This is a genomic window from Salinivibrio sp. ML198 (assembly GCF_001996015.1).
GTDB lineage: Bacteria > Pseudomonadota > Gammaproteobacteria > Enterobacterales > Vibrionaceae > Salinivibrio > Salinivibrio siamensis.
On sequence record NZ_MUEZ01000021.1, the window covers coordinates 1 to 57,671 of the forward strand.

General features: G+C 52.1%; 51 protein-coding genes (1 of these 51 running past the window's edge). 30 read left to right on the forward strand and 21 right to left on the reverse strand.

Translation table 11 applies throughout. From position 1 onward, the window contains the following. Positions 1–389 precede the first annotated feature (389 nt). Positions 390–722: an SMR family transporter gene (locus BZG25_RS13665; protein ID WP_077639277.1), complete on the forward strand. Its 333-nt coding sequence runs from the start codon at positions 390–392 to the stop codon at positions 720–722. 79 nt (positions 723–801) lie between these two features. Here the strand turns inward: BZG25_RS13665 and groL are convergent, their stop codons facing one another. Further along, positions 802–2,451 (reverse strand): chaperonin GroEL, encoded by a 1,650-nt coding sequence (groL, locus tag BZG25_RS13670; RefSeq protein ID WP_077639278.1) that lies wholly within the window; start codon positions 2,449–2,451, stop codon positions 802–804. 43 nt (positions 2,452–2,494) lie between these two features. Continuing rightward, complete coding sequence (locus tag BZG25_RS13675) at positions 2,495–2,785, reverse strand: co-chaperone GroES (protein WP_046074554.1); 291 nt, start codon at positions 2,783–2,785, stop codon at positions 2,495–2,497. A 218-nt stretch (positions 2,786–3,003) separates the two neighbouring features. On the opposite strand from BZG25_RS13675, the gene BZG25_RS13680 reads away from it, so the two are divergent. Then, the gene (locus BZG25_RS13680; RefSeq protein WP_077639279.1) at positions 3,004–4,353 is read left to right on the forward strand and encodes an MATE family efflux transporter; all 1,350 of its coding nucleotides are present in this window, start codon (positions 3,004–3,006) and stop codon (positions 4,351–4,353) included. Here BZG25_RS13680 and BZG25_RS13685 read toward each other — a convergent pair. Then, positions 4,323–4,811 (reverse strand): MarR family transcriptional regulator, encoded by a 489-nt coding sequence (locus tag BZG25_RS13685; RefSeq protein WP_338013103.1) that lies wholly within the window; start codon positions 4,809–4,811, stop codon positions 4,323–4,325. The genes BZG25_RS13680 and BZG25_RS13685 overlap by 31 nt on opposite strands. A 232-nt stretch (positions 4,812–5,043) precedes the next feature. Here BZG25_RS13685 and BZG25_RS13690 point away from each other — a divergent pair, with 232 nt between their 5' ends. From BZG25_RS13690 to BZG25_RS13705, 4 genes are read left to right on the forward strand one after another with little or no spacing between them, the layout of a single operon-like run. Continuing rightward, positions 5,044–6,183: a homogentisate 1,2-dioxygenase gene (locus BZG25_RS13690; protein WP_077639281.1), complete on the forward strand. Its 1,140-nt coding sequence runs from the start codon at positions 5,044–5,046 to the stop codon at positions 6,181–6,183. A 14-nt stretch (positions 6,184–6,197) separates the two neighbouring features. Continuing rightward, positions 6,198–7,184, forward strand: a complete 987-nt coding sequence (locus BZG25_RS13695; protein WP_077639282.1) for a fumarylacetoacetate hydrolase family protein — start codon at positions 6,198–6,200, stop codon at positions 7,182–7,184. 60 nt (positions 7,185–7,244) lie between these two features. Further along, a complete protein-coding gene (gene maiA / locus BZG25_RS13700) occupies positions 7,245–7,865 on the forward strand; it encodes a maleylacetoacetate isomerase (RefSeq protein ID WP_077639283.1) in 621 nt (206 codons plus the stop codon). Between the two features lie 9 nt (positions 7,866–7,874). Continuing rightward, positions 7,875–9,833: an acetoacetate--CoA ligase gene (locus BZG25_RS13705; RefSeq protein ID WP_077639284.1), complete on the forward strand. Its 1,959-nt coding sequence runs from the start codon at positions 7,875–7,877 to the stop codon at positions 9,831–9,833. A 69-nt stretch (positions 9,834–9,902) separates the two neighbouring features. On the opposite strand, the gene BZG25_RS13710 is transcribed toward BZG25_RS13705, so the two are convergent. Next, positions 9,903–10,421, reverse strand: a complete 519-nt coding sequence (locus BZG25_RS13710) for an FxsA family protein (RefSeq protein WP_046074547.1) — start codon at positions 10,419–10,421, stop codon at positions 9,903–9,905. Between the two features lie 294 nt (positions 10,422–10,715). On the opposite strand from BZG25_RS13710, the gene aspA reads away from it, so the two are divergent. Continuing rightward, complete coding sequence (gene aspA / locus BZG25_RS13715) at positions 10,716–12,179, forward strand: aspartate ammonia-lyase (RefSeq protein WP_046074546.1); 1,464 nt, start codon at positions 10,716–10,718, stop codon at positions 12,177–12,179. A gap of 101 nt (positions 12,180–12,280) precedes the next feature. Here aspA and BZG25_RS13720 read toward each other — a convergent pair whose 3' ends face one another. Then, a complete protein-coding gene (locus BZG25_RS13720) occupies positions 12,281–13,591 on the reverse strand; it encodes an anaerobic C4-dicarboxylate transporter family protein (protein WP_046074545.1) in 1,311 nt (436 codons plus the stop codon). A gap of 357 nt (positions 13,592–13,948) precedes the next feature. Here BZG25_RS13720 and BZG25_RS13725 point away from each other — a divergent pair, with 357 nt between their 5' ends. From BZG25_RS13725 to BZG25_RS13760, 8 genes are all read left to right on the forward strand, one after another. Further along, complete coding sequence (locus BZG25_RS13725) at positions 13,949–14,218, forward strand: type B 50S ribosomal protein L31 (RefSeq protein WP_046074544.1); 270 nt, start codon at positions 13,949–13,951, stop codon at positions 14,216–14,218. Further along, positions 14,215–14,358, forward strand: coding sequence for a type B 50S ribosomal protein L36 (ykgO, locus tag BZG25_RS13730; protein ID WP_077639285.1), 144 nt, complete (start codon positions 14,215–14,217; stop codon positions 14,356–14,358). The genes BZG25_RS13725 and ykgO overlap by 4 nt, the downstream gene beginning before the upstream one ends. A 133-nt stretch (positions 14,359–14,491) precedes the next feature. Then, positions 14,492–15,001: a thioredoxin fold domain-containing protein gene (locus tag BZG25_RS13735; RefSeq protein ID WP_077639286.1), complete on the forward strand. Its 510-nt coding sequence runs from the start codon at positions 14,492–14,494 to the stop codon at positions 14,999–15,001. A gap of 87 nt (positions 15,002–15,088) precedes the next feature. Continuing rightward, on the forward strand, positions 15,089–15,721 hold the full coding sequence (locus tag BZG25_RS13740; protein WP_046074542.1) for a response regulator transcription factor: 633 nt from the start codon (positions 15,089–15,091) through the stop codon (positions 15,719–15,721). Positions 15,722–15,757: 36 nt separating this feature from the next. Further along, on the forward strand, positions 15,758–16,390 hold the full coding sequence (locus tag BZG25_RS13745; RefSeq protein ID WP_077639287.1) for a MarC family protein: 633 nt from the start codon (positions 15,758–15,760) through the stop codon (positions 16,388–16,390). A 179-nt stretch (positions 16,391–16,569) separates the two neighbouring features. Beyond that, complete coding sequence (locus BZG25_RS13750; protein ID WP_077639288.1) at positions 16,570–16,836, forward strand: DUF4212 domain-containing protein; 267 nt, start codon at positions 16,570–16,572, stop codon at positions 16,834–16,836. Positions 16,837–16,848: 12 nt separating this feature from the next. Beyond that, positions 16,849–18,576 carry a sodium:solute symporter family protein gene (locus tag BZG25_RS13755; protein WP_077639289.1) on the forward strand — a complete coding sequence of 576 codons (1,728 nt, stop codon included), beginning with the start codon at positions 16,849–16,851 and terminating at the stop codon, positions 18,574–18,576. A 69-nt stretch (positions 18,577–18,645) separates the two neighbouring features. Continuing rightward, positions 18,646–19,158, forward strand: a complete 513-nt coding sequence (locus tag BZG25_RS13760; protein ID WP_046074538.1) for a hypothetical protein — start codon at positions 18,646–18,648, stop codon at positions 19,156–19,158. Between the two features lie 17 nt (positions 19,159–19,175). On the opposite strand, the gene BZG25_RS13765 is transcribed toward BZG25_RS13760, so the two are convergent. The 3 genes from BZG25_RS13765 to BZG25_RS13775 form a co-directional block, all read right to left on the reverse strand. Continuing rightward, positions 19,176–19,400, reverse strand: coding sequence for a hypothetical protein (locus BZG25_RS13765; protein ID WP_077639290.1), 225 nt, complete (start codon positions 19,398–19,400; stop codon positions 19,176–19,178). After that, complete coding sequence (locus tag BZG25_RS13770; protein ID WP_077639291.1) at positions 19,397–22,843, reverse strand: hybrid sensor histidine kinase/response regulator; 3,447 nt, start codon at positions 22,841–22,843, stop codon at positions 19,397–19,399. Before BZG25_RS13770 ends, BZG25_RS13765 begins: the two co-directional genes overlap by 4 nt. A 150-nt stretch (positions 22,844–22,993) precedes the next feature. Then, complete coding sequence (locus tag BZG25_RS13775) at positions 22,994–24,169, reverse strand: 3-phenylpropionate MFS transporter (protein ID WP_046074535.1); 1,176 nt, start codon at positions 24,167–24,169, stop codon at positions 22,994–22,996. 195 nt (positions 24,170–24,364) lie between these two features. Here BZG25_RS13775 and BZG25_RS13780 point away from each other — a divergent pair, with 195 nt between their 5' ends. The 6 genes from BZG25_RS13780 to accC all read left to right on the forward strand — a co-directional run bounded on the left by BZG25_RS13780 (position 24,365) and on the right by accC (position 31,614). Next, positions 24,365–26,161, forward strand: a complete 1,797-nt coding sequence (locus BZG25_RS13780) for a DUF294 nucleotidyltransferase-like domain-containing protein (protein WP_077639292.1) — start codon at positions 24,365–24,367, stop codon at positions 26,159–26,161. Position 26,162: 1 nt separating this feature from the next. Next, positions 26,163–26,786 (forward strand): 3'-5' exonuclease, encoded by a 624-nt coding sequence (locus BZG25_RS13785; protein ID WP_046074533.1) that lies wholly within the window; start codon positions 26,163–26,165, stop codon positions 26,784–26,786. 243 nt (positions 26,787–27,029) lie between these two features. After that, positions 27,030–28,979: an acetate--CoA ligase gene (gene acs / locus BZG25_RS13790; RefSeq protein ID WP_077607351.1), complete on the forward strand. Its 1,950-nt coding sequence runs from the start codon at positions 27,030–27,032 to the stop codon at positions 28,977–28,979. 340 nt (positions 28,980–29,319) lie between these two features. After that, positions 29,320–29,775 carry a type II 3-dehydroquinate dehydratase gene (gene aroQ, locus BZG25_RS13795; protein ID WP_046074531.1) on the forward strand — a complete coding sequence of 152 codons (456 nt, stop codon included), beginning with the start codon at positions 29,320–29,322 and terminating at the stop codon, positions 29,773–29,775. A gap of 26 nt (positions 29,776–29,801) precedes the next feature. Beyond that, a complete protein-coding gene (accB, locus tag BZG25_RS13800) occupies positions 29,802–30,260 on the forward strand; it encodes an acetyl-CoA carboxylase biotin carboxyl carrier protein (protein WP_046074530.1) in 459 nt (152 codons plus the stop codon). A 10-nt stretch (positions 30,261–30,270) separates the two neighbouring features. Continuing rightward, positions 30,271–31,614: an acetyl-CoA carboxylase biotin carboxylase subunit gene (gene accC, locus BZG25_RS13805; RefSeq protein ID WP_046074529.1), complete on the forward strand. Its 1,344-nt coding sequence runs from the start codon at positions 30,271–30,273 to the stop codon at positions 31,612–31,614. A 108-nt stretch (positions 31,615–31,722) separates the two neighbouring features. On the opposite strand, the gene BZG25_RS13810 is transcribed toward accC, so the two are convergent. Continuing rightward, complete coding sequence (locus tag BZG25_RS13810; protein WP_077639293.1) at positions 31,723–33,357, reverse strand: PAS domain-containing methyl-accepting chemotaxis protein; 1,635 nt, start codon at positions 33,355–33,357, stop codon at positions 31,723–31,725. Between the two features lie 241 nt (positions 33,358–33,598). On the opposite strand from BZG25_RS13810, the gene prmA reads away from it, so the two are divergent. From prmA to fis, 3 genes are all read left to right on the forward strand, one after another. After that, the gene (prmA, locus tag BZG25_RS13815) at positions 33,599–34,486 is read left to right on the forward strand and encodes a 50S ribosomal protein L11 methyltransferase (RefSeq protein ID WP_077639294.1); all 888 of its coding nucleotides are present in this window, start codon (positions 33,599–33,601) and stop codon (positions 34,484–34,486) included. Positions 34,487–34,716: 230 nt separating this feature from the next. After that, positions 34,717–35,682 (forward strand): tRNA dihydrouridine synthase DusB, encoded by a 966-nt coding sequence (gene dusB / locus BZG25_RS13820; protein ID WP_046074526.1) that lies wholly within the window; start codon positions 34,717–34,719, stop codon positions 35,680–35,682. Positions 35,683–35,704: 22 nt separating this feature from the next. Then, on the forward strand, positions 35,705–36,001 hold the full coding sequence (gene fis, locus BZG25_RS13825) for a DNA-binding transcriptional regulator Fis (protein ID WP_021024113.1): 297 nt from the start codon (positions 35,705–35,707) through the stop codon (positions 35,999–36,001). Positions 36,002–36,092: 91 nt separating this feature from the next. Here fis and zntR read toward each other — a convergent pair whose 3' ends face one another. After that, positions 36,093–36,518, reverse strand: a complete 426-nt coding sequence (zntR, locus tag BZG25_RS13830; protein ID WP_369795702.1) for a Zn(2+)-responsive transcriptional regulator — start codon at positions 36,516–36,518, stop codon at positions 36,093–36,095. A 273-nt stretch (positions 36,519–36,791) separates the two neighbouring features. Here zntR and purH point away from each other — a divergent pair, with 273 nt between their 5' ends. Beyond that, on the forward strand, positions 36,792–38,381 hold the full coding sequence (purH, locus tag BZG25_RS13835; protein WP_077639295.1) for a bifunctional phosphoribosylaminoimidazolecarboxamide formyltransferase/IMP cyclohydrolase: 1,590 nt from the start codon (positions 36,792–36,794) through the stop codon (positions 38,379–38,381). A 20-nt stretch (positions 38,382–38,401) separates the two neighbouring features. Then, complete coding sequence (purD, locus tag BZG25_RS13840; RefSeq protein WP_077579416.1) at positions 38,402–39,688, forward strand: phosphoribosylamine--glycine ligase; 1,287 nt, start codon at positions 38,402–38,404, stop codon at positions 39,686–39,688. Between the two features lie 62 nt (positions 39,689–39,750). Here the strand turns inward: purD and BZG25_RS13845 are convergent, their stop codons facing one another. Together BZG25_RS13845 and hupA are read right to left on the reverse strand one after the other, a co-directional pair. After that, entirely contained in the window at positions 39,751–40,425 is a 675-nt protein-coding gene (locus BZG25_RS13845; RefSeq protein ID WP_077639296.1) for a DUF1481 domain-containing protein, read from the reverse strand. 59 nt (positions 40,426–40,484) lie between these two features. Then, positions 40,485–40,757, reverse strand: coding sequence for a nucleoid-associated protein HU-alpha (gene hupA / locus BZG25_RS13850; RefSeq protein WP_046074522.1), 273 nt, complete (start codon positions 40,755–40,757; stop codon positions 40,485–40,487). Between the two features lie 223 nt (positions 40,758–40,980). Between hupA and BZG25_RS13855 the strand changes: the two genes are divergently transcribed. Next, positions 40,981–42,069, forward strand: coding sequence for a CNNM domain-containing protein (locus BZG25_RS13855; RefSeq protein WP_046074521.1), 1,089 nt, complete (start codon positions 40,981–40,983; stop codon positions 42,067–42,069). A 44-nt stretch (positions 42,070–42,113) separates the two neighbouring features. Here the strand turns inward: BZG25_RS13855 and BZG25_RS13860 are convergent, their stop codons facing one another. Continuing rightward, the gene (locus tag BZG25_RS13860) at positions 42,114–42,704 is read right to left on the reverse strand and encodes a YjaG family protein (protein ID WP_046074520.1); all 591 of its coding nucleotides are present in this window, start codon (positions 42,702–42,704) and stop codon (positions 42,114–42,116) included. A 91-nt stretch (positions 42,705–42,795) separates the two neighbouring features. Between BZG25_RS13860 and BZG25_RS13865 the strand changes: the two genes are divergently transcribed. After that, a complete protein-coding gene (locus BZG25_RS13865; RefSeq protein WP_077639297.1) occupies positions 42,796–43,701 on the forward strand; it encodes a D-2-hydroxyacid dehydrogenase in 906 nt (301 codons plus the stop codon). Next, positions 43,701–44,288, forward strand: a complete 588-nt coding sequence (locus BZG25_RS13870; protein ID WP_077639298.1) for a uracil-DNA glycosylase family protein — start codon at positions 43,701–43,703, stop codon at positions 44,286–44,288. Before BZG25_RS13865 ends, BZG25_RS13870 begins: the two co-directional genes overlap by 1 nt. Positions 44,289–44,330: 42 nt before the next feature. Here BZG25_RS13870 and hemE read toward each other — a convergent pair whose 3' ends face one another. Together hemE and nudC are read right to left on the reverse strand one after the other, a co-directional pair. After that, positions 44,331–45,395: a uroporphyrinogen decarboxylase gene (hemE, locus tag BZG25_RS13875; RefSeq protein WP_046074517.1), complete on the reverse strand. Its 1,065-nt coding sequence runs from the start codon at positions 45,393–45,395 to the stop codon at positions 44,331–44,333. Positions 45,396–45,612: 217 nt separating this feature from the next. Further along, a complete protein-coding gene (nudC, locus tag BZG25_RS13880; protein WP_046074516.1) occupies positions 45,613–46,383 on the reverse strand; it encodes an NAD(+) diphosphatase in 771 nt (256 codons plus the stop codon). Positions 46,384–46,527: 144 nt separating this feature from the next. Between nudC and BZG25_RS13885 the strand changes: the two genes are divergently transcribed. Continuing rightward, a complete protein-coding gene (locus BZG25_RS13885) occupies positions 46,528–47,013 on the forward strand; it encodes an Rsd/AlgQ family anti-sigma factor (RefSeq protein WP_046074515.1) in 486 nt (161 codons plus the stop codon). 157 nt (positions 47,014–47,170) lie between these two features. Here BZG25_RS13885 and rpoC read toward each other — a convergent pair whose 3' ends face one another. From rpoC to rplK, 6 genes are all read right to left on the reverse strand, one after another. Then, a complete protein-coding gene (gene rpoC / locus BZG25_RS13890; protein ID WP_046074514.1) occupies positions 47,171–51,385 on the reverse strand; it encodes a DNA-directed RNA polymerase subunit beta' in 4,215 nt (1,404 codons plus the stop codon). 83 nt (positions 51,386–51,468) lie between these two features. Then, complete coding sequence (rpoB, locus tag BZG25_RS13895) at positions 51,469–55,494, reverse strand: DNA-directed RNA polymerase subunit beta (protein WP_046074513.1); 4,026 nt, start codon at positions 55,492–55,494, stop codon at positions 51,469–51,471. Between the two features lie 229 nt (positions 55,495–55,723). Further along, positions 55,724–56,092: a 50S ribosomal protein L7/L12 gene (gene rplL / locus BZG25_RS13900; protein WP_046074512.1), complete on the reverse strand. Its 369-nt coding sequence runs from the start codon at positions 56,090–56,092 to the stop codon at positions 55,724–55,726. A gap of 57 nt (positions 56,093–56,149) precedes the next feature. Then, a complete protein-coding gene (rplJ, locus tag BZG25_RS13905; protein ID WP_046074511.1) occupies positions 56,150–56,638 on the reverse strand; it encodes a 50S ribosomal protein L10 in 489 nt (162 codons plus the stop codon). Between the two features lie 229 nt (positions 56,639–56,867). Then, the gene (rplA, locus tag BZG25_RS13910) at positions 56,868–57,572 is read right to left on the reverse strand and encodes a 50S ribosomal protein L1 (protein WP_046074510.1); all 705 of its coding nucleotides are present in this window, start codon (positions 57,570–57,572) and stop codon (positions 56,868–56,870) included. A 4-nt stretch (positions 57,573–57,576) separates the two neighbouring features. Further along, on the reverse strand, positions 57,577–57,671 hold the 3' portion of the coding sequence (gene rplK / locus BZG25_RS13915; RefSeq protein WP_046074509.1) for a 50S ribosomal protein L11. It continues 334 nt past the right edge of the window; 95 of the gene's 429 nt are visible here — the last part of the coding sequence; the start codon falls outside the window, past its right edge — the gene reads right to left on this strand; it ends in the stop codon at positions 57,577–57,579.

Here is a 57,671-nt window from a genome sequence, read left to right on the forward strand (position 1 = left end):
TCGTTTGGTCACTCAGTTCATCGAATAAATCTTTTTGTCTATTCTCAACGAGTGCCCACACAGATTGCATAGGTCAAATTGTTAAAGAGCGTGTTGACTTTGTGGTCGGCATTTCGTGACTTGCGTCTCGTTGCCCCGTCAACAGGAAGCGCAGTATAGAGATCTCAGTTTTTACCGCAACCCCTTTTTTTAAAAAAAATCTCACCTGAACGAAATTCGTACAAAACACGTTTTTTTGTCTATTTTACCCCCTATATTTTGCCGCCAGTGTTCACCTTGGCTTACATGCCCGATCGTATCTTTCACTCCTCTCTACTCAAAATGAGGCATACATCATAAAAATTGGCTGGTAGCATGGCTCACCTGTTTCTCACTTGGGAGTCATCGATATGAAGCATTGGCTTTTTCTAGGGTTTGCTATTGTGGCAGAGGTGATTGCAACCGCATCACTCAAAAACAGTGACGGCTTTTCTAAGCTCGTTCCTTCGATATTAGTGGTGGTGGGATACAGTTTCTCTTTTTATCTACTCGCCCTCACTTTGCGCGCAATTCCCGTAGGCATCGCCTATGCCATATGGGCCGGCGCGGGCGTGACATTGATTGCTTTGATTGGCTGGCTGGTCTTTGGCCAAAAGCTGGATACGCCGGCGGTGATCGGAATGGCATTGATTGTCTCTGGTGTGGCCGTGATGAACATATTCTCATCCATCTCAGCACACTGACGATTAAAAATAGATTCAGACAGCACACAACGAAAAAACCCAGCCGAAGCTGGGTTTTTCATTTCTGAGGGAAAGGCGATTACATCATGCCGCCCATTCCGCCCATGCCACCCATACCAGCAGCCGCGCCCATATCAGCACCGCCGTCTTTTTGTGGCAGATCGGTAACCATGGCTTCAGTCGTGATCATCAGACCCGCAACAGAGGCAGCGAACTGTAGCGCACTACGTGTCACCTTGGTTGGGTCAAGGATGCCCATCTCAATCATGTCACCGTATTCGCCGGTTGATGCATTGTAGCCAAAGTGGTTGTCGCCAGATTTCACTTTGTTAGCAACCACTGAGTCTTCATCACCCGCGTTAGTCGCGATTTGACGAAGTGGTGATTCCATGGCGCGCAGCGCAACACGGATACCGACGTTTTGCTCTTCGTTGTCACCTTTCAGATCACCGACTTTGCTTGCAGCACGGATAAGCGCAACGCCACCACCGGCAACCACGCCTTCTTCAACCGCCGCACGTGTTGCGTGCAGAGCATCTTCAACACGGTCTTTCTTCTCTTTCATTTCGACTTCAGTCGCTGCACCGACTTTGATCACCGCAACACCGCCAGCCAGTTTGGCGACGCGCTCTTGCAGTTTCTCTTTGTCGTAATCAGACGTCGCTTCTTCGATTTGCTGACGAATCTGCGCAACACGCCCTTCAATCGCAGCTTCCTCACCAACACCGTCAACGATGGTGGTGTTGTCTTTAGTAACAGTGACACGTTTGGCTTGACCCAAATCTTCCAGCGTCACTTTCTCTAGGTCCATGCCGATTTCTTCAGAAACCACAGTACCTGCTGTCAAGGTTGCGATATCTTGTAGCATCGCTTTACGACGGTCACCGAACCCAGGTGCTTTTACAGCCGCAACTTTAACGATGCCACGCATGTTGTTGACCACCAAGGTTGCCAGAGCTTCACCTTCAAGGTCTTCTGCAATGATAAGCAGTGGACGAGACGCTTTAGAAACCGCTTCAAGGGTTGGTAGCAGCTCGCGGATGTTCGAGACTTTTTTGTCGATCAGCAGGATAAATGGGTTATCCAGCTCAACGTTACCGGCTTCTTGGTTATTGATGAAGTAAGGAGACAGGTAACCACGGTCGAACTGCATGCCTTCTACGACGCTCAGTTCGTCTTGCAGTGATTGGCCTTCTTCAACGGTAATCACGCCATCACGACCTACTTTTTCCATCGCTTGAGCGATGATCTTACCAACGGTGTGGTCAGAGTTGGCAGAAATCGTGCCCACTTGCTCGATGGCATTGTTGCTGGTGCAAGGCGCTGATAGGTTTTTCAGCTCTTCAACCGCCGCAACAACTGCTTTGTCGATACCACGCTTAAGATCCATTGGGTTCATGCCCGCTGCAACCGCTTTCAAGCCTTCATTGACGATAGATTGCGCCAATACAGTTGCAGTTGTCGTACCGTCACCCGCCGCATCGTTTGACTGCGACGCCACCTCTTTCACCATTTGTGCGCCCATGTTCTGGAACTTGTCTTCCAGTTCAATTTCACGGGCAACAGAGACACCATCTTTGGTGATGGTTGGGGCACCGAATGATTTGTCTAGTACTACGTTACGGCCTTTAGGGCCCAGTGTGACTTTTACGGCATCAGCCAGAACATTCACACCTTCGAGCATTTTCGCACGCGCGTCGTCACTAAATTTAACGTCTTTAGCAGCCATGATTCTATTCCTTTCTTAATTTATTGATTGGAGGTGAAATGAATTATTCAACGATTGCCATGATGTCGCTTTCAGACAAGATCAGAACTTCTTGACCCTCGATTTTTTCCGTCTTGGTGCCAAAGCCTTCAGAGAAGATAACAGTGTCACCCACTTGAACGTCCAATGGCTGCACGTTGCCGTTTTCAAGAATACGGCCTTTACCTACCGCCAGCACTTTGCCGCGGGTAGACTTTTCTGCAGCAGAACCAGTTAACACGATGCCGCCTGCTGATTTAGACTCAGCTTCTTGGCGCTCAACGATAACGCGATCATGTAGTGGACGAATGTTCATCGGTCGTCTCCTGAATTAGTAATGATGTTCCGTTTGATGAAGTAAGTATGCACACAGGCCGTACATGCGTCCGGTTCCTGATGTAATTCCCTATGTGGGGACGCCCTTTTTCTTTCCCAAGGGTTTTACAGCAATTTTTTTGTTTTTTTAGACTGGCAACTTTCTCCAATTGTGAGGATCCGCTAGGGTAAGCCGTCCCAACCCAGTGATAAGCGATTATGAACGACAAACACGGGCTGCTATCCGCCCCGATCAACCTCACATTGCGTAAGATGACCGTACCCATGGTATTTGGGCTGTTCGCGATCATCATGTTCAATGTGGTGGATACCTTCTTTATTTCACTGCTTGGCACGGAAGCACTCGCTGCGGTGAGCTTCACCTTTCCCATCACCTTTGCGGTCAACTCCATCACGCTCGGATTAGGCGTGGGTATTGCTGCCTTGGTCGCGCGATTACTCGGCCAGGGCGATCATCAAGATGCCGCGCGGGTGTCGAGTCACGGTTTGATCTTGGCGGTATTCATGGTAATGGCCGTCGGCTGGTTAGGGGCCGCTACCATCAATCCGGTGTTCTCCGCACTCGGGGCAAGCGACAACTTATTGCCGTTAATCCACGATTACATGCAGGTCTGGTATCTCACTATTCCATTGCTCGTGGTACCCATGGCAGGAAACGCCGCCATCCGCGCCACGGGCGATACCAAAACCCCAGCAAAAATCATGATGGTCTCCGGCCTGATTAATGGAGCGCTCGACCCCTTACTGATATTTGGCTTGGGACCGTTTCCCGAACTGGGTGTTCAAGGGGCGGCCATCGCCAGCGCCGTCAGTTGGGCCGGTGCATTGATAGCCGCACTGAGTATACTTATCCGCCGTGAGCGACTGCTGATGGCGCCGCAATGGAACAAGCTAGCGACTGACGTGCGTCAGATCCTCAAAATTGGCATGCCAGCTGGAATGACCAATGCCTTAAACCCAGCCGCAGGCGCCATTTTAATGATGATGCTCGCCTCACAGGGAACAGAAAGCGTTGCCGCCTATGGCGCCGCTCAACGCATTGAAGCCATTTTATTAATTGTGATGATGGCGATGACGTCATCGCTCACGCCCTTAATGTCGCAAAACTTTGGTGCGCAATACCATCAACGGGCCTTTCAGGCGCTGTTTAGCGCGATGCGCTTTGCCATCTTGTTCCAGTTTGCCTTGTACTTGTCGCTGTGGCCTTTTATCGATCTGATTGCGAATTTGTTCAGTGACGATGTGCGGGTGCAACAAGAAATTGCCCACTATTTGATGGTGGTTCCGGCCAGTTACGGCTTACAAGGCACCTTGATGTTATTGGTCGGCGGCCTGAATGCGATGAAGCGTTCGCTGCATTCGTTCGCCTGCAACCTCGTCCGTTTGTTTGTCTTCTTAGTACCTTGTGCGTGGCTGGGCGGCATGGTCAACGGCACCCATGGCTTGTTTGCGGGCATCGCGATTGCCAACCTGCTGGCGGGTATTATGGCGTACCTCTATGCTGTGGTGTTGCGCCGTCAAACACTCGCGGCGTCATTGCCCGTCTGAGCCAACTCATGAACGCGGTGCTGCAGAGCGTCTAACGCCTGATAAAGCGCTTGATACTGCGCGGCACTGAGTCCCTCGAGCATGGCTTTTTCCCACTCCAGTACTTTGGGAACAATGGTCTGATAATGGGTGCGTCCTTTGTCGGTCAAATGGACTAACGCGGCGCGCTGATCACCTTGGCACGCGCGTCGCTCTACCAGCTGGTGCTGCTCTAAACGGGTAAGCAAGCGCGACACTTTTACTTTATCCAGCCGCGTTTCTGCGGCTAAATCTTTCGCCATCACGCCATCCCGTGCCCCCAAAGAGGCCAGCACGCGCCATTCTGGACGCGATAATCCAAACTCTGCTTCATAACGTGCCGCAAGACTATCTGCCACCAACTCCGCCGTGTGAACCAGCTTATAAGGCAAAAAGCTATCGAGCGTTAAATGAGGAAGGGTCATATCAATTAGTTTCAAGTGAAAACATATAACCTACTTTACGAGAGGCTTCGATAAGATGCAAAGGTAGTGCTTTGTTTACACTTAAGGTTTTTAAGCGGCAAAAATACTGAACACACAAGGTAAAATATTTGTTAACAGTGCGTTGCTTTTTCTCGTCTCTGATCGCTAGTATAAACGGATAGATTGTTTCTTTTGAAACTATTTGGCGGTCCCAGTGAGCTCGGCCGCCCAGCACAAGGAGCGAGTTATGCGAAAGTGGTTTTCATTCCCCATTCGTGAAGGAGATGCCTCTCGTCAAGCCCACTGCGACTTTCCCGAGGGAACCTACGAGCGCGAGTGTGGCAAAGAAGGCTTTTTTGGCCCGGCCAGTCATATGTATCACCGCCACCCCCCGACGGGCTGGAGCGAGTGGGAAGGGCCATTGCGACCGCATGCTTTTGACACCAACCGAGTTGAAACCCAAGGCACGTCGCCAATGGATGCACCGGTGCTGTTATCCAATGCCAACGTTCAGGTTCGCTTATGGCGCACCGATACCGCCATGTCTTATCTAGTGCGCAACAGCGATGGTGACGATTGCTTGTTTGTCCATCAGGGTGAAGGCTCGCTGTATTGCGATTATGGCCACTTGCGCTACACCAAAGGCGATTATTTGATCATTCCTCGCGCCACCAGCTGGCGGCTGGTGCCGGATGACGCCACCACTTTGCTGATGATTGAAGCGACTCATGGCTCCTACATGAGCGCCGAACGAGGCATTGTCGGCGAACATGCGGTGTTTGACCCCGCGGTGTTAGAACATGCGCGCATTGACGATAGCTTTAAAGCCCAGCAATCCGACAGCGAAAGCTGGCAGGTGATGATCAAATCGCGCCAGCAGCTTAACCGTGTCACTTATCCTTATAACCCACTCGATGCGGTGGGCTGGAAGGGCAACCTCACCGTATTCCGACTCAACTGGCGAGATATCCGCCCGTTGATGAGCCATCGTTATCACTTACCGCCATCCGCGCACACCACCTTTGTCGCGCAAGGTTTTGTGATTTGCACCTTTGTCCCCCGCCCAATCGAGTCGGATCCTGGCGCACTGAAGGTGCCTTTCTACCACAATAACGATGACTATGATGAAGTGCTTTTCTATCACCAAGGTGACTTTTTCAGCCGCGATAACATTGATGCCGGCATGGTGACCCTACACCCTTGTGGCTTCCCACATGGCCCTCACCCAAAAGCGTTCGCCGCGGGCAAAAAACATCAGAAAAAAGAGACCGATGAAGTGGCGGTGATGATCGATACCCGCATGCCTCTTGATATGGGCGACGCGGCGAAAGCCACCGAACTGACCGATTATGTTTACTCTTGGCGCACGCCAAGTGACGCAGAATAGCGAAGGAGAAAGCAATGAAACTGGCTTCACTCAAACACGGACGTGATGGCAAATTGATTTTGGTCTCTCGTGACCTTACTCGCGCCGTCTACGCCGACGATATTGCACCCACACTACAAGCGGCACTCGATCATTGGGCGACACTGGCGCCCAAACTGACTCAGCGCTACGACGCGCTCAATGACAACCAAGTCAGTGAGTCCTTTGCCTTTGACCCCAGCGTCTGCGACTCACCACTGCCCCGCGCCTATCAGTGGGCGGATGGTAGCGCCTACGTTAACCACGTTGAACTGGTGCGCAAAGCACGCGGCGCACAAATGCCTGAGAGTTTTTGGACCGATCCACTGATGTATCAAGGCATGTCTGATGGCTTTCTCGGCCCACGTGAGGAGATTGAATTGGTCGATGATGCGTGGGGCTGTGACTTTGAAGCCGAGCTTGCCGTCGTCACCGATGATGTGCCCATGCACCTTAGTGCTGACAAAGCGGGCCAACACATTAAACTGCTGATGCTGGTCAACGACGTTTCACTGCGCAACCTGATCCCCGGCGAGCTTGCCAAAGGGTTCGGCTTTTTCCAATCTAAGCCGGCTTCTGCATTTTCACCAGTGGCGGTTACCCCAGATGAGCTGGGCGATCACTGGCGCGATCATAAAGTCCACCTACCGATGCATGTCACCCTCAACGGCGAATGGTTCGGTTCGCCCGACGCGGGTGTGGATATGACCTTTGATTTTGCCGAGCTGGTCGCGCATGTGGCGAAAAGCCGCCATGTCAGTGCTGGGACCATTATTGGCTCCGGCACCGTGTCCAACACCGATCGCAGTAAAGGCTCTTGCTGCTTAGCCGAAAAGCGCATGCTGGAAATTATCGACCAAGGCGAGGCCAAAACCCCGTTTATGACCTTTGGCGATAGCGTCACCATCGATATGCGCGACAGCCAAGATGCGTCTATTTTCGGTGCCATTGAGCAAACCGTAACCCGTTACATCGCCGAGTAACTTTGATGCGCGCCTAGAGTCTCTGGGCGCGCTTGACGTTGACGCCGTCTAGGAGCTTGTATGCTGCTTTATGATTACAGTAAGTCGACCGCGGCCTACCGCGTCCGCATCGCCCTTGGCCTTAAAGGCCTCGCCTACCAACGAGAAACCGTGTCTTTGCTGGATAAACACCAGCAAAGCGACGCCTATCGTTCGCTCAACCCCGCCGGTTTAGTGCCTACCTTGGTCGATGGCGATGTCACCTTGAGCCAATCACTGGCTATTATCGAATACCTCGATGAGCGCTATCCGCAGGTCAAACTGCTCCCCAGTGATCCAGTGCAAAAAGCCCAGTGCCGCTCACTGGCGCTCGACATTGCCTGTGATGTGCATCCACTCAATAACTTGCGGGTTCTGCAATACTTAACCGGCCCCTTTGGCCACAGTGATGACGACAAAATCACTTGGTATCACCATTGGCTAAAACAAGGGTTCGATGGTTTGGAAGCCAAATTACAAGGATTAGACAGCTCCTTTATTGGCGGCGAAGCGCCCAATTTGGCCGATATTTGTTTGGTCGCGCAGCTGTTTAATGCACGCCGATTTGCGTTTGATTTAACGGCCTACCCAACCCTGACGCGCATTGAATCACAATGCCAAGCGCTGGATGCATTTATACAGGCACACCCTGATAAGAGCTAAGGAGAGGACATGAAAGACGGATTGTTGTGGGCGCCGGATAAGGAACGTCAAACCCACACCTTACTCGCCGCGTTTATCCGTGCCGTGAATCAAGATCACGACACCCAGCTGAGTGGCTATGACGATCTTTATGCATGGTCAGTACGCCAAAGCGGCGATTTTTGGCAACAGTTATGGCAATTTGCTGGCGTGATCGGCGATCCGGGCGAGAGAGTGTGCGATATCGACCCCGAGCACCCTAATCGGGATAGCCAGTGGTTTCCCACCGCACGTCTGAACTATGCCGAAAACCTGCTCAAGCACGCAGAGCAATATGCCGACCAACCGGCGATGATTTTTAGCGGTGAGCATGAGGTAGCACGCACCCTCACTTGGCGTGAGCTCGTCGATCAGGTGGCGGCCATCCGTCACTACCTAGATACGCAAGGCGTTCAACCAGGCGATGTGGTTGCCGGCTATTTACCCAACCTACCGGAAACCGTGATTGCGATGCTTGCCACCGCGGCACTAGGCGCGATTTGGACCTTAACTTCACCGGACTTTGGCGTCGACAGTGTGTTAGACCGTTTTGGCCAAACCGAGCCCAAAGTGCTGTTTACCACCGATCACTACCACTACAACGGCAAAACTTATGACTGCCTGAATAAAGCGCAGCAGGTGGTGGGTAACGTACCGGCCATTGAGCGCCTAGTGGTGATCCCTTTTGATGGTGATCGACCTTCTTTACCTGCTGGCGTGGATAACTGGCAAGACTTATTAGCCAAGGACGCGCCGCCGCTTCGCTTTACCCGCGTGGCGTTCAATGCCCCACTCTTTGTGCTGTACTCTTCCGGCACCACGGGTAAGCCCAAGTGCATTATTCATTCGGTGGGGGGGATATTGCTCAATCATTTGAAAGAGCATCAGCTCCATTCGGATGTGCGCCCCGGCGATCGCTTTTTCTATTTCACCACCTGCGGCTGGATGATGTGGAATTGGCAAGTCAGCGCTTTAGCAAGTGGCGCGACCTTGGTGCTTTATGATGGCTCGCCGTTTTATCCGGATGCGGGAGTACTTTGGCGACTGGCCGAGCGGCACCAGCTCACCCTTTTTGGCACGGCGGCGAAATACTTAGAGGCATTGGAAAAACAAGGGGTGGCGCCAAAAGATGATTACTCGCTGGCGTCGTTACGTGTCCTGTGTTCGACCGGCTCGGTACTTGCGCCCGAGCAGTTTGATTATGTCTATCAAAAGATAAAGTCCGATCTGCAGTTAAGCTCGATTGCGGGCGGCACCGACATTTGTGGCTGTTTTGTTCTTGGCAGCCCACTGTCACCGGTTTATCGCGGCGAAAGCCAAAAGCGAGGCTTGGCGCTCGATGTACAAGTGTTTAACGCCCAAGGGCAAGCGGTTGAAGAGCAGAAAGGGGAGCTGGTGTGTTGTAATAGCTTCCCCAACCAGCCGGTTGGCTTTTGGCACGATACCGATGGTAGTCGCTATCACAACGCCTATTGGAACAAGATTGATGATATCTGGTTTCATGGTGACTATGTGCGCCTGACCGCACAAGGTGGCATGGTGTTTTATGGTCGGTCTGATGCGGTATTAAACCCAGGCGGGGTGCGAATTGGTACGGCGGAAATCTATCGCCATGTGAATCAGCTTAGCGAGATCATGGATTCGGTAGTCATTGGTCAGCAATGGCAAAATGATGTCCGCGTGGTGCTATTCGTCAAACTCGCCGCCGGCGTGACATTGGATGAGTCGCTCAAGCAAGCCATCAAAAAAACCATCCGCACCCAGTGCACACCGCGTCACGTTCCCGCCGTGATTGCCGAGGTGAGCGATATTCCACGCACCAAGTCAGGGAAACTGGCCGAGTTGGCGGTGCGCGATGTGGTCCATGGCCAAGACGTGGCGCAGTTAAGTGCGCTGGATAACCCAGCATCACTCGACCAATACCGTCAGCGCCCCGAGCTCACCGAGTAAGCGGACGCCATGATCGAAAAAGGCCGCATCCTCATGCGGCCTTTCGACTGGGTTTAACCCCAACATGACTTAGCGTAGGCGATGGTCATCATCGTCGCCATCTTTGCGCTCATATTCCCCTTCAAAGGTATTGCCATCCTCGCCACGGCCTCCGCGACGGAACGGGTCCTCCCCAAAAGGACCTTGCGTATTGCCCCCTTGATGAAAGTTACCTTGGCTAAAGCTCGCTTGAGACACAGTGACGCGCTTCATCACTTGTTTGGCGAGCGCGGCTCGCGGCCCAGGCAAAAGCACCAACATCCCCATCGCATCGGTCATGAAACCTGGCGTTAACAGCAGCACACCGGCGACGGCCAGCATCACGCCTTCAAGGATTTGCTGGGCGGGTAACTCACCGCGGTTGAGCCTATCTTGCACCGAAGCCAGAGTCATCAGTCCTTGACTCCGTACCAAAGAGGCGCCGACGAATGCGGTGATCAAAACCAGCGCCAGTGTTGGCCACAATCCCAACCAACCACCAACCTGAATGAACAGGCCGATTTCAATCACTGGGACCAGAATAAATAGCAGCAATAAGATTGGAAACACGATTCACCTCGCGCTGGAAATGGACTGTTCATCCTAACATCAAAATCCGCCAAAAGCCGAACAACGAAACCGAATTTAGCCCTTGAATCAAAGTGCAAGAAAGCGCATTTTGTCTGTGCGCCATGCTACAGCTGTGACCGGGGTCAGCCCTTTTCACCGCATTATATGCTGTAATGGCGGCTGAAAGGATGTAACAGATAATACATCCAGCCAAAATCTCTGAGGAATGGATTCTACAGCAAAATTTGTGGCGACGTTTTAATCATTATAATAACTTGATGTTAAGGCCAACGCATGTCTCAGACGATTATAACACCCAATGAAACCTCAACCCTAACCACAGCAACCCGTTTAGAAGAAGATTTACTCGGCCAACGCGCAGTACCTGCCGATGCCTACTACGGCATCCATACGCTGCGGGCGATCGAAAACTTTACTATTTCCGGCACCCGGATTTCTGATATCCCCGATTTCGTACGCGGCATGGTTTACACCAAAAAAGCCGCCGCGATGGCAAACCAAGAGCTCGGCGTGATCCCCGCAGATGTCGGCGATTACATCATCAAAGCCTGCGACCAAATCCTACAAACAGGCAAATGCATGGATCAATTCCCCTCGGACGTCTTTCAAGGCGGCGCAGGGACGTCAGTCAACATGAATGCCAATGAGGTGATTGCCAACCTTGCGCTTGAGCTGATGGGGCACGAAAAAGGTGACTATGATGTGATTAATCCCAACGATCACGTCAATAAGAGCCAATCGACCAATTGTGCCTACCCCACCGGTTTTCGTATTGCCGTTTACAACAGCATTCTAAAATTAATGGATGCGATTGATTATCTGCAAAAAGAATTCGACGCCAAGGCCGAAGCCTATGCACACGTGATCAAAATGGGCCGCACCCAGCTGCAGGATGCGGTGCCGATGACGGTCGGGCAAGAGTTCAAAGCCTTCTCAGTGCTACTGCGCGAGGAGATTAAAAACATCAAATACACCGCAGCGTTACTGTTAGAGGTAAACCTCGGCGCGACCGCGATTGGTACTAAGTTGAATGCCGCCGAAGGCTATCAACAACTGGCGGTAAAACGCCTGGCTGAAATCACGGGCTTACCCTGTATCCCGGCCGAAGATTTGATTGAAGCCACGTCAGACTGTGGGTCCTATGTGATGGTGCATGGTGCGCTAAAACGCCTGGCAGTGAAACTATCGAAGATTTGTAACGACCTCCGTCTACTTTCCTCGGGCCCACGTGCGGGGCTCAATGAAATTAACCTACCCGAAATGCAGGCCGGTTCATCCATCATGCCCGCTAAGGTTAACCCGGTGATCCCAGAAGTGGTTAACCAGGTTTGCTACCGGGTAATGGGGAATGACACCACCATCACCTTTGCCGCCGAAGCCGGTCAGCTCCAGCTTAACGTGATGGAGCCCGTCATTGGGCAGGCGCTGTTTGAGTCTATCTCGATTTTAGCCAATGGTTGCCGCAATCTCGGTGAAAAATGTGTGAGCGGGATTACCGTTAACCAAGCGGTGTGCGAGCACTATGTGCATAACTCGATTGGCATCATCACTTATCTTAACCCCTTTATCGGCCACCACGAGGGCGATATTGTCGGTAAGATTTGTGCTGAAACAGGTAAGAGCGTTAAAGAAGTGGTGCTCGAACGCGGTTTAATGACCGAGGGGGAGCTGGACGAGATCTTCTCGGTTGAAAACCTGATGCATCCTAAGTATCGCGGTAAACGTTTTAACGCGTAGTGGGTCAGTCATCGTAGTGGGTCACTCACAACAGACACCGACGACCGATAGAGACAACAAAGGGCGCTGAAAGCGCCCTTCTTTTATACCGTAAACCGCCGTTACAGCACCTGCGTAATCAGCAAACCACAAGCGATACTGAACACCATACTCAGCAAGCCTGGTGCCATAAAGCTGTGATTAAAAATGTACTTACCTATCCGCGTGGTGCCGGTTCGGTCAAAGTCGATGGATGCAATGATAGGCCCGTAGTTAGGAATAAAGAAGTAGCCATTCACCGCTACAAAGGTCGCAATAATCATCGAAGGCGGCAGCCCCAAGGTAATCGCCACCGGCACCAATACCGCTGTCGTCGCACCTTGACTGTTCACCATCACTGACAAGGCGAACAGCGCAAACGCAAATGTCCATGGCGCCATTTCTACCAAGCCAGACACCGCCTCTTTCACCATCTCACCATGGCCACCAATCAAGGTATCACCTAGCCACGCAATACCAAAGATAGCGACAATGGCACGCATCCCCGCATGGAATACCGAACCTTGGCTAATCGCATTGCCATCTGGCTTACAGGTCAAAATGATCAGTGCACCGACTGACAACATCACGATTTCAATGGTATGCGCCATTCCCATTGGCTCGCCATCAAAGGCCGGTCGCAGGGTTGGGAATGCCCCCATGACGACGACCGCTAAAGCACCAAATAAGAACAAGCCAACCGATTTCTTCGCTGCTGGCGTGACTTCGATATCTTCCACCGCCAAATCCGCTTCCATTTCTCGACGAAAGTCGGGATCTTGTAAACGGCGTTGATATTCAGGATCGTCTTTAAGCTCTTTACCCAGCTTATTAACAATCACACACGCCAAAGCAAGACCAATAAAGGTGCTAGGAATGGTGACCGACAGCACATCGGTAAGGGTAATGCCTTGCGGCTCTAAAAAGGCCACACAGGCAACCACCGCTGCCGCGATGGGGCTGGCTACAATCGCAAATTGCGAGGCAATGACCGCCATACCCAAAGGGCGAGCCGGACGAATGCCGCTTTTACGACTGACTTCAGCGATAACAGGTAAGACCGAATAGGCAACGTGTCCGGTTCCCGCCATCATGGTGAAGACATAAGTCACTAAAGGGGCAACAAAGGTAATGTGACGTGGGTTTTTACGTAATATATTGGTGGCAATTTTAATTAAAAAATCCAAGCCACCTGCAGCTTGCATGGTTGCTGCAGCGGCGACCACCGCCATGATCATCAGCAACACGTCGATAGGTGGATGCGTGGGTTGCAAACCGAAACCAAAACTGAGTACCGCGAGCCCGACCCCGCCCATCACACCTAAACCAATGCCGCCGATACGGGCACCGATTAAGATGCAGCTGAGTACCACTAATAACTCAACCAAGAACATAACTTTCTCCTACTTTGGATAGACGTCCCCACACGCCCGTTCACATGCATTCATTGTCTTATGGCACGCACATGGCGTATTGGGGCGTAGATACGATATGACGATTCCTCCGTCTGCTTACCACCACCGATAAGCACCATCCTTGGTGGGAGATGTGAGCAACCGCGCTCAGCACCATGGCCAAATCCTAACCAGGTACAGTCACGCGCATGTTGATTCAGGTAAGAAAAAGTAACACTTTTCGCGAACTGACAACAAAAAGTTCAGAAATTGAGATCTTTCACCTAGACACTGATGGACTTTTCATCCTCCTTAGTAAGTGTTATGTTATATCATAACAAACAATAGGGAGTCGTTATGAAAGCCAATATCCACCCCGAATATCGTTCTGTCGTTTTTCATGACACCAGCGTTGACGCCTATTTTATTGTCGGCTCAACCTTGCAAACATCACGTACCATCGAGTGGCAAGATGGCAAAACCTATCCTTACTACCCGCTAGATATCTCAAGCGCATCACACCCGGTGTATACCGGAAAGCAACGAGCGACGAACAAAGAAGGCCGTGTTGCCCACTTTGCGCGTAAGTTTGGCCAAGTCGGTCGCCGCAAAAAGGAACAGGCATGAAAGTCGTCAATTCACTAAAAAGTGCCCGTCAACGCCATCCTGACTGTCAAGTCGTTCGGCGTCGCGGGCGCATGTTCGTCATTTGCAAAACCAATCCACGTTTTAAGGCGGTGCAAGGCCGCGCAAAAAAACGCGTCTAAGCGTCGGCGACGCACTGCCACTGATGTGGCAGTGCCTCACGATGTGAGCACATCTTGAGGTCATCATTTCCTTTTTCGAGGCGAGTCATGGTATGTGTGTATACTCATCCTATCTGCCGCAAAAGGAAAAAGTATGAAACCGGGTCGTCGCTTCACGCTGGCTGCTGGATTATTGATTGCTGCACTGGGTGCCAGTGCGCTGTATATTGCGCTAACCCACCAAGAGACAGTGCCACCGACACCCTCTGCTACCGCACCGCCATTTATCACCGTCAACTCGCAAGAAGCACTTGATGCAGAGCTCGCCAGCGCCGCGGCTAATCAACAAGTCGCCTTGGTTGATTACTACGCCGATTGGTGCATTCCGTGTAAACAATTCGCCCAAAAAACCTTCACGGATCCGGCTGTGGCTCAGCAGCTCAACCGTATGCACCGCATTAAAGTGGATCTGAGTGAAAATCGTCCTGATGATTTTGCGTTAATGCGCACCCAAGACGTGGCCGGGCTACCCACACTCGACTTTTGGTTACCCAATGGAGAGCGTCATGCGACAGCTCGCATTACCGGCTTTTTAACACCTCAAGCTTTCATGACTCACCTACGCCAGCATGGATTGAAACATGAAGTAAAAAGCGAGCAATGATCAATCTCTTAGTTCTCTTGTTACAAAATTGATAAACCCCATATCTGGTGGTAGCTTTATTGAAAACAAAGGGAAGATAGCCGCATTATGGAAGCGCAACACACCATCGTTATCGCTGATGATCATCCACTGTTTCGGAACGCCCTCTTTCAATCCGTGCATATGGCGATAAGCGGAGCCAACCTGCTAGAGGCAGACAGCTTAGACAGTTTAAATCAGATCTTAGCGCGAGATGCTGAGGTCGACTTGGTGCTGCTCGACCTAAAAATGCCTGGCGCGAATGGCATGTCAGGGCTGATTGCGCTGCGTCACCAATATCCCACCCTACCGATTGTGGTGATCTCTGCCAGTGAAGAGCCGAGTGTGATCCGTCAGGTACGCGCTCATGGTGCCTTTGGCTTTATTCCCAAATCCAGCGATATGCGTGCGTTGGTACAGTCGTTAACCCAAGTGCTCGACGGCACGCCTTGCTTTCCGGATAATCTCGGCGAAGACGATGAGAGCGAAAGCTTATCTGACAAACTCGCCACACTGACCCCACAGCAGTACAAAGTATTGCGAATGCTTTGCGATGGCTTGCTGAATAAGCAGATCGCTTATGACTTAGCGGTATCCGAAGCGACCATTAAAGCCCACATGACGGCTATATTTCGCAAATTGGGCGTGAAAAACCGCACTCAGGCGGTGATTTTATTGCAGCAATCTAATATCGAACTTTGATACGCTAGCGCTCTAGACACCGACTTTGGAGCGCCTATGTTAAGTATTCTTGCTACGCAATTCGTGATTTTATGGGCCGTGATCGACCCTGTCGGTAGCGTGCCCATCTATCTGTCGCAAACCAGCCACATGTCCGCCAAACAAAAGCGCCGCGTCGCGGTGAAAGCCGTGGCAATTGCCTTTGCCATTTTGCTGTTCTTTTTAATTGTCGGTCAGATTTTGCTTGAAGCCATGCAAATCCCGTTACCCGCATTCCAAGCGGCCGGTGGCTTGGTGTTGCTATTGTTTTCCCTCACCATGATTTTCGGTGAAGGAAAACCCGGCCAAGAAGCTAAAATGCTGAGTGAAGACGTTGATAAAGCAGAAATTGCCGCCACCGCGGTTTATCCACTCGCCGTCCCTTCCATTGCCTCCCCCGGTGCCATGATGGCGGTAGTCATGCTCACAGATAACAATCGGTATGCCATTGCGGAACAAACGGTGACCGCTGGGGTGATGTTTGTTGTTTTGGTCGCGACCTTGGTCTTACTCCTCGGCGCCAATGTGATTCACAAAGTGATTGGGAATGTGGGGGCGTCGATTATCAGCCGCGTCATGGGGCTGATCCTTGCCTCGGTCGCCGTTGCGAATTTACTCGAAGGCATCCAAAAGTTTTATCACCTCAGTTAGACCTTTGGCGAAAGACTTGGCTGGCTCAACCCGAGTCAGCCGTACCTAGCTCACAAAACCCTGCTTTTTCCGCTCATTATCGCTGACTGCGCTCGACTAAAGTTGCAATGTCGCTTCGTCCATCCCCTGCTATCGTCTTCAAGTAACATTCCATTAACGTGCTAAACAAGGAGAAGGCGATGGCGTTTCAAAGCAAGGAACACGCGAAAGCCTACTGGGAAAGAAACGTCAAACTGATGATCAGTCTGCTGATTGTCTGGTTTGTTGTCTCATTCGGCTGTGGGATCTTATTCGTGGATGCCCTCAATACTATTCAAATTGGTGGCTACAAACTTGGGTTCTGGTTTGCTCAGCAGGGATCGATTTATACCTTCCTCGGCATCATATTTGTGTATGCCAAACAAATGCGCAAACTCGATCGCGAGTTCGGCGTGGACGACGAGTAAGAGGACTAACACATGGATTTAAGAACCATTACTTATATTGTTGTCGGGTTCACGTTCGCCCTCTATATTGGGATTGCGATCTGGGCACGCGCAGGCTCCACCAAAGAGTTCTATGTCGCCGGTGGCGGGGTGAACCCAGTGGCGAACGGGATGGCGACCGCTGCCGACTGGATGTCAGCTGCCTCGTTCATTTCCATGGCCGGCTTAATCGCGTTTATGGGCTATGGGGGCTCGGTCTTTTTGATGGGCTGGACGGGCGGCTTCGTCCTCCTCGCACTGTTGCTCGCCCCTTACCTACGTAAGTTTGGCAAGTTTACCGTGCCAGAGTTTGTCGGTGAGCGCTTCTATTCAAAAACCGCGCGCATTGTTGCCGTCGTTTGTTTGATCATCGCCTCCGTCACCTATGTTATCGGCCAGATGAAAGGGGTGGGCGTCGCCTTTGGCCGCTTCTTAGAAGTCGACTATTCCACCGGGCTATTAATCGGTATGGTCATTGTCTTTATGTATTCCGTGATGGGCGGGATGAAAGGCATTACCTACACCCAAATTGCTCAGTATTGCGTGCTCATTTTAGCTTACACTATTCCCGCAATCTTCATCTCCCTCAAACTGACGGGTAACCCATTCCCACAGCTTGGTTTAGGTAGCACTATGGCGGGGACGGATCAGTACTTGCTCGACCGACTCGATCAGGTGGTGACCGAACTCGGCTTTGTCGAATACACCACCGCCGTGCGGGGTAGTACTCTCAACATGTTTGCCTACACCATGTCACTGATGATAGGTACGGCCGGTTTACCCCACGTTATTATTCGCTTTTTCACCGTCCCTAAGGTGCGTGATGCACGGACATCTGCCGGTTGGGCACTGTTCTTTATCGCGATTTTGTATACCTCAGCACCGGCGGTTGCGGCAATGGCGCGCTTGAACTTAATGGACACGGTGAATCTACCGAACGGTGACAACCTCGCCTATGACCAGCGTCCAGACTGGTTTAAGAACTGGGAAACCACCGGGCTGCTAGGCTTTGAAGACAAAAACGGTGATCAGAAAATTCAATACACCTCGAATTCAGAAACCAATGAGCTACGTGTTGACCGCGACATCATGGTGCTGGCCAACCCAGAGATTGCCAAGCTACCTAACTGGGTGATTGCCCTGGTCGCCGCCGGTGGCTTAGCCGCGGCACTGTCGACTGCCGCCGGGTTGTTGCTTGCGATATCGTCAGCCATATCCCACGACTTAATTAAAGGGGTCGTCAATCCGAATATCAGCGAAAAAGGCGAGCTGCTGGCAAGCCGGATATCTATGGCATTAGCCATCGCTGGGGCCGGCTACTTAGGGCTCAACCCACCAGGCTTTGCGGCCGGGACGGTGGCACTGGCGTTCGGCTTAGCCGCGTCATCGATTTTCCCGGTACTCATGATGGGGATCTTTACCAAGACCATTAACAAAGAAGGGGCGGTTGCCGGTATGGTCGCGGGGATCAGCGTCACCCTGTTCTACGTATTCCAACACAAGGGGATTTTGTTTATCTCTGACTGGACATACTTAGAAAGCCTCGGTAGCAACTGGATACTGGGTATCGAGCCAAATGCCTTTGGCGCAGTAGGGGCCGTGTGCAACTTTGCCGTGGCGATCATTGTCTCGCGCATGACGAAAGAAACACCGCAAGAGGTGCAAGATTTGGTCGAGCATGTTCGTATGCCGTCTGGAGCCGGTGATGCGCAATCACACTAATCCCGTGTTAACCTATCAAGCCCCTGCGGGGGCTTTTATACTGTTGGTTACGACCAGCCAAGGAGAGGCATGATGTCAACGGTCACGCGTTTACTCACCAATAAACATGTGGTTATTGCGATGCTGGTTGCGCCAGTGTTAGCGGTGATCGCCTATTTTGCCGTCGATGCCAGTGTGTCTGAGACGCCCAAAGCCGCTCAGCCAGGGCAAAGCTATCCGCTGGCGGTCCGTTCTAATTGCCGTTATACCAGCGGGTTTTGTCAGCTCGAAAATGGCGATATGAAACTCAAACTGGAATCGCAAGGCGTCGAAAACAACCGGCTAACGCTGCGGTTGGTCAGCGAGCTGCCCCTGGAAGGCGCACAAATCGGCCTGACAAACATCGCACCGCAAACCATGCAAATCCGCGATGAACAAGGCATGACCTGGACGGTCTCTCTGCCAGCACCACGCAGCGAAGAGACGCAAATCCGCCTGGCCGTGAGTATGAAAGGGAGCCACTATTATGCCGAAACGCCAGTGACCTTTATCGAACATAAAACGTTTTATACCGAGCACCAACAGGCGCAGGATGCGTCATAATGTGAGACGGTTGCCATTCACGCGTCAATTGACATCAACGATGTTCGGATCGCCGCTAAGATGGTGGCGATTTTGTTTTCATACGCTTGCTCTGTCAGCCAATGACTCACATCCGCCCACCCATCACCGTCTAGGTGTGCCAATTCATCAACCTCGATATGCCCATCAACAGGGTTAAAGTGCCCTGCCACCTTAACAATACCCACATCTGTCTCTAGGCGCGGTAGGGTAAAAGGGGTCATCGTTTTCCTCGCTGTTGTAATAATGCACGCAACTTAAACGGCTTTACCGGTTTAGAGAGATACATAAAGCCTAGTCCAGTCACGGTCTGTTGTGTCTCGGCGCTGCGGTCAGCACTGATGATCACCCCTTGAAAGCAGCACCCTACTTTTAGTTGGCATTGTTGTAGCACTTGCAACCCCGTTTGCTGGTTCGTTAAGTGATAGTCACTCAGGACAAACTCAGGCTGCCATTGCTCGCCGATCGTCTTGATCGCACCACTCACGTCAGGGGCGCAGCGAACGTCGCATCCCCACCGTGATAAAAGCTGCGCCATCCCATCCAAGATGTCTTGCTCATTGTCCACACATAAGACACGGCAACCTTCGAGCTCTCGCACCGATGAAGTGGCAGGCGCCACAGGACTTGGCTCGACCTTTTCCGCTTGACTCGCATTCACTGTCATCGAGAACACCGTGCCTCGACCCGGCCAGGATTTCAACGCCAGAGGCTGAGAGAGGATTTGGCTAATGCCCTTCGCGATCGCCAACCCTAAGCCCAGCCCTTGCTCGGCCCCTTCGCGGTCAATGCGGGTGAACTCTTGAAAGATATCTTGCTGACGATCGACAGGGATCCCGTCGCCATCGTCCCACACCTCAATGCGGTAGTCGCGCCCTGCCCGTCGCACACCTAACAACACTCGGCCCTCAGGGTTGTAGCGAAAGGCATTGGTCAAAAAGTTTTGCAGCACCCGGCGCAGCAAGTTCTTATCAGACTGAACAAACACCTGGCTGGTCACAACGCGAAAGTCCAACCCCTGGCGGCGAGCCAGTACGCCAAACTCCGCCTCTAGCGCATGAAACACCTCGCTTAATGCAAAGGTCTCGATACGTGCTTTCATTTTGCCCGACTCCAGGCGTGAGATATCGAGCAAATCACCAATCAACACTTCCGCACTTTCTAGTGCGCTTTCTATGTGCTGAGCAACGGCTTCAGTATCTCGGTTTGCCGCCATCTCACTGAGTGACGAAGCAAACAAACGTGCAGCATTAAGTGGCTGCATCAAATCGTGACTGACCGCGGCCAAAAAGCGACTCTTCGACTGTGAGGCGGATTCAGCCTTGCGGGTCGCATCAATCAATCGGCTATTTAGCCGCTCTAACTCACGCGTTCGCTCAGTCACCCGCGCTTCAAGGGTTTCATTAGACTGCTTGAGCGCCGCTTCCGCATCCCGAAACGCGGTGATATCGGTAAATGTCATGACAAAACCACCGCCCGGCATCGGGTTGCCCTGCAGCTCAATCACTCGTCCGTCTGGATGCACTCGCGAAGAGGTATGCGGTTTTCGTCGTGTTAAGTGCAGCACTCGCTTGCTGACATGCTCTTCCGGATCACCCGGCCCACAAAGTCCGCGCTGAGCATTGAATCGGATTAAGTCCGCGACCGGTCGCCCGACCTGGATAAGCCCAGGTGGAAATTGAAACATATCAATGTAGCGCTGATTCCATGCCACCAGCCGCAGTTGCTTGTCCACCACAGAGATCCCTTGGTTGATATGCTCGATAGCCCCTTGCAGTAATCCCCGCGAGAAATCAAACAGCTCAGAGGCCTCATCAACAATGGTGGCAATTTCTTCCAACTGCATATTGCGCCCCTGAAGGGCCGATGAAAGGACTAAGCGTGCCGACGACGAACCAAACACGCCTGCCAACACCCGCTCGGTATGACGGATCAGCGGTGCGCTGGCCTGTTGTTGGGGCATCAGCTCTTCACCACGCTGCTCTGCAAATTGGCTAAACGCCTGGCGCATGCGCCGGCGACCCACGAAGCGAGCCGCGAGCATCTCCAGCTCCGCCACTGTCACCCGGCTTTGATACAAGCGCGCATCATCGTTTTCCGGCAGTGGCATGCCAACAAACGCGGCGGCCTGTAAACGCTCACTCAGTGATGGTCGCGTGAGTAAAGAAACCACCACAAAGCCAAGAGCATTCATTAACACACTGAAGGCCAGTCCCCAATCCACGGTATTGAGGTGAGTAAACGGTGAAAAATCGGGAGGGGTGATAAGCCAAATCAATAGGTTAGATTGACCATCTCCTGCTAGCATGCCGGTTTGGGTCATCATGGTCACCAACCACAGTGAAAACCCCACGAGTAAGCCAGCATATACGCCTTTTTTGTTGCCTTGACGCCAGTACAAGGCGCCAATCATCGCAGGGGCAAACTGAGCAATGGCCGCAAAGGAGAGAAAGCCAATTTCCGATAAAGTGGGCACAGTGAGGATCAGATGATAGAAGCCCCACGCGGCAATTAAGATCAAAAAGATCAGCGCACGACGAACGTTAAGTAACAGCCCAGAGAACTGCGCAAAATTACGGGATTTGAGCTTCATTCGCCGCAACAACAGTGGCATCACCAGATCATTCGATACCATGATCGCCAACGCAATGGTTGAAACAATCACCATCCCGCTGGCAGCCGATGCCCCTCCCATAAAAGCCAGTAGCGCCATCCCCTCAGCCCCTACCGATAGCGGCAGCCGAATCACATACGTATCAGCTGGTGCTCCAGGTAACAACGCTTGCCCCGCATAGGCCAGCGGTAGCACAAAAATCAGCATCAGTAACAAATAGGTCGGGAAGACTTTACGCGCCGTATTCAAATCACTCGCGCGCGTGTTTTCCACCACCATGGTGTGAAACTGGCGCGGCAAGCAAATGATTGCCGCCCCTGTGAGCAAGGTGTGAATGATTAAGCTGCCCACATCCGGGCGGCCAATCACGCCAGAGTCCTCAAGACTCACGGGCAAGCTGGGCGCTTGGAATAGCAGCCATACCACAAAAATACCCACCCCGAGAAACGCGACCAGCTTGACGATCGACTCGAAAGCGACCGCCATCATCATCCCTCGGTGGTGCTCCGTACTGTCAATATGACGCGTACCAAATAACACGGTAAATGCAGCCAAGGAGATACACACGAGCCAGGCGATTTGGGGCTGTGCCAAGCCAATGCTTTGCCCCAGCTCTGGCGACAGAACATCGAGCCCCATGGCAATACCGCGCAGTTGCAACGCGATATAGGGCAGCACACCGACCACGGCAATCAAGGTCACCATCACCGCTAAGCCCTGCGATTTGCCATATCGAGCCGCAATAAAGTCGGCAATGGAGGTAATGTGCTCGCGCTTGGCGATCAAGATCATTCGGGCAAGAAAACGCCACCCAAGGGTAAACACCAAGATAGGGGCAAGATAAATCGGTAGGAATGACCATGGTGAGCTGGACGCTTGGCCAACCGTGCCAAAAAAGGTCCAAGAGGTGCAATACACCGCGATAGAAAGGCTATAAATCCACGGGCGCCATGAGCGTAACCAGCGCGGTTGACGATCACCATACCAAGCAATCGCGAACAGTGCGCCCATATAAAGCAGTGAAACAGAGACAATTACCCAGCCTTGTGTCATGGCTCCCTTCCTGACGCAATCCTTTGCCGAACCCTTGAGCTGGGTGTAACACGGTATCGGCGCCCACTCAATCGTCTCGTATTCGCTTTGTGGGCACCTTAGCTAACTTTACTGCAAGCCTAATCGTGGTTTATTACAGCTTAGGCCTGTTTATGCCACCTTAGCTTGCTTGGCACGCCAAAATGCCGGCTCACGCAGGGGTAAAACGAAAACAGGCAACGCAAGCAGCGCCATGGTATAAAAAGTGCCAGAGGGCGATACAGCATAAATCCACCCACTTGCCGTGGTCAGCGCCGCCACCACTGCGCCCATTGGTAGCGCATTGTACGCCGCTTGTGTGGCCACCAATCGCGCCCCACACTCGCGCTGAATGTACTGCATCGCGCCAAGGTGTGCGCCGGCAAACGTAATGCCATGAAGCAGTTGCACCAGTATCACAGGCACCGCAGCGGTCGTCGTCCCTGTGATCCCCCAGCGCAGCAATACACCCACAGCCGCCAATTGGAACAAGGCTTTTGATGACCAGCCATTAAAAAGCCGCGCCCCCAAGGCAAATACTGCCACTTCCGCGACAACCCCGAGGCTCCACAAATAGCCCACGATGCTCTCGCTATATCCAGCCTGCTTCCAGTAGATCGCACTAAAACTGTAATACGCTGCGTGGCTGCCTTGCAGCAGGGAGGCGATTAACAAGAACACGACCACCTGACGGTCGCGGAAAAGCTGACGCATCGAGACTTTGCTATTGGTCATATCGTGCTCGCTTTGTGGCATCAATGTCGGTCGACGCAAGGTCAGTAGCAAACAGGCAGACAAGCCGCCAATCGCGATCCAGGGAATAATCGCCGCCGATTGCTCGGTCACCAGCCATCCGGTCAAACTCGACCCAACAATAAAGGCTATCGATCCCCAGAGGCGAGTTCGACCATAGTCGATAACTTTATGGCGCGCATAATAGTTGGCGAGCGCATCTGACAGCGGGACGGAGGGACCAATGGCTAAATTAAATAACACGGTCACCAAAGCCAGCCACCACACATTGGCACCCATCATAGGATGCAAGGCACACGTCACTAACGCCATGAGTGTCAAGGCCCGCAGGGCCGGCAACAAGGCTTCAACCTGTTGTACGCGCGGTGTGAACACTAAGTTGGCCACACAACGGGTTGCAAAACCAAGCCCAATCAAGGTGCCGATCACGCCTGAATTGAGACCAAGATACTCAAACCAAACCGCCCAAAACGGGAGATACACACCATAGGAAAAAAAGAAACCGCCAAAGTATTCTGACAGCCAGCGAAACGGGGAACATTGGGTTAAGGTCATCTCATTACTTCACATTAAGATAGATACCCGCTAAGTGTCGCAGCTCTGTGCGAGGAAAAAAAGACACGCGCGCCACGATTGTCGACAAATACATGGTGGTGACCAGTCCAGGTGCATGACTGGCTAGACTAAAGTCGGCTAGCGAGATCGGAAAGGGTGAGACACACTGTGAATATCACAGTGAGGAGTGCGACTATGCCTGAACCTTTTGACACCTCTCATGCGCCCTTTGACTGCCTAACCGCATCACAAGTCAAACAATGCCGCCAAGCACTCGACGTCGCCTACTTTCGCCGTGGCGACACCCTGATCCAGCCCGGTGATACGGGCGAGCAGCTCTTTATCATTATCAAAGGCAGCGTGGAAGAAGTGTCAGAAGACGGCAAGGAAGTGTTTTCTCATTACACCACCGACGACTTATTCGACGTGCCAGCACTGCTTAATGGCACCGCCAAACACCGATACCGCGCGCTAGAAGATACCCTCTGCCACCTGTTACCCGCCGAGGTGTTCCTCGCCATTTATCATCATAATCACGCGTTTCGAGGCTACTTTGATACCAACCTTCAGCGCCGACAAGCACTGATGGTGCAAGCTCGTCAGCAACAAAATCTCGCCGAGTTTATGCTGACAAGAATTGATGACAGCAATATTCAACCTGCCTTGTGTGTCTCCCCCGACGTGCCCCTGCATGCCGCCACCGCCCAGATGAAAGCGGAGCGCTGCGACTGCGCCTTGGTCGATGATGAAAATGGCGACTGCGGTATTATCACCCGCACCAATTTGCTTCATGCGCTCGTGCTCGAGGGCTACGATCAATCCGTGCCTGTTGGCGAGGTGGCCACACGTCCGGTGATCAGTGTGGAACGCGGCGACTTTCTCTTTCACGCCATGATTAAGATGACACGCCAGCGAGTAAAACGTGTCCGGGTCGTCAATGAACACGGAAACACTGCAGGGATGCTCGATCTTCCTCAGGTACTGAGCCTCTTTTCGACTCACTCTCACGTGCTTAACTTACAGATTGCCCGTGCACAAACCATCGACGAACTGGTGATCGCCGCAAACAGCCAGAGCAAGCTGGTACACACCTTATTTAACAATGGCATTCATACCCGCTTTGTGATGCAGCTTATCGCCACGGTGAATGAGCAAATCATGGAAAAAGCCTTTCGCTTGTTAGTGCCCGAGGCTTACCAACGTCAGTGCTGCTTGGTGGTCATGGGCTCTGAAGGGCGCGGCGAGCAAGTACTCAAAACCGACCAAGACAACGCCTTGATTCTCGCCGACGATCTCAACTGGCCCGATTGCCAGCAAGTGATGGAGACCTTTTCACATACACTGTATCAACTCGGTTACCCGCCCTGTCCGGGTCACGTGATGGTCAGTAATCCCAAGTGGGTAAAAACCGCCACGCAATGGCAACAAACCGTGCGTAATCTGGCACAAAGTGCCAACCATCAAAGTGTCATGGACTTGGCGATCCTTGCTGACAGCCAGCCGATCGCTGGCGATCTTAGTCTGATTGATGCGATCCAAGCACCACTCAAAGACAGCTTGACCGACAATATGTTGACGCTCAACACCTTTGTCCGTCCTGCGCTAGCCTTTCGCGTTCCTTTGACCGTATTTGGCTCCCTCAAAAGCAGCAAAGAAGGGCTGGATATCAAAAAAGGGGGGATTTTTCCCATCGTCCATGGCGTACGTACCATGAGCTTGGAAAAAGGTGTACCACACACCAACACCTTTGAGCGGCTGGAGCAGCTTGCCAACCTAGGGGCACTGGCGGAAGAAACGGCGGAAAACCTCTCCGAAGCCTTGAAGCTATTTATCCGATTACGTTTAAGACAACAATTGAGTGGCGAACCACAAAGCAACTACCTCGACGTAGCTCAACTCCCTTCTAGCGAACGCGACTTACTGCGCCACGGGCTGCATGTGGTGAAAAAGTTCAAAGAGTCACTCGCTTTCCATTATCACGTGAGGGATTAATTTGAATTGGCTGACTCGGCATTGGTACCGTCATCGTCTACGACACTCACCCTATCGGGACTTATTTTTGCCCCCCGACTCAAGCACGCTGATTTCACTGGACTGTGAAACGACCAGCTTGGATCCGCACCGTGCAGAGCTGGTTACGATTGCGGCCACTCCGATTAAAGGCAATCGGATCCTCACCAGTCACGCTCTCACCTTGACACTGGCCGCGCCAGAGAGTCTGAGCGCCGGCTCGGTCAGAATTCATCGTCTGCGCCACCAGGATCTGGTTCACGGTGTCACGGCAGATCAAGCAATCACCGCACTGGTCGACTTTATTGGTAATCATCCATTGGTCGGCTATCACATTCGTTATGATAAAAGTATTCTCGATCGCTACGCGCGGCATTTTCTCGGCTTTCCTCTCCCCAACCCTCTGATTGAAGTCAGTGATATTTATCAACGCAAACTCGATCGCCTGCTACCTAATGCCTATCACGACATCAGCATGGAAGCCATTAGTCGTCACCTCGATGTCCCTTTGCCGGCCCGGCATGATGCATTGGATGATGCGCTCGCCGCGGCATTGATTTATGTCCGCCTCACCCAAGGTGAGATGCCCATGCTGCAATCCAAATAACGCATCGAAGCCGCGACTTGCGCACGAACGCAAAGACAAAGTGGGATCTAGCCCCCACTATCTGGCCTGACAACTGCGCAAATCGCTTAAAAATCAATGGGGTCATCCTAAAGTCTAATTGTCGGACGTCCCGATATGTCACACCTTTACTGCATGGTTTTCGTTTGCCAGGCAGCGGTAACGCCTGACATCTCATGACATGGAAGCGCCGCGTGGAGCATCGCGGACACGAGGAGAAACAGGATGAGCGATAGTCACGTATACCCCGTCATGCCTTCAATAGCACAAAAGGCACACGCGGATGAAGCCAAGTATCAAGCACTCTATCAGCAGTCAGTGGCCGACCCAGAAGGCTTTTGGCGCGAGCACGGGCAAATTCTGGATTGGATGACGCCTTATACCAAAGTCAAACACACCTCGTTTGATACCGGCCACGTGGATATCCGCTGGTTTGAAGATGGCACACTCAACGTCGCAGCCAACTGTATCGATCGTCACCTCAAGGCGCGAGGCGATCAGGTTGCCTTGATTTGGGAAGGCGACGACCCCAAAGACGATGCCACGCTCACCTATCACCAACTCCACCAGCAGGTATGCCAATTTGCCAATGTCCTAAAAGATAACGGCGTAAGAAAAGGCGATGTGGTGTGTCTTTATATGCCGATGGTGATGGAAGCCGCCGTCGCGATGCTGGCGTGCGCCCGTATTGGTGCGGTGCATACCGTGGTATTTGGCGGCTTTTCTCCCGAAGCATTGGCCGGTCGGATTATTGACTCCAATGCAAAAGTGGTTGTGACAGCCGATGAAGGGATACGTGGTGGCCGTGCGGTGCCCCTGAAGAAAAACGTCGATGATGCCCTAGCAAACCCCAAAGTGAAATCGATTGAAAAAGTAGTGGTGTACCAACGCACCGGGGGACACATTGACTGGCACAGTCATCGTGATGTGTGGTGGCACGAGGCCGCCGCGAAGGTGTCAGACGACTGCCCCGCCGAAGAGATGAAAGCCGAAGACCCTTTGTTTATTCTTTACACATCAGGCTCCACAGGGACCCCAAAAGGGGTACTGCACACGACCGGTGGCTATCTGGTGTACGCGGCGATGACCTTTAAGTATGTCTTCGACTATCAAGAGGGAGACGTGTTCTGGTGTACCGCAGATGTCGGCTGGATCACCGGTCACAGCTACCTTGTCTATGGTCCGCTTGCCAATGGTGCGAAAACAATCTTATTTGAAGGTGTCCCCACTTATCCAAGCACGGCACGCATGAGCGAAGTGGTCGATAAGCACCAAGTGAATATTCTTTACACCGCGCCCACCGCGATTCGCGCACTGATGGCAAAAGGCAACGAAGCGGTCGCGGGCACCCAACGCGACTCACTACGGATCATGGGCTCGGTGGGTGAACCCATCAACCCAGAGGCTTGGGAGTGGTATCACAGCACCATAGGGAACCAAGCCTGTCCGATTGTCGACACTTGGTGGCAAACAGAAACCGGTGGGATCTTGATTACCCCGCTACCGGGCGCCACCGCGTTGAAACCAGGCTCAGCAACCCGTCCTTTCTTTGGCGTACAGCCTGCATTAGTCGATAACATGGGCAATATACTCGACGGTGCCACCGAGGGTAACCTGGTCATGCTTGACTCGTGGCCAGGACAAATGCGCACCGTCTTCGGTGATCATGACCGCTTTGAGCAAACCTACTTTTCCACCTTTAAAGGGATGTACTTTACCGGCGATGGGGCGCGTCGCGATGAAGATGGCTATTACTGGATAACCGGCCGTGTCGATGATGTCCTCAATATCTCGGGGCACCGGATGGGAACGGCAGAGATCGAGTCGGCGCTCGTCGCATTCGATAAGATTGCCGAAGCCGCGATTGTTGGTGTGCCACACGATATCAAAGGCCAAGCGATCTATGCGTATATCACCCTCAATGCGGGTGAAGTGCCCAGCGCCGAACTCCACAAGGAAGTCAAAGAGTGGGTGCGCAAAGAGATTGGCCCCATTGCGACACCCGACTTCATCCACTGGACGGATGCACTGCCTAAAACCCGTTCAGGCAAGATCATGCGTCGCATTCTGCGCAAAATCGCCACTGGTGATACCGGTAGTCTTGGCGATACTTCCACATTGGCCGATCCTAGTGTGGTCGATAAGCTTATCGCAGAAAAAGAAAGTGTGGTTTAACCCTAACGAAAGATTGCTTAGCAACCTTTGCCGCCTTCGGGCGGCTTTTTTGATCCCCAGCACACGGTAAACTGAACTCTTTCCCTCCCTCGCAATCACACAAAAAGTAGGGACTTGCGGTGTCATCCCGCATCAAACCGCCGACGAGCAACCCTTTTGATATCGCTAACAGACAAACTGTGCTGATTAGACCAGTATTTTGCTGCGATTTGCGCTGAAGTCTCTATAATTGCTGTCAGTAAGGACAAAATTGCATGGTATGCGCCGTCATAACATGTCCATCGGCTGGAATCCGCGTTAAGCTGCACAATAACAGCGAATAGGAGAAGTAAGCGTCAAGATGTCTACAAGAAACCAAGTTTTAGTGTTAAATGGCCCAAACCTTAATTTGCTCGGTCAGCGTGAGCCCGAACATTACGGCGCCCAAACGCTTGGCCAAATCATGGCGGCTCTCGAGGCACAAGCCACGACCTTGGGGCTCAATCTTGAACACTTTCAATCCAATAGCGAAGCTAGCCTTATCGATAAAATCCACCAAGCGATGGAGACCGTGGATTTTATCATCATCAACCCAGCCGCGCTGACCCACACCTCCGTAGCCCTGCGTGACGCTTTACTGGGTGTGAGTATCCCCTTTATCGAAGTGCATTTGTCGAATGTTTATGCCCGAGAGCCCTTCCGGCATCACTCGTACTTATCAGACAAAGCCGTCGGGGTGCTCAGCGGGTTTGGCGCTGATGGTTATGAATTCGCCTTAACAGCGGCCGCGCGTCATTTAGCGTTTGCGGCTGAGTAAAACAAAACATATAGAAGAGACCTATCATGGATATCCGTAAGATTAAGAAACTGATCGAACTTGTTGAAGAGTCTGGCATCTCCGAGCTAGAAATTGCCGAAGGTGAAGAGTCAGTTCGTATCAGCCGCTCTTCCCCTGCTGCACCGGTACAAATGGCCGCCCCGCAATACGCGGCACCAGCGGCCCCGGCCCCCGCGCCAGCCGCCCCTGAAGCGCCGGCTGCTGAGCCTGCAAGTGCACCACAACCGACGGGACACCAAGTGCTTTCCCCAATGGTCGGTACCTTCTATCGCGCTCCAAGCCCTGAGTCTGCCGCATTTGTTGAAGTCGGCAGCCAGGTGAATGAAGGCGATGCCCTGTGCATTGTCGAAGCGATGAAGATGATGAACCAAATCCAAGCCGACAAGAGCGGTGTGGTCAAAGCGATTCTATGTGAAGACGGTCAGCCCGTTGAATTCGACGAACCACTCGTGATCATCGAATAAGCGAGGGCGCATGTTAGATAAAATTGTAATTGCTAACCGCGGTGAAATTGCACTGCGCATTTTACGTGCGTGTAAAGAGCTGGGGATTAAAACCGTCGCGGTGCACTCTACCGCAGACCGTGATCTTAAACACGTGTTGCTCGCCGATGAAACCGTGTGTATTGGCCCAGCGCCAAGCAACCAAAGTTACCTCAACATTCCCCGCATTATCAGCGCGGCTGAAATTACCGGCGCGGTGGCGATTCACCCCGGTTACGGATTCTTATCCGAAAACGCTGATTTCGCCGAACAAGTTGAGCGTTCAGGGTTTGTCTTTGTCGGCCCCAAAGCTGACACCATCCGTTTGATGGGCGATAAGGTGTCGGCCATTGAAGCGATGAAAAAAGCAGGGGTGCCCTGTGTGCCTGGTTCAGACGGTCCATTGGGCAGCGATCAGGAAAAAAACAAAACCATTGCTAAGCGCATTGGCTACCCGGTGATCATCAAAGCATCAGGCGGCGGCGGTGGCCGGGGAATGCGCGTGGTTCGCTCCGAAGCTGAATTGGTTGATGCGATTGCGATGACCCGTGCTGAAGCCAAATCGGCGTTCAGCAACGACATGGTTTACATGGAAAAATTCCTGGAAAATCCACGCCATGTTGAAGTACAGGTGCTCGCCGACGGTCAAGGCGGGGCGATTCACCTGGGTGAGCGCGATTGCTCGATGCAGCGTCGCCATCAAAAAGTGGTTGAGGAAGCGCCAGCCCCTGGTATTACCGCAGAGATGCGAAAATTCATTGGCGAACGTTGCTGCCGCGCATGCGTTGAAATTGGCTATCGCGGCGCAGGTACCTTTGAGTTCTTATATGAAAACGGCGAGTTCTACTTTATTGAAATGAACACCCGCATTCAGGTCGAGCACCCTGTTACCGAAATGGTGACCGGGATTGACTTGGTCAAAGAGCAACTGCGTATTGCAGCAGGTCAACCTCTGTCGTTCACCCAAGACGACATCCAAATTCGTGGCCATGCGGTTGAATGCCGGATCAACGCTGAAGATCCAGAGCGGTTTATCCCTAGTCCAGGGAAGATTGAACGCTTCCACTCGCCAGGTGGGATGGGCGTGCGTTGGGAGTCACATGTGTACGCAGGCTATCAAGTACCGCCCCACTATGACTCCATGGTCGGCAAGCTTATCTGTTACGGTGAGAACCGCGATGTCGCCATTGCGCGCATGCGTAATGCCCTCGCGGAAACCGTCATTGATGGGATTAAAACCAATATTCCTCTACAACTCGATATTATGAATGACGAGCACTTCCAACATGGGGGCGCTAACATTCATTACCTCGAGAAAAAGCTTGGTTTGTCGTAATGACATCTTGGCACTAGAAGCGATATAATCGCTTCAAGGTAAGCACAAAACCGCCGTCAATCGGCGGTTTTTTTATCTTTTTTTAGCGTGATTATCTCGCGAGCTCTCTTAAGCCTTTGCAGGCTGACCTTTATCTCTCGCTTGACCGGCCAACTTAAAATCATTCAAGGTTTCTTTTAGGTACAACGACTGACTCATCAGTTGCGCCGCAATATCTGCCGTTTGCGTCGCCTGCTCACTGGCGGTGTGGCTTTGACCATTTATTTGCTCCACCGACTCACTCATGTCTTTGGTCACATTGGCCTGCTCATCCGCCGCTGTCGCCACTTCACTCCCCATTACCTTAACTTGATTCACTTTATCAAAGATGTCTGCCAGTACCGCGCGCGATTCCGCCACCACTGCCAGCGTTTCTTGCGCCATGTGGTTATTACTTAGCACTCGTTCAGAGGAGTGATGGATCCCCGTATGTAGCCCCTCTAGCATGGTTTTTATATCACGGGTCGCCTGTTGGGTGCGCTGCGCTAGGCTCCGTACTTCATCGGCGACGACGGCAAAACCTCGCCCCTGCTCTCCGGCTCTCGCAGCCTCGATAGCCGCATTCAGAGCCAGTAAGTTGGTTTGCTCGGCAATGTCACTGATTGTTTGTGTCACCTGAGTAATTTTTTGACTTTCTTCAGCACTGGCTTGAATTTGTGCAATGGTCTGCTCCAACTCTTGGATAAAGTCAGTCATGCTGGTGGTCGCACGGCCGACCACATCGGCCCCCTCACTCGCACGCCCTTGCGTGAGGGAGATAATGTCGGCAGTACGGTTCATGTTTTGTGCCACTTGCTCAATGGTGGCACTCATTTGCGTCATCGCGCTGGCAACATGGGTGATCTGTGACGATTGCGTGCTCATGTTGTCTTGCACGCTACGACCGCGTGCCGCCAGATGATCCGCATGTGCGAGGAGCACTTGGGTGTTCTCCACCACTTGACCGATGATCGCGCCAAACCGTGCTTTCACCATGCGGTAATTATCATTGAGCTCACCCAATTCATCATGACGAACCGGTTCATCCCCAGAGACAAGGTTCCCTGAAGCTAAGTGTTTCAACGCCTCACTGGTCTCTTTGATTGCGCCAATTACACGGGTTTGCATCACCCAAGTCATACCTGCCGTGAGCAGCAGCAGTGTCGCCATCACGCCGAACAAAGAGAATTGCCCCTGCCTGAGCGCCAGTCCCATACCTAAAGTACATAGCGCCAACGCCAACACAAAACAAAGGTTGAAAAAGAATCGCAACTGAAGACGCTGCATCAGAGGAGCCGGGGGGAGCGGGCGTGTCGGGTTGTCTCTCAGCTTGCGATACAGCGACTCAGCCTCCGCAACTTCATTGCGGCTAGGCTCGCTGCGCACAGATTGATAACCAACGATGTTCCCGTCTTTTACTACCGGTGACACAAAGGCGTTTACCCAATAGTGGTCACCGTTTTTACACCGATTTTTAACCATACCGCGCCAATTTTTACCGGCCTTAATGGTCTGCCAAAGGTCCTTGAACGCGGCCGGTGGCATATCAGGGTGGCGAACGAGATTATGGTCGCTGCCGATTAGCTCATCACGGCTATAACCGCATATTTCGATAAAGGCATCATTGGCGTATTGTATCTTGCCGTGAAGATCGGTTTTCGATACCAGCTCCCCTAAACCGTTAAACATCACCTCTTTTTGTGTCACTGGTTCCGTATCTCTCATTCTCCAATCCTTCGCTTATCCATGACAGTGAGGCGCAAAGCCGCCAAACTTGCTACCAGTCGCGGAGCAATAATGTAGTCAATAGCCATAATAAATAAAGGGCTATTTGCATAAAACCCGCGCTAACTTGCAAAAAATCCCACCCACCCTCAATGCTCATCATGCTGTCATCATCTTGTGCAGCGAGCACAGTATGGATCTGGTAAAATCGCCGTATTCCTTTTCCGACACGAGACACACCATGCCTTGGATCCAACTCAAACTGAATGCAACGTCTGACAACGCCGAAGCGATTGGCGACCTGCTAATGGAAGAAACGGGCGCCCTATCTGTCACCTTCTTAGATGCCAAAGACACCCCGGTATTTGAGCCTTTACCCGGCGAAACGCGCTTGTGGGGCGAAACAGACATCATGGCCTTGTTCGATGCTCAAGCCGATATGGGCACAGTGTTAGCGGTATTACAAGCCAGTCCATTGCTGGCTGAAAACTTTGCTCATAAAGTCGAGCAGTTGGAAGACAAAGACTGGACACGCGCATGGATGGATAACTTTAAGCCAATTCAATTTGGCGAGCGGTTGTGGATCTGTCCAACCTGGTGTGAGGTACCTGATGACAACGCGGTGAACGTGATGCTCGACCCGGGCCTCGCCTTTGGCACCGGCTCGCACCCGACCACCGCACTATGCTTGGAATGGCTTGATAGTCTGGATTTAAGCGGCAAAACCGTGATTGATTTTGGCTGTGGCTCCGGCATTCTCGCGATTGCGGCGATTAAACTTGGGGCCGAGCGTGTGATTGGTATTGATATTGACCCACAAGCGCTGCTGGCATCAAAAGATAACGCCGAGCGCAATGGTGTCGCCGACCAACTTCACCTGTATCTTCCTAAGGATCAACCGGCTGACTTAAACGCCGATGTGGTGGTGGCCAATATTCTTGCCGGACCATTGCGTGAATTATCGAGTGTCATCAAAGGCCTGATCAAACCCGGTGGTCAGCTGGCGATGTCTGGCGTGCTAGAAACTCAAGCGGATGATGTGGCGAACCATTACCGTGATAGTCTCACTATCGACCCGATTGTCGAGCGCGAAGAGTGGTGCCGGATCAGCGGTCATTTGCCCGAGTAACTGGCCAAATGATGATGCCATTGGCTTACCGCCCCTATCCACTGTCGTCGGTAAGCCATGGCTGACGTGCTACTCGAACTGCTTGATTAATCAGCGAAACACCATCGATACAAAAACTGCTGTAAAAATCAAGCCATCAATGCTCAAATATTGTCCTTTTCAGATGCTGAAAAAATGCGTAAAATGCGCGCCCTTGCTGACTCAGAGCGGCTGAAGAGGATTTAGAGCTTTTGCGTATCGGACCCTACACCCTGGATGTCCCCTTGATCGTTGCCCCAATGGCAGGCGTGACAGATAGACCATTTCGTGAGTTATGTCTTGCACATGGTGCGGGCATGGCTATTAGCGAAATGATGTCGTCGAATCCAGCGTTGTGGCGGACGAGCAAATCGCAAAAGCGCATGGTTCATATTGACGAGTCCGGTCTGCGTTCGGTGCAAATCGCGGGGGCTGAACCCGAGCTTATGGCTGACGCAGCGCAGTTTTGTGTTGAAAACGGGGCGCAAATTATCGACATCAACATGGGTTGTCCGGTGAAGAAGGTCAATAAAAAGTTAGCAGGCTCTGCCTTGCTAACGCGGCCTGATCTCATTGAGCAAATCCTCAAAGCCACGGTAAACGCGGTGGATGTTCCCGTGACACTCAAAACGCGCACAGGCTGGGATCCGGACAATAAGAATTGTGTTGAGATCGCCCGGATGGCGGAAGATTGTGGCATCCAAGCCCTTGCACTGCATGGCCGTACGCGTGCCTGTATGTACAAAGGTGAAGCAGAATACGACAGCATTAAGGCTGCCAAGGCAGCGGTATCCATTCCGGTGATTGCCAATGGCGACATTGACTCACCAGAAAAAGCTCAGTATGTCCTCGACTACACGGGTGCGGATGCGGTAATGATTGGTCGCCCTGCTCAAGGACGCCCGTGGATTTTTCGCGAAATCCACCACTATCTCACCACAGGTGAGCACTTGCCTGCCCCTTCACTAGAAGAGGTTAGGACAATTTTGTTGGGTCATGTTCAAGAGCTTCATCAGTTTTATGGGGAGCTCAAAGGGTTACGTATTGCCCGTAAACACGTGGGCTGGTACCTAAAAGAGCATGACCAAATTGGCGACTTTCGCCGCACCTTCAACGCAATCGAAGATGCACCACAGCAGATCGATGCGCTGCAAGGCTACTTCGACAACGTTGCATAAATACGAGAAGAGCTGACAGAATATGTTCGAACAAAACCTGACTTCCGAAACATTGACAGTAACGACTGTAACTTCACAAGATCAAATTACGCAAAAGCCACTTCGTGACTCTGTAAAAGCGTCCTTGAAGAACTACCTCGCGCAATTGAATGGCCAGGAAGTCAACGATCTGTATGAGCTTGTCCTCGCAGAAGTTGAGCAGCCACTGCTGGATACCATCATGCAATATACGCGCGGTAACCAAACGCGCGCAGCCACCATGATGGGCATTAACCGCGGTACATTGCGTAAGAAACTGAAAAAGTACGGCATGAACTAATCAACCATTGATTTGGTTGTGATAAAACGGGCTAACCGTCAACCGGCTAGCCCGTTTTTGTTGCCTCTGACTGCGCATAAGTGCTCCCTCTTTAGCAGCATGAGTTGGAGTCCTCACTCTCCGCCAGGGTTTCCAATATCGAGCAATGGGTCGCGTCATCGTCGTCCATACCGCAGCAGGCGGCATTTAAACGTGTCAGTGCATGCTTGACCCGCTCAAGCGCCGCTATCTTCTCTGAGACCTCATTCAGGCGTCGCTGGGTGATCCCTTTTACTTCTGCACAAGTGTGTAAGGTCGCTTCTTCGCGAATGTCGGACAACTCGTGAATTTCATCAAGCGATAACCCCATCTCTTTGCCGCGCAAAATGAACATCACTTGGCTAATGGCCTCATCGGCATAAAGCCGGTATCCACCTTCGGTGCGCGCACTCGGCGCCAGCAAGCCTGATTTTTCATAAAAACGCAGTGTGTCGGTAGAGACACCACAGTGCTTGGCAAGCTCGCCAATTTGCAGCAATTTGGTCATCACCGCTCCTCTATCGTAATGCGATTGATCCTTCTTTTTGTAGCAAAGCCGCGACCTTATGACCAGCATTGCATGAGAACCAGAAAAAGCTGAAGTGTAAAAACAATAAAAGTGTCGCTATCAGCAAATAGCAATCGATTGCGCAAACAAAATCAGATAGAATATCGCCGCTTTGACAATTGGCGATTTAATAAAGCTTATCCATGTTGATAGACACGATGGGCTTTGATAAGCATTCAATCTGTCAGTGAAGAGAACTAAGCCATGGAAAATCTGCGTCCTATTCGTCGCGCGTTACTGAGCGTGTCTGATAAAACCGGTGTGGTCGAGTTTGCCCAAGCACTCGCCCAACGCGGTGTCGAACTGCTTTCGACCGGCGGCACGGCCCGTTTACTCGCAGAAAGCGGCCTTGCGGTCACCGAAGTCTCCGAGCATACCGGCTTCCCCGAAATGATGGATGGCCGCGTGAAAACCCTCCATCCGAAAATTCACGGCGGCATTTTGGGCCGACGCGGTCAAGACGATGCGGTGATGGAAAGCCATCAGATCGCACCGATTGATATGGTGGTGGTGAATCTCTACCCGTTCGCACAGACCGTTGCCAACCCAGACTGCACACGTGAGCAAGCCATCGAAAATATCGATATCGGCGGTCCGACCATGGTACGTTCAGCGGCGAAAAACCATGCCGACGTCACCATTGTGGTGAACAGCCAAGACTATGATCGCGTGCTGACCGAGATGGATCAGCATCAGCACTCTTTGACACATGCCACGCGCTTTGATTTAGCCATTGCCGCGTTTGAGCACACCGCGGCCTACGATGCCATGATTGCAAATTACTTTGGCACCCAAGTCCCTGCCTACCATCACGCCGAAGAGAGCCAAGACTCGCCATTCCCGCGCACCCTGACGCAACATTGGGTCAAAAAGCAAGACATGCGCTATGGCGAGAACAGCCATCAGGCAGGCGCGTTTTATACTGAAACTCAACCGCAAGAGGCCTCGGTAGCGACGGCGACCCAACTACAGGGCAAGGCGCTGTCTTATAACAATATCGCTGACACCGATGCGGCATTAGAGTGCGTGAAAGAGTTTGAACAGCCTGCTTGCGTGATTGTAAAGCACGCCAATCCCTGTGGCGTTGCCATCGGTGAAGACTTACTCAGCGCCTATCAACGTGCTTATCAAACCGATCCTACCTCAGCATTTGGTGGCATTATTGCCTTTAACCGTGAACTGGACAGCGACACGGCACAAGCCATTGTCGAACGTCAATTTGTTGAAGTGATCATCGCCCCTCGCGTCAGTGACGCCGCCAAAGCGGTGGTCGCAGCGAAGAAGAACGTACGCCTTCTCGAGTGTGGTCAATGGCAAACGCGCACCACAGGTTGGGATAGTAAGCGGGTTAACGGCGGCTTGTTAGTCCAAGCCCGCGACCAAGGCATGGTCGGTTTAGACGATTTGCGTATTGTCACTGAGCGCCAGCCCACAGACAAAGAGCTAAACGATGCGCTATTTTGCTGGAAAGTGGCAAAATACGTGAAATCGAACGCGATTGTGTATGCTAAAGACAGCATGACCATTGGCGTGGGCGCCGGCCAAATGAGCCGCGTCTACTCGGCGAAAATAGCCGGTATTAAAGCGGCCGATGAGCATCTCGAAGTGGCCGGTAGCGTGATGGCCTCCGATGCTTTCTTCCCTTTCCGTGACGGTATTGATGCTGCGGCAAACGCTGGGATCACCTGCGTGATCCAACCGGGTGGTTCGATGCGTGATGAAGAAGTGATTGCCGCCGCCAATGAGCATGGCATGGCGATGGTCTTTACCGGTATGCGCCATTTCCGCCACTAAGTGGGTATGAAGGAGAAAACATGAAGGTATTAGTGATTGGTGGCGGTGGCCGTGAACATGCCCTGGCGTGGAAAGCCGCGCAGTCATCAAACGTTGAAATCGTATATTGCGCACCGGGCAATGCCGGCACCGCCCACGAGGAAAAAGTCAGCAATATCGCCATTGCTGCTGATGACGTTGAGGGATTGCTGGCCTTTGCGCGCGAGCAACAGATTGGCTTAACCATCGTGGGCCCAGAAGCGCCACTGGTCTTGGGCGTGGTCGATGCCTTCCGTGAACACGGCTTGGCTATCTTTGGCCCTACTCAAGCAGCGGCACAACTTGAAGGCTCAAAAGCCTTCAGTAAAGACTTTTTGGCACGTCACGGTATTCCCACCGCTGACTACCAAACCTTTTCTACGGTTGAGCCCGCGCTAGCCTACATCGCTGAAAAAGGTGCGCCCATTGTGGTCAAAGCCGATGGCTTGGCCGCCGGTAAGGGCGTCATTGTGGCAATGACCGAGCAAGAAGCCACCGACGCGGTACGCGATATGCTCTCGGGTAATGCATTTGGTGAAGCAGGCCACCGTGTGGTCATCGAGGAATTCCTGCAAGGTGAAGAAGCAAGCTTTATCGTCATGGTGGATGGCGAGCATGTGCTCCCCATGGCCACCAGCCAAGATCACAAACGGGTCGGTGAAGGCGATACCGGCCTGAATACCGGCGGGATGGGTGCATACTCACCCGCCCCTGTGGTGACCGATGCGATTCACCAACGCGTGATGGAAGAGGTGATCATGCCCACCGTGAAAGGGATGCACGAAGACGGTGTGCCCTACACCGGCTTTTTGTACGCAGGACTCATGATTACCGCCGATGGCACCCCAAAAGTGATCGAGTTTAACTGTCGCTTCGGCGATCCGGAAACCCAACCAATTATGATGCGCTTGCAATCTGACTTGGTTGCGCTTTGCTTGGCGGGCACAGAGGGACGCCTTGATAAGGTCGAGTCTCACTGGGATCCGCGTGCAGCCGTGGGTGTGGTCTTAGCCGCTGGCGGCTATCCAGGTGAGTATCGAAAAGGCGATCGTATCACTGGGTTGCCCACCGATAGTGAGACGGCCAAAGTGTTTCACGCAGGTACCGCGCTAAAAGACGGCGATATCGTGACCGCTGGCGGGCGTGTACTCTGTGCTACCGCATTAGGTGAGAATGTGACCACGGCAAAACAAGGGGCTGACGCGCTCGCGGCCTTGATTCATTGGCCCGGTTGTTTCTACCGCTGTGACATCGCCCACCGCGCCGTTTCACGCGAGCAAATGGCATAATTGTCGCAACACATGATATAAAAAATGCGCCAAGTAGGCGCATTTTTTCACCGCTCTTCACTTTACTCATCCAGTAAGCGAGGGCGCTGTAAACAACGCTTTTCCCCCTCGACATGTACCAAAAAGTCTATCTGGTCGCGACCGATACTTGGGCTCCCTCCTGCAATCACAAACGTGCCAGGCTGGTTGAGACGCTGCACTAAAGACGGTGTCATCGTCTCGGGAAACGCCCAACGCTGACGGTCGTCGTCGCAATCAAGCCAATATTCACCTTGTCGCTGCGCTTGCAGCACCGAGACATTGTTGGCTAATTGCGCCTGCGCTTGGTGCTCAATTTGATTCGCTTCTTGATACAGGCGGGATAAAGTCGCACTGTCTAAAGGCAACAGCGCATCACCTTGATGATAGCGCTGGAAAACCGGCTCACCATTGGCGTCAAACCGTACGTGCATCGAAAAGGGCACCAAGCGGTTATCGACCAGCTTTTTCCCTTCACGCTTTAACGCACGCAGACTACCCGCTCGCCAAGCATATTCACTGCGGTACTGACCGTAATCGCCTTGCCACGCTTTCTCCGCTAAACCGATAACCTGCCCTTGTTGGCTATCTAGCCAATAAACGGCGCGATAATCTCCCGCTGAGAATGCGGTAGTATGAGTGACGGGCTTTGGCGGCTTACCGCTAGAACAGCCTGTCAGTGCCATTACTAAGGCAAGTATACAGAGGTAAAATCGCATGGCGGGCTCAGAGACAAAAACGCCATAGCAGGAGGCTATGGCGACATAAGCATGCGTGCTTACTTAACCGCGTCTTTTAACGCTTTACCTGCGACAAACGCAGGGACGTTTGCTGCAGCGATTTGAATTTCTTGACCCGTTTGTGGGTTACGACCGGTGCGTGCTGCACGGTGGTTAAGCTTAAACGTACCGAAGCCAATCAGTTGTACCTGCTCGCCTTCTTTTAAGGCGCCTTCAATACCGCCCAAAGTCGCTTCCAAAGCTGTTTTCGCTTGTGCTTTTGAAAGGTCTGCTTTTTCCGCGATCAGGTCGATCAGTTGGGTCTTGTTCATTATGTCTTCCCTTCTAGGTTTTTTAGAGACGAAGTCACTCTAATTCAAAAGAAGCCCGGCTGGCAAAGGTTTGTGGCGCTGAGTGTGGCTGTATGGAGGCTCTTTAACCACAAACTGAGCGCGATCTCACAATTTGTTGCGTTTTTTCTCAGTTGAATGGTTGTAAAAGCCCGCCAATGGCCTGATCTTTAGGGTGTTGATTGGCTTTTAACTCCGGAAACCTATGCTCATTCTGGTTCTTTTTATTTCGCTTTCTATTGGTGTCTCATTCATCTGCTCTGTGCTCGAAGCGATTTTGCTTAGCATCACCCCCAGCTACATAGCGAACCTGCGCCATCAAGCGCATCCTGCTGCCGAGCGGCTCAATGCGCTTAAGAAGGATATTGATCGCCCTTTGGCCTCCATTTTAACCCTCAATACCATCGCCCATACAGTCGGGGCAGCTGGCGCGGGGGCGCAAGCGGCTCACGTGTTTGGCGATGCGTGGGTCGGGGTTTTCTCTGCCGTATTGACGCTTGCGATTCTGCTTCTCTCAGAAATCATCCCTAAAACCATTGGCGCGAACTTCTGGCCGCAATTGGCACCTGGCGCGGCACTGGTACTCAAGTGGATGGTGTGGGCGCTGACGCCATTCGTTTGGCTGTCTGAACAAATTACCAAGCGACTTAGTGCGGACACCACCCATGTTAAACTGCGGGACGAAATCTCAGCGATGGCGATGCTGGCCTCAGAAAGTGGAGAAATGGGTGAGGACGAAACGCAAATGCTTCATAACATGCTGAAGTTACGTGACCTGCCCGCAACACAGCTGATGACACCGCGCCCGGTCCTGTTTCGCATTCCTGCCGAGATGGATGTGAATACCTTCCTCGACGAACACGGTGACTGCCCATTCTCTCGCCCACTGGTTTACGGTGAACAGCGTGACGATATTCTAGGCTTTGTCCACAAGTCCAATATCTATGAAGCCAAAACCCAAGGCGCTGGCCAAACGCCGATAGGCAATCTCATGCGCCCCCTCGCGGTGATCCTTCCCGGCAACAGTGTTTTGCAAGCGTTTGATATATTGATGATCCGCCGCGCCCAGTTGGCGATGATTGTCGATGAATATGGCACGGTGCAAGGTATTATCACCTTGGAGGATGTGTTTGAGTACTTAACGGGGCGAGAAATCATCGATGAGGCGGACACGGTCACCGATATGCAACAACTCGCTTATCAGCGTTGGGATGCTTGGAAGAAGCAGCACAACATGATTGAAAGCCAAGATGACGATGAACCACCGGTGCAGCGACATACGGATGAGTCATGATCAGAAAAGGCGGCTTGCGCCGCCTTTTCTCGGATAAAGTGTGCTTACTCGACACTTAACCCAAGGTTACTCACGCCCGCCTCACGCAGCTCTTGACGAATGCTTTTGATCATCTCCACATCACGGCTTTCCGCACTTTTCAGCACGCGAAAAATGGCCCATTGGGCATCCCATTCTTCGCAAACCGCTTCAAACGTCTTTTGATTCTCATCCGTCACCGCCTCACCCGTTTGCGCCTCTTCTAGCTGCGCTACGCTGTGGATAGATTGCTGAGAGACTTTCAGGGTAATAGGGAGTATTTCATCACGATCCAACAGGGCGTGAAGAAGCTGAGACAAGGCGATGCAAGCATCAATTGCCGGGTAGGTCAGGTAAATGGCCTCATCGTCAGCCACCGGGATCAATGGCTCCAGCTTCTCCAGCTGCCGCTCAAAATCAATCTTGGCCGTTTTGACTGTTTGCGACTCCCACACTGCATCGAGAATATTGCGAAACGCTTGGGGATCAGCAAACTCGGTTTGCGCACAGTAAAGGGCATAGTTGGGCACCATACGCTCCACCAGCGCAGCCATAAAACAAATATGCTGCCAATTCTCACATTTTTCCAAACGTAGTTGTAAAGGGTTTCGTAACATAGCCAGTTGATCTTTAATAGCGAGAAGGAGTGTTATCCTCATAGAATGCGCTCAGTGTACTTGATTCCCCCCACCATAAAAAGGAGCCTTTGTGGATAAAATTTACGTTGTCAGCGAGCATGCCGAGACTTATCACCAGTTGATTGAAACGGCTCAGCTCCCCGATCTCGCTATCACCTCATCCGCAGAGGAGGCCAGTATCTGGTTGGCCGATCCGCCGCTTGCGGCCCCGCTATTGCCCAAAGCCAAGGCCTTGCGTTGGCTCCAGTCGACCTTTGCCGGTACCGATGCCCTGATTAAAGCCCCTTTCCGTCATTATCAACTCACCAACGTGCGCGGCATATTCGGGGCACTGATGGCCGAATATATCTTCGGGTTTGTGCTCAATGAAAGCCGACATATTGGTCAGTACGCGAAGCAACAAGCGCAGTGTCACTGGCAGCCTCAACCCTATCAGTCATTGCGAGGGCAAACGCTCGCCATCTTAGGCACAGGGGCTATTGGCCAGCATATCGCGACCGTCGCACACGCCTTTGGCATGACGGTACTTGGCGTCAACCAAGATGGGCGGCCAGTCGATAGCTTTGATCACACACTGACGCTGCCAGCATTACAGCAACGCTTGGGCGAGGTAGATGTTTTGGTCAGTACCTTGCCCGCGACGCCAGCCACATACCAATGCCTGAATGCAGTTTTTTGGCAGCATGGGCAACATCTCTTGTTTATTAACGTTGGCCGTGGCGCGACCGTGGATGAGCTCGCCCTGCTCGACGCTTTAGACAACAAAAAACTACGCCTGGCGGTCTTGGATGTGATGCAACAAGAGCCGCTGCCGAAGCAGCACCCCTTTTGGACACACCCCAACGTGAGCGTGACGCCACATATTGCTGCCGTCAGTTTTCCTGAGCAGGTTTTTGCGCTCTTTGCGGATAATTATCGTCGCTGGCATGCAGGCCAGCCTCTGATTCACACTGTCGACTTTGACAAAGGGTACTAATGCTCTTTCCGGATTTAGACACGGCTTTAGCCGCAGCACGTGAATGCCGTTTGTGTCAGCATTGGCTAGCAGACGGCCCTCGGCCGGTGATCCAGGCCAGTGCTGACGCTCGCGTTCTGATTATCGGCCAAGCACCAGGTAGACGTGTCCATGAGAGTGGGCTGCCGTTTAATGACCCCAGTGGCGACCGCCTGCGTGAATGGCTGGGAGTCACACGTGAGCAGTTTTATCAGTCGGATTTATTTGCCATCATGCCCATGGGCTTTTGTTATCCCGGCAAAGGTAAATCGGGCGATCTACCGCCGGCGCGTATCTGCGCCCCCGTATGGCACCAGGCAATCAAAGCGCACCTTCCTCATGTTGCGGTAACCTTGCTGATTGGCCAATATGCACAGCAGTACTATTTAGCCAATAAACCCAAAACTTTGACCGAGACCGTCAAGCACTGGCAAAACTGGGCCCCTCATACCTTTGCACTGCCTCACCCTTCTCCCAGAAATAGCTTATGGCTGCGCCGCAATCCGTGGTTTGAAGAGCAGGTGGTGCCCGCCATGCGTTATCACGTTCAACAGGCTTTATACGATTGAGGCTAAAAAGCACAACGCTCGCCAGACGGCGAGCGTGTTTGACTAATCGTGGTAAGGGCGCGAGAGTTCATGCACCGCATCAATAAAGGCGCCTGCGTTTTCTGGCGGCACATCCAAATGAATGCCATGCCCAAGGTTAAACACATGGCCCGTGCCCTCTCCAAACCCTTCGAGGATGGTGGCGACCTCTTGGCGAATGCGCTCTGGGCTCGCATAGAGCATAGATGGATCCATATTGCCTTGCAGCGCCACTTTGTCGCCAATTCGCGCTTTGGCATCCGCAATGTTAATGGTCCAGTCTAGTCCCACACCGTCGCACCCTGTGGCCGCGATATGCTCTAACCACATCCCCGCATTTTTGGTGAACAAGGTAACAGGGACACGGCGACCGTCATTTTCGCGAATAAGGCCATCAACGATTTTCTGCATATACTGCAAAGAAAAGTCGTTGTAGTCGCGTGGCGTGAGCACGCCCCCCCAGGTATCAAACACCATAACCGACTGGGCGCCGGCTTTAATTTGCGCATTCAAATAACTGGTCACGCTGTCAGCGAGTTTATCGAGTAAGGCATGCAGAGTTTGAGGCTCGGCATACATCATCTTCTTAATTTTGGTAAAGGCTTTTGAGGTGCCACCTTCCACCATGTAGGTCGCCAAGGTCCACGGGCTTCCCGAAAAACCAATTAACGGCACGTCACCGTTTAACTCACGACGGATGGTACGTACCGCATTCATCACATACTGCAGTTCCCCTTCGGGATCAGGCATGCCAATTTTATCCACGTCGGCTTTACAGGTGATGGGGCGGGAAAACTTGGGACCCTCGCCTGTTTCAAAGTACAGCCCGAGCCCCATCGCATCCGGAATGGTGAGGATGTCTGAGAACAAGATCGCCGCATCTAAATCGAAACGACGCAGTGGCTGCATGGTGACTTCGCAAGCCAGCTCGGCGTTTTTACACAATGACAAAAAATCCCCCGCTTGCGCACGCAATTCACGATACTCCGGTAGATAGCGACCCGCTTGGCGCATCATCCATACGGGGGTGCAATCGACTGACTGCTTGTAAAGGGCGCGTAAATAACGATCGTTTTTTAATTCGGTCATTGTGTTAAACCTGTGTGCGAATAGTGGCGCTCATTGTATCACTGTGCGGTAGCAACAAAAGCCAAGCTTTGTTAACAGGATCATAAAACTGTCACCTAGGGGCAGCAAAGGATTGCTGATCATTTAACCGCATGTTACAACCGACCCATAACGACAATAGGTCTACGAAAGACAATATGTTCGCATCTTACCCCGGCTCCCCTACGGCCGGGTTTTTTTATGCCTGCGCCAAGGTGCAACTGGCCTCAATCAAGCGTCGGGCAATCGTCCCCCTTGGCGCCACTGGCGGTAGGGCGTCGCAATCAAACCATTGTGCGTCACTGAGCTCTTCGTAGTCAGGCTTTAACTCACCGCCCGCATACTCTGCTAAAAAGCCCATCATCAAATTAGAGGGAAACGCCCAAGGCTGGCTATCCATATAACGGATATTTTTAACCTGAATCCCCGTCTCCTCCTCGACCTCGCGCGCCACACACTGTTCGAGCGTTTCTCCGGGCTCGACGAACCCAGCAATCACGGTATACATCCCGGTTTTATGCCTTGGATGTTGTGCCAGTAGTAACCGCTTATCATCGCGCACCGCCACAATCACACACGGCGAGACACGCGGATAATCGTGACGCTGACAGTTAGCGCACCGCATCGCCACCGCCTGAGCGTCGAACGCAGTGCGCTGACCACAACGACCACAGAATGCTTGCTGCTGGCGCATATAATCGAGCTGAACCACACACCCCACTAACGCAAATAAGTCGGCTGACAGGAAGGGAAGTAAGTCTCGTAAACCCGCCATCTCATCATGGGGAAGCATCGGGTTACAATTAAATACCCCCACGACGGGCGTGTGCTGATAATCACCGACTGTTACGGTTTCACCGCCAGAAAAGGGTAACTGCGACAAGGGGATACATGGCAGCTCCCCTTTGGGTAGCCAGAGTTTGCCCTTGGTAATCGCGCACACATAGACGGCTTGTTGATTCTGAGACATGGTCACTTCCTTAGCCTTGCAGCTATACTTGAATACTGGCAATCTAGCTTTATAACGTGATGCAAAGGATTGAGCAGCCCGTTAATTTTCAGCTGGCCTTTTATAGTGCCATTCATTCGCTGATCGATCACGAGGATACCGATCATGCTGAGACAACTCGAACGAACCAAAGCACAATGGAGCGGTTACGACGAGGTTATCGATTACTGGCTCGAGCTACGTCGCCAACTGTTGGTGGAGTATTACAATGTGGCCGGCGTGGCCGCGAAAAAGAAGCAAGCCTTGCCAACCAAAGCCGAGCTTGACCGTTTTTGTGACTACCTAGTCGATTACATCTCCACCGGTCACTTCAAAATTTATAACATGGTCATGGAGCGTTGGCAGTCGACAGGCTTCTCTGCCACCAAAGAGACCGACAACCTCTATTTCCGTATTGTCGATACGACCGATCCACTGTTGGACTACAACGATAAATTTAGCGCGATCGACCTCGACGATGATGATTATGACGCCACGGATTTCGATCAAGATATGTCTGCGATTGGCGAGTGGTTAGAGCAGCGTTTTGAGTTAGAAGATACCCTAATTCGCGTCATTGCCGACAGCCTTGCTCACCCACCGGGTGCGTAAGTCAACCTGCCTGTCAGCTGTATAACGCCGCCAACCTAGGCGGCTTTTTTGTTGCTGTCGTCACTGACAACCCCACACGCCAGATAAACAAAAGGCACCTCCGAAGAGGTGCCTTTTTATTTCGCTGTGGGCGTTGATGTTATCAACGCTTCCACGCTTAGCTATCGTCGTTCAGACCCGCGTTCAGTAGCGCAGCAAGATCTTGCGAAGCTTGCTCTGCATCGACCTGAGGGGCTACTGGCTGCTCTGGCTCGGCACGTTTTGCTTGACGGTCTTTGTGATACGCGAAGCCGGTACCGGCTGGGATCAGACGACCCACAATCACGTTCTCTTTCAGACCACGCAAGTCATCACGCTTACCTGCCACGGCTGCTTCAGTCAGCACGCGCGTGGTTTCCTGGAACGATGCCGCTGAGATGAATGACTCAGTCGCCAACGAGGCTTTGGTGATACCCAGCAGATCACGACCAAAGGTCGCCGGCTGCTTGCCTTCCGCTTCGAGATCACGGTTAGCAATCATCACACGTGAGTATTCCACCTGCTCGCCTTCCAAGAACTCCGTATCACCGGCAGACTTAATGGTCACTTTACGCAGCATCTGACGCACGATGGTCTCGATGTGCTTATCGTTGATCTTAACACCCTGCAGACGGTAAACGTCTTGGACTTCGTTAGTGATGTATTCTGCTACCGCGTGAATGCCACGCAAACGCAGAATGTCGTGTGGTGATTCAGGACCGTCTGCGATCACATCACCTTTCTCGACTTTTTCACCTTCGAATACGTTGAGCTGACGCCATTTTGGAATCATCTCTTCGTAAGCTTTACCCTCTTCTGGCGTGATAATCAGGCGGCGCTTACCTTTGGTTTCTTTACCGAAGGAAACAGTACCTGTGATCTCTGCCAAGATAGCAGGCTCTTTTGGCTTACGTGCTTCAAACAGGTCAGCAACACGTGGTAGACCACCAGTGATATCCTTGGTACCGCCGCTTTCTTGCGGGATACGAGCAAGGGTGTCACCAATACCAACGCTTGCGCCGTCGTCCAGTTGAACGATCGCTTTACCAGGCAAGAAGTACTGAACTGGCATATCAGTGCCAGGTACCATCACATCGTTGCCTTGTGCATCCACCAACTTCACCGCAGGACGCTTGTCTTTACCGGATGATGGGCGCTCAGAGGCATCCATGACCACGATAGAAGACAGACCCGTAAGCTCGTCCGTTTGACGCTGCATAGTCGCACCATCAATCATATCCACGAAGCGAAGGCTACCTTCTACCTCAGTGATGATTGGCATGGTGTGTGGGTCCCAGTTAGCCACCACGTCGCCGGCTTCAACGGCTTCGCCGTCTTGCTTGCTCAGCATGGCACCGTAAGGGACTTTGTAGCTCTCTTTGGTACGGCCAAACTCATCCACAATGGTCATCTCTGACGCACGCGAGGTAATCACTAGCTTACCGTCGCTATTGGTCACAGATTTCACATTGTGCAGGTGCATAGAACCTTTGTTCTTCACCTGGATGTTGTTTTCTGCTGCTGCACGCGATGCCGCACCACCGATGTGGAAGGTACGCATGGTCAGCTGTGTGCCCGGCTCACCGATAGACTGTGCGGCGATAACACCCACAGACTCGCCGTGGTTAACCAAGTGACCACGTGCCAAGTCACGGCCGTAACAGTTCGCACAACAACCAAAGTCAGTTTCACAGGTCACGACAGAGCGCACTTTTACCTTGTCGACAGAGTGGTGCTCAAGAATGTCACACCATTTCTCGTCCAACAGGGTGTTACGTGGCGCCAGCACTTCTTCTGTGCCCGGCTTAAGCACATCTTCAGCCACGACACGACCCAGCACACGCTCACGCAGGGCTTCTTTTACGTCGCCACCTTCGATAACCGCCATCATGTGGATACCACCTTCGGTACCACAATCGGTTTCGGTCACCACCACGTCTTGGGCAACGTCAACCAGACGACGTGTCAGGTAACCTGAGTTCGCTGTCTTCAGTGCGGTATCGGCGAGACCCTTACGCGCACCGTGCGTAGAGATAAAGTACTGCAGTACGTTCAGACCTTCGCGGAAGTTCGCCGTGATTGGCGTTTCGATGATAGAGCCATCTGGCTTCGCCATCAGACCACGCATACCCGCCAGCTGACGGATCTGTGCGGCAGAACCACGCGCCCCGGAATCGGCCATCATGTATACGCTGTTGAACGAGCTTTGCGTCTCTTCTTCACCGTCACGGTTAATCACTGTCTCATTAGACAGGTTATCCATCATGGCTTTCGCGACTTGCTCGTTCGCCGCCGCCCAAATATCGATCACTTTGTTATAGCGCTCACCAGCGGTCACCAGACCCGACTGGAATTGCTCTTGGATTTCCGCAACTTCGCTTTCAGCCGCTTCAATCAGATCGTATTTCGCTTGTGGGATCACCATATCGTCGATGCCGACAGAGGTGCCCGATAGCGCGGAATAGGCAAAACCTGTGTACATGATTTGGTCAGCAAAGATAACCGTATCTTTCAGACCCAGCTTACGGTAGCACGTGTTGAGCAAATTAGAGATTTGCTTTTTGCCTAGCGGCTGGTTAACCAACTCGTAGGGCAGGCCGTCTGGAACAATAGTCCACAGCATGGCACGACCGACGGTGGTATCGACGAGCGCTTCTTTCTCGGTGCGTGCACCCATCTCATCGATATCGATTTGCTTGATGCGCACTTTTACACGGCTATGCAGTTCAGCATGACCGGTACGGTAAACTTTTTCAGCTTCGCCTGGGCCTGCCAGGTACATGCCTTCGCCTTTGCCGTTCACCTTCTCACGGGTCATGTAGTAAAGACCCAGTACCACGTCCTGAGACGGTACAATGATAGGATCACCCGATGCTGGCGAAAGAATGTTGTTGGTTGACATCATCAACGCACGCGCTTCGAGCTGGGCTTCCAGCGTCAGCGGTACGTGAACCGCCATCTGGTCACCATCGAAGTCGGCGTTATAGGCCGCACACACCAATGGGTGTAGCTGAATCGCCTTACCTTCGATAAGCACAGGTTCAAACGCTTGGATACCCAAACGGTGAAGTGTTGGTGCACGGTTTAGCAGGACAGGGTGTTCACGGATGACTTCATCCAAGATATCCCATACCACGGCTTCTTCGCGCTCAACCATCTTCTTGGCCGCTTTGATGGTGGTCGCTAGACCACGAGTCTCAAGCTTGCCGTAGATAAACGGTTTAAACAGCTCTAGTGCCATTTTCTTTGGCAGACCACACTGATGCAGGCGCAAGTATGGACCCACGGTAATCACCGAACGGCCAGAGTAATCAACACGTTTACCCAGCAGGTTCTGACGGAAACGACCCTGCTTACCTTTGATCATGTCAGCCAGCGATTTCAGCGGACGCTTATTCGAACCGGTGATCGCACGACCACGACGGCCGTTATCCAGCATAGCATCCACAGACTCTTGCAGCATGCGCTTTTCGTTGCGCACGATGATGTCTGGGGCAGCAAGATCAAGCAGGCGCTTCAAACGGTTGTTACGGTTGATCACGCGGCGATACAGGTCGTTAAGATCTGACGTCGCAAAGCGACCACCATCCAACGGTACCAATGGACGCAGATCCGGCGGCAGCACAGGCAGCACGGTCAGGATCATCCACTCAGGGTTGTTACCTGATTGCAAGAAGGATTCAACCAGCTTCAAACGCTTGGTGATCTTCTTACGCTTGGTCTCAGAGTTGGTCTCTTCGAGCTGCTCACGCATTTGTTCTGTCTCAACCGACAGATCCATGTTCGCCAGCAGTGCTTTGACTGCTTCAGCGCCCATGCGCGCGTCAAATTCGTCGCCCCACTCTTCGAGTGCGTCTAGATATTGTTCTTCAGACATCATCTGACCACGCTCGAGGTTGGTCATGCCTGGTTCAATAACAATGTACGACTCAAAGTAGAGCACGCGCTCGATGTCACGCAGTGGCATGTCCATCAGCAAGCCGATGCGCGATGGCAGCGACTTCAGGAACCAAATGTGGGCAACAGGAGAAGCCAGCTCAATGTGACCCATACGCTCACGGCGTACTTTGGTCTGAGTAACTTCAACGCCACATTTTTCACAAATGACGCCGCGGTGCTTGAGGCGCTTGTACTTACCGCAAAGACACTCATAGTCTTTGACCGGGCCAAAGATACGTGCACAGAACAAACCGTCACGTTCAGGCTTAAAGGTACGGTAGTTAATGGTTTCTGGCTTTTTCACTTCACCAAACGACCATGAACGAATCATGTCAGGTGAGGCAAGACCGATCTTGATTGAATCAAATTCTTCGGTCTTATGTTGTGCTTTCAGAAACTTAAGTAAGTCTTTCACAATCGGCTCCTGTGAGGAGTTGACCCATAAAGGCGCTGACCGGCAGCGCCTTCATATTCTTACCGGAGAGAGTAGCGCGTGGCTTACTCGTCTTCCAGCTCGATGTTGATACCCAACGAGCGGATTTCTTTCAGCAATACGTTGAAAGATTCCGGCATGCCCGGCTCCATACGATGGTCGCCATCAACGATGTTTTTATACATCTTGGTACGGCCATTAACGTCATCCGACTTCACGGTGAGCATTTCTTGCAGGGTATAGGCAGCACCGTATGCTTCCAGTGCCCATACTTCCATCTCACCGAAGCGCTGACCACCGAACTGTGCCTTACCACCCAGCGGCTGCTGAGTGACCAAGCTGTAAGAGCCTGTTGAACGGGCGTGCATCTTATCGTCAACAAGGTGGTTGAGTTTCAGCATGTACATGTAACCCACGGTTACTGGACGCTCAAACTTCTCACCCGTGCGGCCATCGTAAAGGTCAAGCTGACCTGACTCTGGCAAATCACCCAGTTTCAATAGCTCTTTGACAACCGGCTCAGGCGCACCATCAAAGACAGGAGACGCGGTTGGCAGACCATCACGCAGGTTATTGATCAACGTGCGAACTTCCTCGTCAGTCAGTTTACTGATGTCCACTTCCTGACGGGTCTCACCCAGATCATAGACCTTCTGCAAGAACTCACGGAATTTCGCCAGTTCCTGCTGCTCTTTGAGCATGCGATTGATCTTGTCACCAATACCTTTCGCCGCCAGACCCAAGTGCGTTTCTAGGATCTGACCGATGTTCATCCGCGAAGGAACACCCAGTGGGTTCAGCACTAAGTCAACAGGCTCGCCTGACTCGTCGTAAGGCATATCTTCGATCGGGTTGATCTTAGAGATAACACCTTTGTTACCGTGACGACCGGCCATCTTATCGCCTGGCTGAATGCGACGTTTCACCGCAAGGTAGACTTTAACAATCTTCAACACGCCTGGGGCAAGGTCATCACCTTGAGTGATCTTGCGACGCTTGGTGTCGAATTTCTTATCAAAGTCGGCTTTGATTTCGTCGTATTGCTCAGCCAATTGCTCAAGCTGGGTTTGCTGTGCTTCATCATCCAGCGTTTGCGTCAACATGGTCTGACGATCCATGCCGTCGAGCTGGTTGTCGGTATAACCGGCTTGAGAAAGCAGTGTGCGAACACGCGCCATCAGACCGCCTTCAAGGATAGAGAACTCCTCGGTCAGGTCTTTCTTGGCTTCTTTCAACTGCATTTCTTCGATTTCGAGTGCACGCTTGTCTTTCTCTACGCCATCGCGAGTAAAGACTTGTACATCGATAACCGTACCAGACACACCATTCGGTACACGCAGTGACGAGTCTTTCACGTCAGACGCTTTTTCACCGAAAATGGCACGCAGCAGCTTCTCTTCTGGTGTCAGTTGTGTTTCGCCTTTTGGCGTCACTTTGCCGACCATGATATCGCCGCCTTTCACTTCGGCACCGATATACACAACACCTGACTCATCCAGCTTAGACAGCGCAGCTTCACCCACGTTTGGAATATCCGCGGTGATTTCTTCGCTACCCAGCTTGGTGTCACGCGCCACACAAGACAGCTCTTGAATGTGGATAGTGGTCAAACGGTCTTCCTGAGCAACACGCTCAGAAATAAGGATGGAATCCTCAAAGTTGTAACCGTTCCACGGCATAAACGCGATACGCATGTTCTGACCCAGTGCCAGCTCGCCCAAGTCAGTCGATGGGCCGTCAGCCAGTACATCACCTTTTGCCACTTCGTGGCCCGGCATCACTGTTGGACGCTGGTTAATACAGGTGTTCTGGTTAGAACGTGTGTATTTGATCAAGCTGTAGATGTCGATACCGGCTTCGCCTGGTACCAGTTCATCTTCATTCACTTTCACTACGATACGTGAGGCGTCAACGGACTGAATGGTACCGCCACGTTTTGCTACCGCGGTAACACCCGAGTCAACGGCGACGTTACGCTCGATACCCGTACCAACCAGCGGCTTTTGCGCACGCAATGTTGGCACGGCCTGACGTTGCATGTTCGCGCCCATCAAGGCACGGTTCGCATCGTCATGCTCGAGGAACGGGATCAGAGAAGCAGCCACCGATACGACCTGGTTGGTCGCAACGTCCATGTACTGGACATGGTCTCGTGGGTGCAAGCCTGATTCGCCTGTCTTACGGGCCGTGATCAGTTCGTCAGTGAATGAGCCATCTTCATTTAACGCGGCGTTTGCCTGCGCAATGACGTAGTGACCTTCTTCAATCGCTGATAAGTAATCGATTTGATCCGTCACTTTACCGTCAACGACTTTCCGGTAAGGTGTTTCGAGGAAGCCATAAGCGTTGCAACGCGCAAACGCAGACAGTGAGTTAATCAGACCGATGTTCGGCCCTTCCGGTGTTTCGATCGGACAAAGACGACCGTAGTGCGTCGCATGAACGTCACGCACTTCAAAGCCGGCGCGCTCACGCGTCAGACCACCTGGACCCAAGGCAGAGATACGACGCTTATGCGTCACCTCAGACAATGGGTTGTTTTGGTCCATAAACTGTGACAGCTGCGAAGAACCAAAGAACTCTTTCACTGCCGCAGAGATAGGCTTGGCGTTAATCAAGTCTTGTGGCATCACGTTATCGAGATCGCCCAAGCTCAAACGCTCTTTAACGGCACGCTCTACACGTACCAAACCAACACGGAACTGGTTTTCTGCCATTTCACCCACAGAGCGAATACGGCGGTTACCCAGGTGATCAATATCGTCCACTTCACCAATACCGTTACGGATATGGATAAGTTTACGCATCACCTCGATGATGTCTTCTTTGCTCAGTACGCCAGGCCCGGTGAGGTCGTCACGACCCAACGAGCTGTTGAACTTCATACGACCAACAGATGATAAATCATAGCGGTCATCTGAGAAGAACAGGCTCTCAAACAGTTGCTCGGCTGCTTCACGCGTTGGCGGCTCGCCAGGACGCATCATGCGATAGATTTCGACTAGCGCCGTGAGACGATCCGTGGTGTTGTCGATACGCAAGGTATCGGACATGTACGGGCCATGGTCCAGGTCATTGGTAAACAGGGTTTCGATACGTTTGTGACCTGCTTGCGACAACTGCGCCAGTGTCTCCAGGCTGACCTCTTGGTTAGCCGAGACAATCACTTCACCTGTGTCCTGATTGACATACTCACGCGCAGAAATCTTGCCCGCAATGTACTCAACTGGCACTTCGATGTGATCAACGTTATCTTTCGTCAACTGACGGATATGACGTGCAGTGATTCGACGACCCTGCTCCACGTAGACTTTACCGTCCGCTTCGATATCAAAGCTGGCGGTTTCGCCACGTAGACGCTCAGGCACCAGTTCCATCACCAGAGACTTGCCTTTTACTTCGAAAACAACTTTTTCGAAGAACAGGTCTAGGATCTCTTCAGTGGTGTATTCCAGCGCACGCAGAATAATCGAAGCTGGCAGCTTACGACGACGATCGATACGAACGTATACGATATCCTTAGGATCGAATTCGAAATCCAACCATGAACCACGGTATGGGATCACGCGTGCGTTATATAGCACTTTTCCTGAGGAATGGGTTTTACCCTTATCGCTGTCGAAAAAGACGCCCGGACTACGGTGCAGCTGGGATACGATAACCCTCTCAGTACCATTGATGACAAAGGTACCATTTTCAGTCATGAGCGGAATTTCGCCCATATAGACTTCTTGTTCTTTGATGTCTTTAACGGTACCAGCCGGGGCATCCTTATCAAACATCACCAAGCGCAGTTTGACGCGCAGTGGGGCCGAATAGGTTACGCCGCGAATTTGGCATTCTTTGACATCGAAAACTGGCTCACCGAGACGATAGCTAACGTATTGCAGCTCGGAATTGCCGTTGTAGCTCTGAATTGGAAAGACAGAGCGAAAGGCAGCTTCAAGACCGTATTGCCCTTCTGGATCCTGCTCGATAAAGTTCTTAAAAGATTCAAGCTGGATCGACAGCAAGTATGGCACGTCCAGAACTTGCGGACGCTTACCAAAATCCTTACGGATACGCTTTTTCTCGGTATAAGAGTAAACCATAGGGTTCCTCAGCTCGCTGATAAGTGACCCAAACTGTCCAGTACAAGGGACAGTGACTAAACAACCACCGTTTAGTGTAGGAAAATCAAAGCGCTTGCTTTGATTTTTTTTGCATGGTCAGCAGTGATAAAACGGGGTGAAAATTTCACTACTGCCCTACAGCGCAAAAAGGCCGGTGGCTTTTTAGCCACCAGCCAATGCCTTTTCAGGCTAGGAAATTAAGTATAAATTACTTAACTTCAACAGAAGCACCAGCTTCTTCTAGCTGAGCTTTAAGCGCGTCAGCTTCTTCTTTCTCAACACCTTCTTTCAGAGGTGCAGGCGCGCCGTCAACAAGCGCTTTCGCTTCTTTCAGGCCTAGACCAGTTGCGCCACGTACCGCTTTGATAACGGCTACTTTGTTCGCACCCGCTTCAGTTAGGATAACGTCAAATTCGGTTTGCTCTTCAGCCGCGCCGCCTTCAGCAGCACCGCCAGCAACAACGGCTGCTGCCGCTGATACGCCGAATTTTTCTTCCATAGCTTCGATAAGCTCAACAACTTGCATTACAGACATGTCTGCAATTGCGTCTAGGATTTGCTCGTTAGTGATAGACATAACAATTCTCTTTAAAGTCAACAATAAAAGGATTAAGCAACCAAATTAAACGGGCGATTAGGCCGCGTCTTTTTGATCGCGAACAGCGGCGATAGTACGAACCAGCTTGCCGGCAGAAGCTTCTTTCAAGCCCATCATTAGGCGTGCAATTGCTTCGTCGTACGTTGGCAGTGTCGCCAGTACCTCTGGGTCAGTGATCGCGCCTTCGAATGCAGCAGATTTAACCTCAAACTCTTTGTTTTCTTTTGCGAAGTCTTTGAAAAGACGCGCAGCGGCACCTGGGTGCTCGTTAGAAAACGCAATCAGAGTTGGGCCAACAAAAGTGTCTTGCAGACACTCATACTCAGTGCCTTCAACTGCACGGCGAGCCAGTGTGTTACGCACAACTTTCATGTAAACGCCCGCTTCACGCGCTTGTTTACGTAGAGAAGTCATTGCGTCAACGGCAACACCGCGAGAATCAGCAACTACTGCAGACAGGGCTCCACTGGCAGCTTCGTTGACTTCAGCAACAATTGCTTTTTTGTCTTGAAGGTTTAAAGCCATTTGGATTTGCTCCTGGATTGTTTAACACCACTCTCTACAGCCTTGCAGAGAGAGCTTGTACGGTGCAGATCCAAGAAAGACGAGAAATCTATCATGTTCTGGCACCGTCTACGTAGGAAATATTAAGTTCGTAATGAACGCCTACGGTCTTGGACGAAGTTTGCCGTGGCAAACTCAGCCATAAAATTGTCAAGCGAGAGAGTATAAACTACTCACTCGCTTGTCGCAATTAGTTAACGCTTGCTTCCAAAGAGTTCTGGTCTAGAGAAACACCAGCACCCATGGTTGTTGAAAGGCTAACTTTCTTGATGTAAGTACCTTTAGCTGAAGTTGGCTTCGCCTTCTTCAGTGCCACCAACAGCGCTTCCAGGTTTTCTTTCAGGCTGTCTGCGTCAAAGTCAACTTTACCGATGGTGGTATGAACGATGCCGTTCTTGTCGTTACGGTAACGAACCTGACCTGCTTTCGCGTTTTTAACCGCTTCAGCAACGTTAGGCGTGACAGTACCCACTTTCGGGTTTGGCATCAGGCCACGTGGGCCTAGGATGGTACCTAGCTGGCCAACAACGCGCATTGCGTCTGGTGAAGCGACGACGACGTCAAAGTTCATTTCGCCTTTCTTCACTTGCTCAGCAAGATCTTCCATACCTACGATATCAGCACCCGCTTCTTTCGCCGCGTCAGCGTTCGCACCTTGTGTGAACACAGCAACACGGATGTCACGGCCTGTACCGTTAGGCAGTACAGTCGCGCCACGAACGTTTTGGTCTGATTTACGAGCATCGATGCCAAGGTTGACAGAAACATCAACACTTTCAACGAATTTTGCAGTCGCCAGTTCCTTCAGTAGAGCAACGGCTTCGTTGATGTCGTACTCTTTGGTCACATCAACTTTTTCGCGGATTACGCGCATGCGCTTAGTCATTTTAGCCATTGTCTTAACCCTCTACGTTCAGGCCCATTGAACGGGCAGTACCCGCAATGGAGCGTTTCATCGCTTCGATGTCCGCACCGGTCATGTCTGCCGCTTTGG

Excerpts from the sequence above, each read along its gene's own strand:
- rplJ (WP_046074511.1), bottom strand. The coding sequence starts at position 56,638 with ATGGCTTTAAACCTTCAAGACAAAAAAGCAATTGTTGCTGAAGTCAAC.
- BZG25_RS13870 (WP_077639298.1), top strand. The coding sequence starts at position 43,701 with ATGCTCTTTCCGGATTTAGACACGGCTTTAGCCGCAGCACGTGAATGC.
- BZG25_RS13695 (WP_077639282.1), top strand. The coding sequence starts at position 6,198 with ATGAAACTGGCTTCACTCAAACACGGACGTGATGGCAAATTGATTTTG.
- rpoB (WP_046074513.1), bottom strand. The coding sequence starts at position 55,494 with ATGGTTTACTCTTATACCGAGAAAAAGCGTATCCGTAAGGATTTTGGT.
- BZG25_RS13885 (WP_046074515.1), top strand. The coding sequence starts at position 46,528 with ATGCTGAGACAACTCGAACGAACCAAAGCACAATGGAGCGGTTACGAC.
- aspA (WP_046074546.1), top strand. The coding sequence starts at position 10,716 with ATGTCTCAGACGATTATAACACCCAATGAAACCTCAACCCTAACCACA.
- accB (WP_046074530.1), top strand. The coding sequence starts at position 29,802 with ATGGATATCCGTAAGATTAAGAAACTGATCGAACTTGTTGAAGAGTCT.
- hemE (WP_046074517.1), bottom strand. The coding sequence starts at position 45,395 with ATGACCGAATTAAAAAACGATCGTTATTTACGCGCCCTTTACAAGCAG.
- prmA (WP_077639294.1), top strand. The coding sequence starts at position 33,599 with ATGCCTTGGATCCAACTCAAACTGAATGCAACGTCTGACAACGCCGAA.
- BZG25_RS13845 (WP_077639296.1), bottom strand. The coding sequence starts at position 40,425 with ATGCGATTTTACCTCTGTATACTTGCCTTAGTAATGGCACTGACAGGC.
- BZG25_RS13765 (WP_077639290.1), bottom strand. The coding sequence starts at position 19,400 with ATGACCCCTTTTACCCTACCGCGCCTAGAGACAGATGTGGGTATTGTT.
- aroQ (WP_046074531.1), top strand. The coding sequence starts at position 29,320 with ATGTCTACAAGAAACCAAGTTTTAGTGTTAAATGGCCCAAACCTTAAT.
- BZG25_RS13720 (WP_046074545.1), bottom strand. The coding sequence starts at position 13,591 with ATGTTCTTGGTTGAGTTATTAGTGGTACTCAGCTGCATCTTAATCGGT.
- hupA (WP_046074522.1), bottom strand. The coding sequence starts at position 40,757 with ATGAACAAGACCCAACTGATCGACCTGATCGCGGAAAAAGCAGACCTT.
- BZG25_RS13855 (WP_046074521.1), top strand. The coding sequence starts at position 40,981 with ATGCTCATTCTGGTTCTTTTTATTTCGCTTTCTATTGGTGTCTCATTC.
- BZG25_RS13745 (WP_077639287.1), top strand. The coding sequence starts at position 15,758 with ATGTTAAGTATTCTTGCTACGCAATTCGTGATTTTATGGGCCGTGATC.
- BZG25_RS13665 (WP_077639277.1), top strand. The coding sequence starts at position 390 with ATGAAGCATTGGCTTTTTCTAGGGTTTGCTATTGTGGCAGAGGTGATT.
- BZG25_RS13810 (WP_077639293.1), bottom strand. The coding sequence starts at position 33,357 with ATGAGAGATACGGAACCAGTGACACAAAAAGAGGTGATGTTTAACGGT.
- BZG25_RS13775 (WP_046074535.1), bottom strand. The coding sequence starts at position 24,169 with ATGACCTTAACCCAATGTTCCCCGTTTCGCTGGCTGTCAGAATACTTT.
- purD (WP_077579416.1), top strand. The coding sequence starts at position 38,402 with ATGAAGGTATTAGTGATTGGTGGCGGTGGCCGTGAACATGCCCTGGCG.
- maiA (WP_077639283.1), top strand. The coding sequence starts at position 7,245 with ATGCTGCTTTATGATTACAGTAAGTCGACCGCGGCCTACCGCGTCCGC.
- BZG25_RS13760 (WP_046074538.1), top strand. The coding sequence starts at position 18,646 with ATGATGTCAACGGTCACGCGTTTACTCACCAATAAACATGTGGTTATT.
- acs (WP_077607351.1), top strand. The coding sequence starts at position 27,030 with ATGAGCGATAGTCACGTATACCCCGTCATGCCTTCAATAGCACAAAAG.
- BZG25_RS13690 (WP_077639281.1), top strand. The coding sequence starts at position 5,044 with ATGCGAAAGTGGTTTTCATTCCCCATTCGTGAAGGAGATGCCTCTCGT.
- BZG25_RS13860 (WP_046074520.1), bottom strand. The coding sequence starts at position 42,704 with ATGTTACGAAACCCTTTACAACTACGTTTGGAAAAATGTGAGAATTGG.
- BZG25_RS13750 (WP_077639288.1), top strand. The coding sequence starts at position 16,570 with ATGGCGTTTCAAAGCAAGGAACACGCGAAAGCCTACTGGGAAAGAAAC.
- groL (WP_077639278.1), bottom strand. The coding sequence starts at position 2,451 with ATGGCTGCTAAAGACGTTAAATTTAGTGACGACGCGCGTGCGAAAATG.
- BZG25_RS13735 (WP_077639286.1), top strand. The coding sequence starts at position 14,492 with ATGAAACCGGGTCGTCGCTTCACGCTGGCTGCTGGATTATTGATTGCT.
- BZG25_RS13725 (WP_046074544.1), top strand. The coding sequence starts at position 13,949 with ATGAAAGCCAATATCCACCCCGAATATCGTTCTGTCGTTTTTCATGAC.
- BZG25_RS13780 (WP_077639292.1), top strand. The coding sequence starts at position 24,365 with ATGCCTGAACCTTTTGACACCTCTCATGCGCCCTTTGACTGCCTAACC.
- rplL (WP_046074512.1), bottom strand. The coding sequence starts at position 56,092 with ATGTCTATCACTAACGAGCAAATCCTAGACGCAATTGCAGACATGTCT.
- BZG25_RS13755 (WP_077639289.1), top strand. The coding sequence starts at position 16,849 with ATGGATTTAAGAACCATTACTTATATTGTTGTCGGGTTCACGTTCGCC.
- fis (WP_021024113.1), top strand. The coding sequence starts at position 35,705 with ATGTTCGAACAAAACCTGACTTCCGAAACATTGACAGTAACGACTGTA.
- rplA (WP_046074510.1), bottom strand. The coding sequence starts at position 57,572 with ATGGCTAAAATGACTAAGCGCATGCGCGTAATCCGCGAAAAAGTTGAT.
- BZG25_RS13675 (WP_046074554.1), bottom strand. The coding sequence starts at position 2,785 with ATGAACATTCGTCCACTACATGATCGCGTTATCGTTGAGCGCCAAGAA.
- BZG25_RS13680 (WP_077639279.1), top strand. The coding sequence starts at position 3,004 with ATGAACGACAAACACGGGCTGCTATCCGCCCCGATCAACCTCACATTG.
- nudC (WP_046074516.1), bottom strand. The coding sequence starts at position 46,383 with ATGTCTCAGAATCAACAAGCCGTCTATGTGTGCGCGATTACCAAGGGC.
- BZG25_RS13740 (WP_046074542.1), top strand. The coding sequence starts at position 15,089 with ATGGAAGCGCAACACACCATCGTTATCGCTGATGATCATCCACTGTTT.
- purH (WP_077639295.1), top strand. The coding sequence starts at position 36,792 with ATGGAAAATCTGCGTCCTATTCGTCGCGCGTTACTGAGCGTGTCTGAT.
- ykgO (WP_077639285.1), top strand. The coding sequence starts at position 14,215 with ATGAAAGTCGTCAATTCACTAAAAAGTGCCCGTCAACGCCATCCTGAC.
- accC (WP_046074529.1), top strand. The coding sequence starts at position 30,271 with ATGTTAGATAAAATTGTAATTGCTAACCGCGGTGAAATTGCACTGCGC.
- BZG25_RS13770 (WP_077639291.1), bottom strand. The coding sequence starts at position 22,843 with ATGACACAAGGCTGGGTAATTGTCTCTGTTTCACTGCTTTATATGGGC.
- BZG25_RS13705 (WP_077639284.1), top strand. The coding sequence starts at position 7,875 with ATGAAAGACGGATTGTTGTGGGCGCCGGATAAGGAACGTCAAACCCAC.